The 45249-nt window shown below is 41.5% G+C and carries 30 protein-coding genes, 2 tRNA genes, 3 rRNA genes and 1 other RNA gene (1 of these 36 running past the window's edge); 25 read left to right on the top strand and 11 right to left on the bottom strand.

Annotated features, from left to right (window positions below; genetic code table 11):
• Positions 1–13: 13 nt before the first annotated feature.
• The 8 genes from BQ9893_RS06990 to ssrA all read left to right on the top strand — a co-directional run bounded on the left by BQ9893_RS06990 (position 14) and on the right by ssrA (position 8304).
• Positions 14–1544, top strand: a 16S ribosomal RNA gene (locus BQ9893_RS06990).
• Positions 1545–1702: 158 nt separating this feature from the next.
• Positions 1703–1779, top strand: a tRNA-Ile gene (locus BQ9893_RS06985).
• A gap of 9 nt (positions 1780–1788) precedes the next feature.
• Positions 1789–1862, top strand: a tRNA-Ala gene (locus BQ9893_RS06980).
• Between the two features lie 164 nt (positions 1863–2026).
• Positions 2027–4901 (top strand): 23S ribosomal RNA (locus tag BQ9893_RS06975).
• Positions 4902–5026: 125 nt separating this feature from the next.
• A 5S ribosomal RNA gene (rrf, locus tag BQ9893_RS06970) occupies positions 5027–5137 on the top strand.
• Together the 16S, 23S and 5S rRNA genes with 2 tRNA genes alongside form the textbook arrangement of a ribosomal RNA operon.
• Before the next feature lie 288 nt (positions 5138–5425).
• Entirely contained in the window at positions 5426–6931 is a 1506-nt protein-coding gene (locus BQ9893_RS06965; protein WP_394333233.1) for an arylsulfatase, read from the top strand.
• Positions 6932–6961: 30 nt separating this feature from the next.
• On the top strand, positions 6962–7843 hold the full coding sequence (locus BQ9893_RS06960; RefSeq protein WP_075965328.1) for an alpha/beta hydrolase: 882 nt from the start codon (positions 6962–6964) through the stop codon (positions 7841–7843).
• A 60-nt stretch (positions 7844–7903) separates the two neighbouring features.
• Positions 7904–8304: a transfer-messenger RNA gene (gene ssrA, locus BQ9893_RS06955) on the top strand.
• 97 nt (positions 8305–8401) lie between these two features.
• Here the strand turns inward: ssrA and BQ9893_RS06950 are convergent.
• Both BQ9893_RS06950 and BQ9893_RS06945 read right to left on the bottom strand, forming a co-directional pair.
• Positions 8402–8956: a GNAT family N-acetyltransferase gene (locus BQ9893_RS06950; protein ID WP_208610795.1), complete on the bottom strand. Its 555-nt coding sequence runs from the start codon at positions 8954–8956 to the stop codon at positions 8402–8404.
• Positions 8957–8979: 23 nt separating this feature from the next.
• Entirely contained in the window at positions 8980–9291 is a 312-nt protein-coding gene (locus BQ9893_RS06945; protein ID WP_075965327.1) for a nitrous oxide-stimulated promoter family protein, read from the bottom strand.
• 146 nt (positions 9292–9437) lie between these two features.
• On the opposite strand from BQ9893_RS06945, the gene BQ9893_RS06940 reads away from it, so the two are divergent.
• Complete coding sequence (locus BQ9893_RS06940; protein ID WP_075965326.1) at positions 9438–10199, top strand: hypothetical protein; 762 nt, start codon at positions 9438–9440, stop codon at positions 10197–10199.
• Between the two features lie 3 nt (positions 10200–10202).
• On the opposite strand, the gene BQ9893_RS06935 is transcribed toward BQ9893_RS06940, so the two are convergent.
• The gene (locus BQ9893_RS06935) at positions 10203–11744 is read right to left on the bottom strand and encodes a family 43 glycosylhydrolase (RefSeq protein WP_075965325.1); all 1542 of its coding nucleotides are present in this window, start codon (positions 11742–11744) and stop codon (positions 10203–10205) included.
• A 128-nt stretch (positions 11745–11872) separates the two neighbouring features.
• On the opposite strand from BQ9893_RS06935, the gene BQ9893_RS06930 reads away from it, so the two are divergent.
• Positions 11873–13507 carry a pseudouridine synthase gene (locus BQ9893_RS06930; RefSeq protein WP_075965456.1) on the top strand — a complete coding sequence of 545 codons (1635 nt, stop codon included), beginning with the start codon at positions 11873–11875 and terminating at the stop codon, positions 13505–13507.
• A 41-nt stretch (positions 13508–13548) separates the two neighbouring features.
• Here BQ9893_RS06930 and BQ9893_RS06925 read toward each other — a convergent pair whose 3' ends face one another.
• Complete coding sequence (locus BQ9893_RS06925) at positions 13549–14382, bottom strand: SDR family NAD(P)-dependent oxidoreductase (protein WP_075965324.1); 834 nt, start codon at positions 14380–14382, stop codon at positions 13549–13551.
• Positions 14383–14588: 206 nt separating this feature from the next.
• On the opposite strand from BQ9893_RS06925, the gene BQ9893_RS06920 reads away from it, so the two are divergent.
• From BQ9893_RS06920 to BQ9893_RS06845, 15 genes are all read left to right on the top strand, one after another.
• Positions 14589–15785 carry a hypothetical protein gene (locus tag BQ9893_RS06920; RefSeq protein ID WP_075965323.1) on the top strand — a complete coding sequence of 399 codons (1197 nt, stop codon included), beginning with the start codon at positions 14589–14591 and terminating at the stop codon, positions 15783–15785.
• Between the two features lie 19 nt (positions 15786–15804).
• Complete coding sequence (locus BQ9893_RS06915) at positions 15805–16356, top strand: condensin complex protein MksE (protein WP_075965322.1); 552 nt, start codon at positions 15805–15807, stop codon at positions 16354–16356.
• Positions 16340–18394: an ATP-binding protein gene (locus tag BQ9893_RS06910; protein WP_081415384.1), complete on the top strand. Its 2055-nt coding sequence runs from the start codon at positions 16340–16342 to the stop codon at positions 18392–18394. Before BQ9893_RS06915 ends, BQ9893_RS06910 begins: the two co-directional genes overlap by 17 nt.
• 259 nt (positions 18395–18653) lie before the next feature.
• Positions 18654–20039 (top strand): IS110 family RNA-guided transposase, encoded by a 1386-nt coding sequence (locus BQ9893_RS06905; RefSeq protein ID WP_075964355.1) that lies wholly within the window; start codon positions 18654–18656, stop codon positions 20037–20039.
• Positions 20040–20467: 428 nt separating this feature from the next.
• The gene (locus tag BQ9893_RS06900; protein WP_009036646.1) at positions 20468–20788 is read left to right on the top strand and encodes a helix-turn-helix domain-containing protein; all 321 of its coding nucleotides are present in this window, start codon (positions 20468–20470) and stop codon (positions 20786–20788) included.
• Positions 20789–20791: 3 nt separating this feature from the next.
• The gene (locus tag BQ9893_RS06895; protein ID WP_075965321.1) at positions 20792–22051 is read left to right on the top strand and encodes a type II toxin-antitoxin system HipA family toxin; all 1260 of its coding nucleotides are present in this window, start codon (positions 20792–20794) and stop codon (positions 22049–22051) included.
• Between the two features lie 175 nt (positions 22052–22226).
• Complete coding sequence (locus BQ9893_RS06890) at positions 22227–22430, top strand: helix-turn-helix transcriptional regulator (RefSeq protein WP_075965455.1); 204 nt, start codon at positions 22227–22229, stop codon at positions 22428–22430.
• 1 nt (position 22431) lies between these two features.
• On the top strand, positions 22432–24936 hold the full coding sequence (locus tag BQ9893_RS06885; RefSeq protein WP_075965320.1) for a phosphoadenosine phosphosulfate reductase domain-containing protein: 2505 nt from the start codon (positions 22432–22434) through the stop codon (positions 24934–24936).
• An 8-nt stretch (positions 24937–24944) separates the two neighbouring features.
• Positions 24945–25370 carry a hypothetical protein gene (locus BQ9893_RS06880; RefSeq protein WP_075965319.1) on the top strand — a complete coding sequence of 142 codons (426 nt, stop codon included), beginning with the start codon at positions 24945–24947 and terminating at the stop codon, positions 25368–25370.
• Between the two features lie 26 nt (positions 25371–25396).
• The gene (locus BQ9893_RS06875; RefSeq protein WP_075965318.1) at positions 25397–28834 is read left to right on the top strand and encodes a hypothetical protein; all 3438 of its coding nucleotides are present in this window, start codon (positions 25397–25399) and stop codon (positions 28832–28834) included.
• A complete protein-coding gene (gene pglZ / locus BQ9893_RS06870; protein WP_075965317.1) occupies positions 28827–31217 on the top strand; it encodes a BREX-4 system phosphatase PglZ in 2391 nt (796 codons plus the stop codon). The genes BQ9893_RS06875 and pglZ overlap by 8 nt, the downstream gene beginning before the upstream one ends.
• 11 nt (positions 31218–31228) lie before the next feature.
• The gene (gene brxL / locus BQ9893_RS06865; RefSeq protein WP_075965454.1) at positions 31229–32713 is read left to right on the top strand and encodes a BREX system Lon protease-like protein BrxL; all 1485 of its coding nucleotides are present in this window, start codon (positions 31229–31231) and stop codon (positions 32711–32713) included.
• A gap of 341 nt (positions 32714–33054) precedes the next feature.
• Positions 33055–33834 (top strand): toll/interleukin-1 receptor domain-containing protein, encoded by a 780-nt coding sequence (locus BQ9893_RS06855; RefSeq protein WP_075965316.1) that lies wholly within the window; start codon positions 33055–33057, stop codon positions 33832–33834.
• Positions 33835–33956: 122 nt separating this feature from the next.
• Positions 33957–34979, top strand: a complete 1023-nt coding sequence (locus BQ9893_RS06850) for a virulence RhuM family protein (RefSeq protein ID WP_075965315.1) — start codon at positions 33957–33959, stop codon at positions 34977–34979.
• A 424-nt stretch (positions 34980–35403) separates the two neighbouring features.
• The gene (locus BQ9893_RS06845) at positions 35404–35631 is read left to right on the top strand and encodes a hypothetical protein (RefSeq protein ID WP_075965314.1); all 228 of its coding nucleotides are present in this window, start codon (positions 35404–35406) and stop codon (positions 35629–35631) included.
• Between the two features lie 230 nt (positions 35632–35861).
• Here BQ9893_RS06845 and BQ9893_RS06840 read toward each other — a convergent pair whose 3' ends face one another.
• From BQ9893_RS06840 to BQ9893_RS06815, 7 genes are all read right to left on the bottom strand, one after another.
• Positions 35862–36161, bottom strand: a complete 300-nt coding sequence (locus BQ9893_RS06840; protein ID WP_075965313.1) for a helix-turn-helix domain-containing protein — start codon at positions 36159–36161, stop codon at positions 35862–35864.
• 18 nt (positions 36162–36179) lie between these two features.
• The gene (locus BQ9893_RS06835; RefSeq protein ID WP_244155075.1) at positions 36180–37049 is read right to left on the bottom strand and encodes an ATP-binding protein; all 870 of its coding nucleotides are present in this window, start codon (positions 37047–37049) and stop codon (positions 36180–36182) included.
• 15 nt (positions 37050–37064) lie between these two features.
• On the bottom strand, positions 37065–38450 hold the full coding sequence (locus BQ9893_RS06830) for an IS110 family RNA-guided transposase (RefSeq protein ID WP_075964355.1): 1386 nt from the start codon (positions 38448–38450) through the stop codon (positions 37065–37067).
• A gap of 259 nt (positions 38451–38709) precedes the next feature.
• Positions 38710–39069, bottom strand: coding sequence for an AlbA family DNA-binding domain-containing protein (locus BQ9893_RS22025; RefSeq protein WP_244155074.1), 360 nt, complete (start codon positions 39067–39069; stop codon positions 38710–38712).
• Positions 39057–39359, bottom strand: coding sequence for an AlbA family DNA-binding domain-containing protein (locus BQ9893_RS22020; protein WP_244155073.1), 303 nt, complete (start codon positions 39357–39359; stop codon positions 39057–39059). The genes BQ9893_RS22025 and BQ9893_RS22020 overlap by 13 nt, the downstream gene beginning before the upstream one ends.
• Positions 39360–39362: 3 nt before the next feature.
• A complete protein-coding gene (locus tag BQ9893_RS06820; RefSeq protein WP_075965312.1) occupies positions 39363–41696 on the bottom strand; it encodes a PIN domain-containing protein in 2334 nt (777 codons plus the stop codon).
• A 3-nt stretch (positions 41697–41699) separates the two neighbouring features.
• Positions 41700–45249, bottom strand: partial view of a sacsin N-terminal ATP-binding-like domain-containing protein gene (locus BQ9893_RS06815; RefSeq protein WP_075965311.1) — the 3' portion only. It continues 3824 nt past the right edge of the window; only the last 3550 of its 7374 coding nucleotides appear in the window; its start codon lies off the right edge, out of view — the gene reads right to left on this strand; it ends in the stop codon at positions 41700–41702.

Below are 45249 nucleotides of genomic sequence, written 5' to 3'. Positions count from 1 at the left end.
AAAAAACAAATCAACAACGAAGAGTTTGATCCTGGCTCAGGATGAACGCTAGCGACAGGCTTAACACATGCAAGTCGAGGGGCAGCATGGTTTGTAGCAATACAAACTGATGGCGACCGGCGCACGGGTGAGTAACGCGTATGCAACTTACCTATCAGAGGGGGATAGCCCGGCGAAAGTCGGATTAATACCCCATAAAACAGGGGTCCCGCATGGGAATATTTGTTAAAGATTTATTGCTGATAGATAGGCATGCGTTCCATTAGGCAGTTGGCGGGGTAACGGCCCACCAAACCGACGATGGATAGGGGTTCTGAGAGGAAGGTCCCCCACATTGGTACTGAGACACGGACCAAACTCCTACGGGAGGCAGCAGTGAGGAATATTGGTCAATGGCCGAGAGGCTGAACCAGCCAAGTCGCGTGAAGGAAGAAGGATCTATGGTTTGTAAACTTCTTTTATAGGGGAATAAAGTGAGGGACGTGTCCCTTTTTGTATGTACCCTATGAATAAGCATCGGCTAACTCCGTGCCAGCAGCCGCGGTAATACGGAGGATGCGAGCGTTATCCGGATTTATTGGGTTTAAAGGGTGCGTAGGTTGTTTTTTAAGTCAGCGGTGAAAGTTTGTGGCTTAACCATAAAATTGCCGTTGAAACTGGGGAACTTGAGTGTGTTTGAGGTAGGCGGAATGCGTGGTGTAGCGGTGAAATGCATAGATATCACGCAGAACTCCAATTGCGAAGGCAGCTTACTAAACCATAACTGACACTGAAGCACGAAAGCGTGGGGATCAAACAGGATTAGATACCCTGGTAGTCCACGCAGTAAACGATGATTACTAGGAGTTTGCGATAGACAGTAAGCTCTACAGCGAAAGCGTTAAGTAATCCACCTGGGGAGTACGCCGGCAACGGTGAAACTCAAAGGAATTGACGGGGGCCCGCACAAGCGGAGGAACATGTGGTTTAATTCGATGATACGCGAGGAACCTTACCCGGGTTTGAACGTAGTTTGACAGGGGTGGAAACACTTTTTCTAGCAATAGCAAATTACGAGGTGCTGCATGGTTGTCGTCAGCTCGTGCCGTGAGGTGTCGGCTTAAGTGCCATAACGAGCGCAACCCTTATCACTAGTTACTAACAGGTATAGCTGAGGACTCTGGTGAGACTGCCAGCGTAAGCTGTGAGGAAGGTGGGGATGACGTCAAATCAGCACGGCCCTTACATCCGGGGCGACACACGTGTTACAATGGCATGGACAAAGGGCAGCTACCTGGCGACAGGATGCTAATCTCCAAACCATGTCTCAGTTCGGATCGGAGTCTGCAACTCGACTCCGTGAAGCTGGATTCGCTAGTAATCGCGCATCAGCCATGGCGCGGTGAATACGTTCCCGGGCCTTGTACACACCGCCCGTCAAGCCATGGGAGCCGGGGGTACCTGAAGTCCGTAACCGTAAGGATCGGCCTAGGGTAAAACTGGTGACTGGGGCTAAGTCGTAACAAGGTAGCCGTACCGGAAGGTGCGGCTGGAACACCTCCTTTCTGGAGCCTGAATCTTGTAAGAGAAGTAGGAGAAGGTATGTTGCTCTCTGGTACTACGGTTGAATATGTATAAAAATATGATCTTTATAGCTGGAAGGGCCAGTGAAAGAGAAAAAAGAGGCTGAGATAAGAAAATCTCAGGCAACATGAAAGTTGACAGTCCTATAGCTCAGTTGGTTAGAGCGCTACACTGATAATGTAGAGGTCGGCAGTTCAACTCTGCCTGGGACTACCAAAAAAAGACGGGGGATTAGCTCAGCTGGCTAGAGCATCTGCTTTGCACGCAGAGGGTCAACGGTTCGAATCCGTTATTCTCCACAAAAAGCCTCCCAAAAAGAGGCAGAAAAAGATCTTTGACGTATTGGACAACTTCAAAAAAGTTAAGTAACGAAAAATAAGAGCAAGCTGAAGATATATCAATCCGACGCGATACTCCAAATGTTAATTGAAAAATTAAAGGTTTGGAAAGAGTGTCAGTGATAAAGAAAGTAAGCAAGGGCAGACGGTGGATGCCTTGGCTCTCGGAGGCGAAGAAGGACGTGATAAGCTGCGATAAGCCCGGGGTAGGTGCAAATAACCCTTGATCCCGGGATTTCCGAATGGGGCAACCCGGCAGGTTGAAGGCCTGCCATTCCGTAAGGAAGGCGAACGTGGGGAACTGAAACATCTAAGTACCCATAGGAGAAGAAAACAAAAGTGATTCCGCAAGTAGTGGCGAGCGAACGCGGAACAGCCCAAACCGATGATGTTTAGGCATTATCGGGGTAGTAGGACCACGATGTGGCAAGACATCAGGAAAGTAGAACGTTTTGGAAAAGACGGCCGTAGACGGTGAAAGCCCGGTATACGACTTTCTGAAGAAGCCTAGTGGTATCCTGAGTAGCGCGGAGCACGAGGAATTCTGCGTGAAACAGCGGGGCCCATCCCGTAAGGCTAAATACTCCCGAGAGACCGATAGCGAACCAGTACCGTGAGGGAAAGGTGAAAAGCACCTCGAACAGAGGAGTGAAATAGTCCCTGAAACCGTCTGCCTACAAGCGGTCGGAGCAACGCAAGTTGTGACGGCGTGCCTTTTGCATAATGAACCTACGAGTTACTTTCTCCGGCAAGGTTAAGGGCTTCAGGCCCGTAGCCGAAGCGAAAGCGAGTCTGAATAGGGCGTATAGTCGGAGTGAGTAGACGCGAAACCAAGTGATCTACCCTTGGTCAGGATGAAGGTTGGGTAACACCAACTGGAGGTCCGAATGGGTATACGTTGAAAAGTGTTCCAATGAACTGAGGGTAGGGGTGAAAGGCTAATCAAACTTGGAGATAGCTCGTACTCCCCGAAATGCATTTAGGTGCAGCCTATGGTTAGTATAGTATGAGGTAGAGCGACTGATTGGATGCGAGGGCTTCACCGCCTATCAAGTCCAGATAAACTCCGAATGCGTGCTATATATTGCCATGGAGTGAGGGCGCGGGTGCTAAGGTCCGCGTCCGAGAGGAGAAGAATCCAGACCATCAGCTAAGGTCCCCAAATGACAGTTAAGTTGAACTAACGAAGTCGGACTGCAGAGACAGCTAGGATGTTGGCTTGGAAGCAGCCATTCATTTAAAGAGTGCGTAACAGCTCACTAGTCGAGGAGTCCGGCATGGATAATACTCGGGCATAAACTGTCTACCGAAGCTATGGATGTAGTAATACATGGTAGGGGAGCATTCCAACGGCGCCGAAGGTAAAGGATGACCTTTGCTGGAGCTTTTGGAAAAGCAAATGTAGGTATAAGTAACGATAAAGGAGGTGAGAAACCTCCTCGCCGAAAGACTAAGGTTTCCTGATCAACGTTAATCGGATCAGGGTAAGTCGGGACCTAAGGATAAGCCGAACGGCGATTCCGATGGAAGAATGGTTTAATATTCCCATACTACTTTATGGAGCGATGTGGAGACGGAGAAGTGACAGTCCTGCCGACTGACGGAATAGTCGGTTGAAGGGTGTAGACGTAGATTCCTGTAGGCAAATCCGCAGGGAGAGTCGAACCTAACAGTATGCCGAGTGCTTGCACAAGGCAATATGGATGTAATCAGGCTCCCTAGAAAATCCGCTAAGCATATTCATAAAGTACCCGTACCGTAAACGGACACACGTAGTTGGGTTGAAAATACTGAGGCGCTCGAGTGATTCACGGTTAAGGAACTAGGCAAATTGACCCTGTAACTTCGGGATAAAGGGTCCCTACTGAGAGGTAGGGCGCAGAGAATAGGTCCAGGCAACTGTTTAACAAAAACACATGGCTGTGCGAAATAGAAATATGAGGTATACAGCCTGACACCTGCCCGGTGCTGGAAGGTTAAGAGGAGAGCTTATCGCAAGAGAAGGTTTGAATTGAAGCCCCAGTAAACGGCGGCCGTAACTATAACGGTCCTAAGGTAGCGAAATTCCTTGTCGGGTAAGTTCCGACCTGCACGAATGGTGTAATGATCTGGACACTGTCTCAACCGTGAGCTCGGTGAAATTGTAGTATCGGTGAAGATGCCGATTACCCGCGATGGGACGAAAAGACCCCGTGAACCTTTACTATAGCTTTACATTGAATTTGGGCAACGGATGTGTAGGATAGGCCGGAGGCAATGAATCAGGCACGCCAGTGTTTGTGGAGCCGCCGTTGAAATACGGCCCTTTTGTTGTTTGAGTTCTAACTCGCAGGAGCGAGGACACTGTATGGTGGGTAGTTTGACTGGGGTGGTCGCCTCCAAAAGAGTAACGGAGGCTTCTAAAGGTACCCTCAGACCGATTGGTAACCGGTCGCAGAGTGTAATGGCATAAGGGTGCTTGACTGGGAGACCTACAAGTCGATCAGGTAGGAAACTAGAGCATAGTGATCCGGTGGTTCCGCATGGAAGGGCCATCGCTCAAAGGATAAAAGGTACTCCGGGGATAACAGGCTGATCGCTCCCAAGAGCTCATATCGACGGAGCGGTTTGGCACCTCGATGTCGGCTCGTCACATCCTGGGGCTGGAGAAGGTCCCAAGGGTTGGGCTGTTCGCCCATTAAAGTGGCACGCGAGCTGGGTTCAGAACGTCGTGAGACAGTTCGGTCTCTATCTATCGTGGGCGTAGGATATTTGAGGGGCTCTGACACTAGTACGAGAGGACCGTGTTGGACAGACCACTGGTTTACCGGTTGTTCCGCCAGGAGCACCGCCGGGTATCTAAGTCTGGATTGGATAAGTGCTGAAAGCATCTAAGTACGAAGCCAGCCTCAAGATGAGATATCCCTGAAGGGTCGTTGTAGACTACGACGTAGATAGGCTACAGGTGTAAGGGCAGTAATGTCGAAGCCGAGTAGTACTAATAGCCCGAGACTTTCGAATCATGAAAGGGTTGATATATCAGCAGGACGGCTTTAGGGTCGTAAGCTCGAAATGAGAGAAGTTACGTAAAAAAAGCTTTTTGCAGTTGTCCAGTCAAAAGTCTTGACATAAAGAACAAAAGAGATTAAGGTGGTTATAGCGTTGGGGATCCACCTCTTCCCATTCCGAACAGAGAAGTTAAGCCCAACCACGTCGATGGTACTGCGTAAAAGTGGGAGAGTAGATAGCCGCCGTTTTAGAATGAGAGTGCAGGCAAAAACAACACTCGATGATGAAAGCCGATTCAGTTTTGAGTCGGCTTTTTTCGTATCGTTATACTACGATCTGCTCGGGTGATTACGTTTCGTTTTCGTACAGCCTGCATATAAAAACAATATATTCGTTTAGCCGTGGAATGTATCTGATAAATAATAATGTTTTAGTGGTAGAATTTTCAAATAAGATATTTATCTTCGCTACTCAAATCTAAAAGCAGAGAAACATTTAAAATGAAGAGAAGAACATTTCTTAAATCATCGCTATTAATGACTTCCGGGTTAGGTATAAATGCTTATGCTAAGGAAGAAGCCGGAGAGGAAAGTGTGCAGGTTAAGAAGCCACATGTCATTCTGATCATGACTGACCAGCACCGGGGAGATGCTCTTGGCTGTATGGGAAATACAGCTGTCATATCTCCTAACCTCGATCGTTTGGCGAAAGAGGGGACTTTGTTTGTAAATGGATATTCTGCTTCACCAAGCAGTACGCCTGCTCGTGCCGGACTTTTGACTGGTATGTCGCCTTGGCATCATGGTATGCTGGGATATGGTCAAGTCGCGGAAAAGTATACGTACGAAATGCCGCAAATGCTGCGTAATCTCGGTTATTATACATTTGGTATCGGGAAAATGCACTGGTTCCCGCAAAAGGCTCTTCATGGTTTCCATGCTACATTGATTGATGAGAGCGGGCGTGTTGAATCGAAAGATTTTATTAGTGATTATCGGGAATGGTTCCAACTTCATGCGCCAGGTGAAAATCCAGATTTGACGGGTATTGGTTGGAATGACCATGGGGCCGGTCTCTATAAATTGCCGGAGAAGTTGCATCCTACAGCATGGACCGGCCAGACCGCTTGCGAGCTGATTCGGAATTATAATTGTGATAAACCTCTTTTCCTGAAAGTCTCGTTTGCACGTCCCCATAGCCCTTATGATCCTCCCAAACGTTATCTGGATATGTATAAGGATGTCGATATACCCAAGCCGTCTGTCGGTGATTGGTGTGGCAAATATGCTGAGCGTCTGGATCCGGGAAAAGCGGCTCCGGATGCTCCATTCGGTAATTTCGGGGATGAGTATGCAGTCAGATCCCGCAGACATTATTATGCAAATATTACTTTTATAGACGATCAGATTGGAGAGGTTATTGCGGCATTGAAAGAAAAAGGAATGTATGACAATGCAGTAATTTGTTTTACGGCTGACCATGGAGATATGTTGGGTGATCATTATCATTGGCGAAAAACATATCCTTATGAAGGTTCGACCCATATCCCATATATCGTGAAGTGGCCTGCCGGAATGTCCAAAACTGTTCCTTCGGGAGCAAAGATCGAACAGCCGGTCGAACTTCGTGATTTTTTGCCTACCTTTATCGAGTTGGCTGGCGGAGCCGTTCCTCCTGATATGGATGGCAAATCTTTGTTGAAGCTGGTTCGGGGCCGGGAAAACGAATGGCGTAAATATCTGGATCTGGAGCATGCCACTTGCTATAGTCCGGATAATTATTGGTGCGCATTGACTGATGGTAAGATTAAATATGTCTGGAATTTCCATACCGGAAAAGAGGAATTGTTCGATCTTCAGAAAGATCCGAAAGAATTGATGGAATGTTCAGGCAAACCGGCTTATGCAGCCAGGCTTAAGGAAATGCGCCAGGCTATGGTCGATCATCTGGCGGAGCGCGGTGAAACTTTCGTGAAAAACGGAAAACTGGTCGCCCGGGAGACAACAATGCTTTATAGTCCTAATTATCCACAAAAAAAATGATTCGTATAAATTCTTTAAACTGTGTATGCTATGATAAGAAAATGGGAACTCCTGCTTGTTGGAGTGAGTTGTATAATGGGTACAGCTATGGCACAAAATAATCCTATTTTGTTGTTTCCGAAAGGTGCGCCAGGTGAAACAACTAAGTTGATAGAAAAGGCTGATACTGATGGAGGAAAGACTGGTGGCGAGACGGTTCTTCGTATAACGAATGTAAGTGAACCGACAATTACCGTCTATCCGGCCCCCGACGAAGTGGCAACAGGTGCTGCTGTTGTGGTTTGCCCGGGTGGTGGCTATAATATCCTGGCTTATGACTTGGAAGGCGATGAAGTATGTGAATGGTTGAATAATTTGGGTGTTACTGCTGTTTTGCTGAAATATCGAGTTCCCCGCCGCGAAGGCCGTGCGAAACATGAAGCTCCTTTGCAGGACGTGCAGCGTGCGATCGGATATGTTCGGGCCCATGCGGAAGAAATGAGTTTGGACCCGCAACGGATCGGAGTAATGGGATTCTCTGCCGGTGCACATCTTTCGGTGATGGCGAGCAACAATTTCGATAAACGTACTTATCCGGCCGTGGATGCAGCAGACAAAGTAAGTTGTCGTCCGGATTTCTGTCTGTTGGTCTACCCGGCTTATCTGGATGGTGAAAATTTTCAATTGGCTCCAGAGGTGAAAGTTTCTTCTGCCACACCTCCTACTATGATGATTCAGGCCGAAGACGATAAATCCTATATCAACAGTAGCCTTTTCTACTATTATGCATTGAAAGAAGCAGGTGTGCCTGCATGGATGCATTTATATAGTAAGGGTGGTCATGGCTATGGCTTGAGAGATACGGGGGCAGCTGTAAATGAATGGCCTGACAGGGCTGAAGATTGGTTCCGTGAGATTGGTGTGATAGAATAAAAAAACTAAAATAGAGTACAAAGATCCTCGGTTTTTCGTATCTTTGTACTCACAAATCATGGGGATGACCGGTTTTGACAGCGGGTAGAAGTGGTTTGTAAGCATGTAGTGCGTGGTCGGCTTGCACTTAAATCTCAGACGGCGAACAATTAACTGGCGAAAACAATTACGCTCTCGCTGCTTAATCGAAGTACAGTAGATTCAAGCTTAATCCCTGCAAAAGTTGCGGGGACGTGACATCACCCGGATGCTGTGGCTCCGAAGCGTTCCGATCTGGTGGTGCAGCAATATCGGAGATAGTTTGAAGTAAGCCTCGGGCTTCAAGCGAAACTTTAGAGGATAAGGTTCAAGTGGGTGGCTTCGGTCTTGCTTGTACCCGACAATCGAAGGCGAAGATAAACATGTAGAAAGCAGATTAGTTCCTCGTTTGGACGAGAGTTCGAATCTCTCCATCTCCACAATAAAGCTGGTAATCGATTGATTGCCAGCTTTATTTGTTTAGTGTCATTTGTTTTTACATCCGGTTTCTATTTTGTTACGACTCTGTTACTCAGAAAGTTATGGCCAATTCGAAAGTCTTTTTTGCAAGTAGATCATATCCACTAATTGTTTACCATCTTCATATATAGGATGATCATAATTGTCGGTAAAGAAATTCTTGATACGATGGGAATATTTGAATCCGTTCTGTTCGTAGAAAAGGACGGTCAGTGGACTTTCACCTGTGCCGACAAGCAGAGTGTCGTATTTCCCCGCATAATGTTCAGAAATAAACTTGATTAATTTTTTCCCATATCCCAGTTTCTGATATTGCGGATCGGTTGCGATATTTTTGAGTTCGACTGTTTTGTCACCTTCATTCGTGACAACGCAAATAGTTCTTAGGATATTCTGGTCGTACAAAGCAAACATTTCTCCCCGTTCGAGATAAAGGTTTATCATCGATTCCTGTTCATCGGCCAACAACAGGAGATCGAGGAAACGTTTTTTATGGCGGAGGATTTGCCGGATTTCGAGGATGCCGTCCGAGACCTGCAGGTTATCAGCCAATTTGTCTTTTAGCTTTTCTGATTCATCGGGACTAATTGCAGATCGATCTATTTTCTGTTGCATGGATTCCTAATAACAAAGAATTTCTATTTATGAAAAAATTCTTGAAGCAGATGCTGGATAGCTGCTACCGGATGATACAATATCATTCTGGGGCCGGCGAAACGCATCACTTCCTGCATCTTCTTGCGCATATCCGGTTTGTAGCAATGAACGGGGCATAACCGGCATGTAGTTTTTTTCTCTCCGAAAGGACAACACGACAGCCGTGCATGGGCATATTGTAAAAGCTTATTGCAATCCGGGCATAAATCCGTATGCCCTTCTTTCTGACGGCAATAGAGACGGACCATCTGTTCGACGATCTCTTGTTCTTGTCGGATACGGGTTGATGGCATATTCACTTTGTTCTTTTCTACAAATTTAGGTATAATCAACTTTATCTTCCAAGTTTAAACACCCAATATGTGCGGATTCGTTATTTCTACCATATATTTGTTGGGTGGAACAGTTTTTTAATGTAGTTTATAGGAAGAAAGAATATATGAAATATGCAGAATTGTTGAACCTGTTGACGGTAGATTGTAAGGATGATGGAAAACAGTTCCGGAAAAAAGACCGGATACATGAGATAAAAGCCTTGTTGGAAAATTCGGACTATGAACTGTTGGGCGAGGGAAGTCTTTCCTTGCTGTATGGAAGGCCGCTGGGAGGAGAAAATACATACCGGACGCTTGTTTCATCCCATGTCGATTGTGTATATAAAAATTGTTTTGTCGAAGACGAAGACGGACTTTATTGGAAAGTCACATTCGATAACAGCGCGACCAATGCCGCCGTGATCGATCTGATGTTGCAGGGTGAACTGGATGAATCCGTCCTGGTCGCTTTTACAGGAGATGAAGAGAATGGTTCGGCAGGAGCCATTGAGATCTTGCAAATGTTAGCTCGGATGGAATGCGAGGTAGGCAAGGTTCTCGTGCTTGATGTTACGAATGAAGGTTGGGAAGATGAAGCAGCTTTCTCTATCGAGAACGATCGTGGTTTTGATATAATAACCGGCTATCACATTGTCGGATTGCTTCAGGCAAGCGGTGCTTCGTGCGTGTTTGTACACGAAGCGGAACCCGACGAGACTTGGGAATACAATAAAGGCACCAGTCCGGATATACCGGGAATCCCGTGCTTCAGTCTTTGCTTGCCAGTCTGTGGAAATATGCATGGGGAAGACGGAGTCTTGTTACGTAAGTCGTCCGTCGCTCCCTATGAAGATATTCTAAAGAACCTGGCAAATGCCGGTTTCTAATTCTTACTGATAAGATAAAGAACAGTATTCAAATACGGCAGGTGCCTTTTCATCTCCTTCATGATAAAGTCCCGGGCGTGCCACCCGATCCCAGCGAATAAGGGAACGTATGGCTTCTTCTGATAGCCCGTGGTTAACCGGAGTCCATTGTTTGCCGTCTTTACTCCAGGCGAATCGATAAGGAAGTCCTTCTTTCACCTGCATGCGCAGATGCAATGCCATGCTGGGCAATGGCAGATCGGCCAGTTGTTGCTCCTTCCCTTCGCGGACGAGCTTTATCTGCAACCGGTCGCCGACGCAACCGTAAGCGAGATAGTAGCTATCGTCTCCATAAAGCGTGATCCCTTTCCAGCTGTCGTTCTGGTTGGTGATGCCGGCATCCAATGTATAGCCCGAAGATGCCGGACGAAGACAAAGCGCCTCTCCGGTCTTGCATTCCGGCTTGGGAGAGCCGCTCAGCCACAATCTGCCCGCTTCGACTTTAGCCAGGACATTCGAGTACGGATAATTCCAGCTCCATTCCGGACGCAGGTCCGAATCGGTAAAATTGTCGAAGAAACCCGTTACCGGCTCTTGCACGCAATTGGCAAAAGGCATCGGTTGTGTCAAGCGGGCATATTCACCGGTGACAAAATAAGGCCAATTGTCCTCTCCGAAACGCAACTCCTGGAGATGGGGCTGACGGCCTAAAAAGAAATTGCTACCTTCCGAATAGGCGTGACATAGATAAAACATACGTCCGTCAGGCACCGTTGTCAGCGTACCGTGGCCGATAGATTGTATCTCATCGCTTCCGTGCAGGATCGGATTACCCTCATACTTTTCATAAGGTCCTTTGAGCTTCTTCGAGCGGGCGACGGCGACGGCATAATCGCTATTGGGACCACAACAACCATTGATAGCATAGATCAGATAGTAGTAGCCGTTCTTTTTGAACCAGTGCTGCCCTTCCATTCCTACCCGTTCGTCATCGCGGAGCAGGCTGAACGGCTTACCGGTCAGCTTTAACCCATCTGGAGTCAGTTTACTGGCGAGGAGTTCGATCGGGCGGTTGTCCAGCCCGTAGGCTTTCCAGCTGATGTATAAATCACCCTTGTCTTCGAGGATAAAGGCATCGATTGCTTCCGTCCCGAATTCGACTACCGGTCCGTGATCTTTGAATTTGCCTGTCGGAGAGTCGGATGTGGCTACTCCGATGTAGGAAGTATTGTTTGACTTCTTCCGCGCAGTATAGTATACATAAACCTTGCCATTATGATAATACCATTCCGGAGCCCAGAACGACGATTTGGTCCATTCCGGCTGCTGCTCGAATACATGTCCGGTTTGTTTCCAGTTGACCAAATCTTTGGATGTGAATACCGGATAGTAGGGAGCCCATTCGGAGGAAGTTCCCGTTACATAATAAGTATCATCGATCCGCAGGATGGACGGGTCGGCGACATCCCCGTGAATAACGGGATTGGTGAAATAGGTCTGTTTCTGGGCCATACTTGCGCCGGAATACAGAAGAGAGCCTAATAAGGCGATGATGAGTCTGTTCATGGTTTGTTAAAACTCTAATTATTAATTGGTCTAAAAAAATGATGGTTACAAATCTACTGGATAAAACGGAGCTGTCCAAAAAAATCCTTTACTTTTGCCGGATAAAACGTTTTGATTCGGAAAAAAGCATGGACAAACTTCACTATTTTGCAGATTCGATCTCTCTACTCTCTCTGCCGGAAAAGTTTACCTATCCGTTCCATTATACTCCGCATCCCCTTTGCGTGGCGGCAGCAGCAGAGGTCGGGCGCTATTTGGAGGCAAAAGGGGAATGGCAGGCAGAATTGCAGAAAGGGAAGATGTTCGGTGTCCTGATCGTCCGTACAGGCGAGGGGAAGGTCGGTTATCTGGCTGCCTTTTCCGGTATTCTGGCAGGGAAGAACCAGCACGCTTATTTTGTACCTCCGGTCTATGACGTGCAAGATCCGGATGGTTTTTTCAGGATCGAAGAAGAACGGATATCGGAAATCAACAATCGGATCGAGGAATTGCAGGCAGATGTACGATATAAAGATTGCAAACAACGGTTGGCAGACGAGATGGTCCTTGCCGGACAGGTTTTGGACGAGATACGGGAACGTATGAAAGCGGCAAAGGAAAAACGTGACCGCCTGCGTTCGGCCGTTACACTGGTCGACCCTGAGCAACTGATCCGCGAAAGCCAGTTTCAGAAAGCGGAACTGAAACGGCAGAAACAATATTGGAAAGATCATCTTGCCTCCATGCAAGCGGAAATAGAAGTGTACGAGACAGAAATCGAACGCCTCAAAGAGGAACGCAAGACCCGCTCGGCCACTCTTCAACAATGGCTTTTCAAACAATTCCGCATGCTGAATGCCCGCGGGGAGGAACGGGATTTGTGCGACCTGTTTACAGATACCGTCCAAAAGACGCCCCCGGCAGGTGCGGGTGAATGCGCGGCTCCCAAGCTCTTGCAATATGCCTACAGGAACGGCTGGCAACCTCTTGCTATGGCTGAATTCTGGTGGGGAGATTCTCCGAAAAACGAGATACGCCGTCATGGATATTATTATCCGGCCTGCAAAGGAAAATGCGGACCGATCCTGAAGCACATGCTGCAAGGCCTGCACGTCGAGGAAAACCCGTTGGAGGCGGATGTGCACCGGGATACGGAGTTGGAAATCGTGTATGAAGACGAATGGTTGTCGGTGGTGAACAAACCGGCCGGCATGTTGTCGGTTCCCGGAAAGTCGGATGTCGATTCCGTCTACGGGCGGGTGCGACGGATGTATCCTGAAGCAACCGGACCGATGATCGTGCACCGCCTTGACATGGCAACCTCCGGCTTGATACTTATCGCCAAGACGAAAAAAGTGCACCAGAACTTGCAGGCACAGTTCAAGAACCGGACGGTGTGCAAACGATATGTCGCCTGGTTGGATGGCATAGTGAAGGAAAAAGAAGGCCGTATCGAACTTCCTCTCCGTCCGGATCCGGAAGACCGGCCGCGGCAGGTCGTCGATGCGGTCCATGGGAAACCGGCCGTGACTGACTATACTGTGTTACACTATCATTTGGGGCGTACATTTATTTCTTTCATACCGAAAACCGGACGCACACATCAATTGCGTGTCCATTCGGCCCATCTGCTGGGCTTGAATGCTCCGATAGTAGGGGATGAATTGTATGGCAAGAAAGCAAACCGTTTGTATCTGCATGCCGAATACTTAGGCTTTGTGCATCCTGTTTCCGGGGGGTATGTGGAAATAGAGAAGGAATCCGGCTTTGATGAACTTTTATAGTGGGTACCACGTTTTTTTTCATTCCGTTGACACAGCCATAGTCATTCGATATAGATCATTTTCTTCGTCATCCCTCCGTCGATCGTTACGTTCTCACCGTTCATGAAATCATTTTCCTCCTGGCAGATGAACAGACACATGCGGGCGATGTCTTCCGGTTTGCCTACCCGTCCCGACGGATGTTGGGCGTGGTCTTCCGGGCGAAGTTGTTCGTAGTCACCCGTACATATCCAACCCGGCGAGATCGAATTGACCGTGATATGCCATTCGGCGAGCGAGAGCGCAAGAGCGTGTGTCAGCGAATAGATGCCGCCCTTGGATGCCGCATAACCTTCGCTTCCGGGCTCGCTCATCAGGTAGCGGGTGGAGCAGATATTGACGATCCGGCCGAACAAATTGGGCGACTCTTGCGACTGACGGTGGAGGGCCAACTTGCGGGAAGTGATGAACACCGGACGCAGGTTCACGGATAATATCCGGTCGAAATCTTCCACACAGGTCTCTGTGATCGGAGCAAAACAGCTGATACCGGCATTGTTGATCACAATATCGATATCGCCCCATTCCTTGAAAATCTGCTGCATACAGTTTTCAAGTGCTTCCCGGTCGCTTACGTCAACATGAAAAAAGGAGGTTCCGGTCTGCAACGCTGTCTCTTTTCCTGCCGCCTCGTTCCGGTCACAGAACGCCACGCGGTGTCCGGCGGAACGGAAAGCCTTTACGATTGCTTTGCCTATGCCTTCCGCTCCTCCTGTCACAAAGACTCTCCTCGTTTTGCGGATAGCAACTGCTTTCCTGCCACTGCCCGCTGCCCGCCCGGAAGACTTGCGGGATTTATATTCTTCGTATTTATTTTCCAGATAGTTGTCTGCCATGATCTTGTCGCTTTTTAATAAGAAGACAAAAGTAATCATAATTGAAAGTATCTGCAACGGTTGCCGGCAAACGAAAATTCAATGTTACCACAAGCAATTCGACAGCAAAAAACATCGTATCTTTCACATTTTCCGTATATTCGCACAATATTTTAGGGCCAGTTTATATTTATGGAGATAACGAATACATGTACAACACTTGAAGTATGAATACTTTCAAATCCATAGACGAACTTTTACGTGTTCTTGAAAGAGAGAAGATTCTTCTGAAGCAGATGTTCCAAAAAAGACCGTCTACCTCTTTGAAATACGATTATGCACTTGAGCTTACGGAGTATAAAGAAGAAAGAATCAAATATCTCGTTGACCACGGAGTAATAAGAGATAGTGGGAATTTCCTTGAAATGGAGGATGTGTATCTTAAGTTCTTCGAGGAAATATTACAGGTTAATGAAAACATAAATGTTTCGTTTGTGGATGATTACCTGGGACGGTTGAATGAAAATATAGATTATTATCTCAAAGAAGATAATGAACAGCGGAAGTATAATTATCATAAGGAAGTGAGGCGATGCCTGAAGAATATTGCCATGATCACCGTGCGTAATGTGATAGATTTGAAGCGCAATATAGACAATACATACAAGAATGAACCAAGCTATCGCATCAAACTCTCAAAGCTGAAGAATCTTGATGAAAAGCGCAAGAACATAGCTCTTCTTATCAACAGAAGCGAGGATATAATAGAAAATCGGCAACCCGTGTTTTTCAGAGTAGCTATGGACACGCAAATGCGCATTGTGGTGAATGATGTTAAACTTCAGTTGAATGATTCGTATCATAATCTGATTGAGATAGAAAAACAGATTATCCATTATTTAAATCTGATAGCCTATCAGAACCGTATATTCGAAAAAGTACGACGCCTGAAATATCTTCGTGATCAGTTTCTCCTTGAGGAGAAAAGTGACATTCGCCAGGTTCTTAATATGAAGAACCCTGTATGGATGGAGCCTCAAACCAACTACCGGATCAAGTTGTCTGTGGATAATTTGCGAACCTCTGCAACTGCATTGGAGCTAATAAGGAAAGTTATATCTAAAAGAAAGAATCTGGCTAAAGGCCCCAAAAATATGGCAGAGGCCATCCCGCAGGAATATCTGGAAACCGGCGGTGAAGTTTTGGATTCAATAAACTTGCAGGAGGTTTATAATGCTTTTTCAGCCTCAAGCAGCCATTTGTTTAAATTTGTTATGAATTACAATTATCATAAGGATTTGAGTACTGATAGCAGGATTTTATATTTCTGTCAGATAGCATCTCAGTATGCTGATGAATTGAATTTTACAGATATCTATGAGACAAGCTATGGGGTAGAATATCCTTTGATATATTCCAGATAACCATATAATCAGAATACGCATGAAATATACAGAAGAAATATTCAATATATTGAGTAAAGGTGGATTTATATCAGCCAATAGCGTCTCTTCAGCAATAAAACGTTATTATGATGCCATAGAAGAAGACTTGGCCGAGTATTATGAATATTATAAAGGTATCGGCTTTTATCTTGAAGGCGGTGATGGGTATTACATGTTTACCCGCCAGGAGGCAAAAGTGGATCTTGAACGTAAACTTGAGGCCGTGTTGAAATGGATCGACTATCTGAGTTTCCTGAAAACGTATGATGCGACGTTCGGCCCGGGATTCAAATTCCGTCCGGCAGACATAGAAGTTCAGATCAGTTGCCAGATAGAACTGAAAGATAAGGCTTCTAAGCTTTTCCAGGATAAGAAGAAATACAATGAGATAGTAGAAAAACTTGTTTCGGAACTTGAAAAGTCGGGAATGATAGAACTTGAAAATGAACATGACAATACGTATAAAGTACTAACGGCGTTTCACTATATGGAAGAATTGGTAGACTGCATAACAATATCGGAGGAAATGAACGATGAGATATCTCAATAAGGTAATATTTCTAAACAGTGCACATGTGCCGTATGCCGAAGTGAAAGTGGATGGTAATGTACATTTCATCGGCACACAGGGAGTAGGAAAGAGTACGCTTCTGCGAGCTGTCCTGTTTTTTTACAATGCGGACAAGCTCAGGCTGGGAATTCCGAAAGAAAAGAAGAATTTTGATTCTTTCTATCTTCCGTTTGCCAATTCCTATATAGTCTACGAAGTGATGCGCGAAAATGGAGCCTATACCGTTGTGGTGACCAAGTCGATGGGTAGGGCTGCCTTCCGCTTTATAGATGCGCCATATCGTAAAGAATGGTTTGTTGACGACAAAAATGAGGTGTCGGCTGATTGGAGTGAAATTCGCACAAGGGTATCAGAATCCGGCGGCAGTGCATCATCGCTGATTACCGGCTACGATATGTTTCGTGATATCATATTCGGTAACAACCGGAAGCCGGAGTTGCTGCAGTTCCGTAAGTATGCCATTGTAGAGAGTCCGAGATATCAGAATATACCGCGTACGATTCAGAATGTATTTCTGAATTCCAAGCTCGATGCCGATTTTATCAAGGATACCATCATACAGTCAATGGATGATAATGAGTTTGTAATAGACTTGAGCTATTATCGGAGCCAGATAGATACCTTTGAACAGGAATATTCAGATGTGATGCTTTGGATGAAACAAGATAAGAGCGGAGTGGTTCCGGTAAAGAAACAGGCCGACATAGTGATAGGGAAATACAGAACGTTGTTGTTTTCGAAAAAGCAGATTGAAGAAGGAAGGGCAGAGCTTAATTATTCGGAAAAGATGGCTCGCCGGAAGCTTCCTGAACTTGAGGAACAGATTGTGGAGTTGAAAAGAGAGGCTGAACGTTATACTCGTTTGCTGGGAGAAGAGAAAGACAAGTTTGATAATGAGCGTGACAAGCTGATAAAGCAAAGTGGCATCATAGATTCAGACTTGAAGAAGATTAGGGATAAGCGTAAATATTATGCATCGGAACGTATTGATGAGGTCATATCGAGAGTAAACCGAGAACCAGTGCTGAAGTATGAACAGGAATCGCTATTTAAGGTGTATAACGAACTGACAAACACATACAGCGATGTAATTAGTAAATACTCTTTAATGGAGCAGAGACTGGATGCCGGTTTTGCTAAATTCGAGAATGATACTAATACAAAAATTCTAAATCTGAAAGGAGAGCTTAATGGTAGGATTTCCGATTTAATGAAAAAAAGCAATGAACAGTCAGATGAAATACGTTCTGTTTATGAAGAGAAACTTAAAAACTTCTCAGACAGTAAGGACTTTTTACTGGAAGAAATTTCAGACTTGAAACAGCAAAAGACAAGAGTAGAATGTTCGGTTCATTTTAAGGATGAAATAAATGGCTGTGAAGAACGATTAAGAAATTTATCTTCCGAAGAAAAGGATACGGCAATGAAAGTGGACTGCATGAAACTGGAATGTGACCGTCTGAGACAAAAATCGGATGATGAAACCTCTATATTGGAAAGGAAGTTCGATAGAGAAATAGATGAAATATTGCGTCATAGAAAACAGTTGGATGCTGAAATTGAATCGTTAAGTTTCCTGATAAACAATAGTAAAGGCTCTTTCTGCGAATGGCTTGACAATAACAAACCTGGATGGCAGGATAGTATCGGTAAAATAGCCGACGAGAAATTGATTCTATACAATCAGAATCTTTCCCCGGAACTTGTGGCTGATGGTGGAAATTCCATCTTTGGAGTGAAAATTAAACTGGCAGAGGTGGAACGCGATTTGCGTTCACCGGAACAGCTTAAAGCTGAATTAGAGACTAAATCGTCGGAAAGAGAGGCCGATACAAGAAAAATCAATCTTTTGAAAGAAGAAAAGACCAAGCAGGCCGAAACAATCAAAAATAAGCATAGAAAGCAAATTTCTGCGTTGTCGGGTGAGATGCGCCTTCTTGAAGTTCAGTTGCAGCAATATCCGCTTCAGGTGAAGAGTCTCACTGCTGATTTGGTTTCGTGGAAGCGAAAAGAGTAAAGCCAAGCCTTTGTCTTGATTGAAATCAGAGTGGAACACAGAACGTTTCCGCCGCCTATGGCGGCAGAAACGTTTTTAGTTACCTTTGCTGTAGGCATAAGAAGCAAGCCGTTTTTTTCTTGGGTTTTCAATCCCACAAAAGAGTATGGCTCCTTGTCCTGCGAATCGAAGATTGGTCGTCAGAGGCCGTATAGAAGAATGCTCATCGACAGGACATGGCTTATGCCATTTATCCATCAACAAGAGTAACGATATTACCATGGCAAAGAAAGCAAAAAAAGTCAAGAGCGCCAAAGGTGCGGAACTTCGGATAGTCAATCCCGATGCGGCTGGGATAGACATCGCGGACGGTATCATGCAGGTCTGCATCCCTGCTGACCGCTCCAAGGACAACAACCGTGCGTTCGGAGCATATACATCCGACCTGCATGCCATCTCGGCATGGCTTAGGGAATGTGGCATAAAGACAGTCGCAATGGAATCCACCGGGGTGTACTGGATACCGCTGTTCTGTCGTCTTCAGGAGGACGGGCTGGATGTCGTATTGACCAACGCAAGGGATGTGAAGAACATAACGGAGAGGAAAACCGACGAGTCGGATGCCGAATGGCTGATGTTGCTGCACCAGTACGGGTTGCTCAAGGCAAGTTTCCAACCGCACAACGACGCCAAACGGATGAGGACACTTACCCGTCATCGTGACACCCTCTCCCGTGAAGCCTCAAGCATGGTCCTGCGTATGCAGAAAGCCATGCAGCAGATGAATATAAAACTTACGCTTGTCCTGTCTGACATCACGGGAAAATCCGGCATACGTATCATCGAGGCCATTCTTGCAGGTGAACGTGACCCCAAGAAACTTGCGGAATTGGCTGACATCCAGTGCAAAACCCCGAAAGAGGAAATAGCCAAGGCACTTGAGGGCAACTGGGAAGAAGACCTCATGTTTGTCCTCAGACAAAACTATGATACTTTCAAACATTATTGTACCCAACTTGGCGAGTGCGATGCAGAACTGGAGAAACTCATGGAAAACTACCGTGCGGAGGTTGCCAAAGTGGAAGATACTTCATATAGCCCGGCAAAAAAACGCCGCGATTATAAAAAGACCAGGCATACCGTGAGCTTCGACGTGGAAAGGAAAGCATACGAAATGTGGGGAGTGAACGTTTTTGAGATACCGGGCATAAGCCACCTGACCGCACTTGAACTGATGAGTGAACTGGGGCACGACTTTACCCGGAAGTTCCCGTCTTCCAAACAGTTCTGCTGTTGGTGCAACATCTCACCGAACACCAAGATATCAGGAGGAAAAAGAATATCAAGCCACGTGCCACACCGTCGGAACAATGTCGGGTTGATTTTTAGAAGTATCGCTTCTTCGCTCGCCAATGCGAAGAACCAATTGGGGAACTTCTACCGCAGAATACGTTCACGGGCCGGAGGTAAAGCCGCAGTCATTGCCACTGCCCACAAGGTAGCCGAGATATTCTTTGCCATGGTTGCAAACCAAACAACTTATAATCCGGAAAGAGTAGGTATAGACGAGAAAGTATTACTCGAAAAACGGATTACAAGATACAAACGTGAATTAGAACGAATTACAGGCACACATATAGAAATTGGCAATGCATGTGTTCCATAGAAGAAGAAGAAAAAATCAGTCGAAGCCTTTTTCCATTTTTCCCCTCTGTTTGACTTGACTTTATTGCCCGTGTATATAATAACGGTCATTAAAGTCAAGTTGAGAGTGGAGTTATATCTTTTTCTTTTGGCAAGCAAAGTAGTTCTTTGATATGATGAGTGTATGAGTAATAATTTGCATCTTATATTATGAATAATATATTGTTTGTAGATAGGTGTATATAGCACTTACAAACAAAATTATGACATTTAGTTTTTGGAGTTTCTGCTCAAAAAGGGATATGTGCATGGTTAATTATTCAATGATGTGCATTTTCTATGTACAACACATCATTAAATAAATAAAAAGTATTACCTTTGCATATTATATGATAGGTTGGCTATGACAAAGTCATCGACATAGTCGCTTTGCACCTTAAATAAGAAAATATGGCAAAGAATACAATGGGTACAAAGTTGCCCCGAAAATTGGAGCAGAAGATGCAGATTGTAGGTGAGCAGATTAAGTTGGCTCGATTGCGCAGAAATCTGAGTGTGGCTCAGGTGGCTGAACGCGCCACCTGTTCACCGCTTACTGTGTCCAGAATAGAAAAAGGGATTCCTACTGTTGCAATAGGGATCTATCTACGTGTTTTGTACGCATTGCAACTTGACGATGATATTCTATTGCTTGCCAAAGAAGATAAAATGGGAAAAGCTTTGCAAGATTTGAGTTTGAAAACAAGAGAACGTGCATCCAAGAAAGAATAATCTATGAAAAAGTTGTATGTATATGCCGATTTCGATTGGCTCAAAGAAATGGAACTCATTGGCGAACTAGGCTATGAGTCTCTTCGTGGTGCGGACAGCTATAGTTTTACGTTCAATAATGAATGGTTAAGGCAGCACGGCGATCTGTTTTTGAGTGACGACCTGAATAATTACCCGGGACAACAATATACACAACCGAACAAGGATATATTCGGATGTTTTTCCGATGCTTTGCCGGATCGTTGGGGACGTACTTTGTTGTTGCGTCGTGAGCAAATTGCAGCGGCGGAAGAAAAACGACCAGTACGGAGATTATCATCTTTCGATTTCTTGACTGGTATCGATGATTTCTCCCGAATGGGTGGATTCCGTTTTAAGGAAGACCTCGATGGCGAATTTATCAATGTGAGTGAATCATTGAAAATTCCACCTTTGACGGATATTCGGGAACTGATTGCAGCCAGTGCCGAGATAGAGAAATGTGAAGAAAACAATATGCTCCCTGATAGGAAATGGATTGCACAACTTGTGCAACCGGGAACGTCATTAGGAGGTGCAAGGCCTAAAGCCAATGTTGTAGATACAGATAAAGTTCTTTATGTGGCCAAGTTTCCATCGCGCAAGGATGACTATGATGTTGGACTTTGGGAGCATTTCAGTCATTTGCTTGCCACAAAAGCAGGGATAAACGCTGCAAAAACAAAAGTGTTAGCAACTGGAGAAAAATATCATACATTGCTGTCACAACGCTTCGATAGAACCCAAGAAGGAAAACGCATTCATTTTGCATCTGCCATGACCTTATTGGGGCTGAGTGATGGTGACAATGCAACTACCGGGCATGGTTATCTGGATATAGTCGACTTTATTATTCAGAACTGTACCGATGTGGAGCGAAACCTACAGGAACTATACCGTCGTGTGGCTTTCAATATTTGTATCGGCAATACTGATGATCATTTCCGCAATCACGGTTTTCTTTTGACTGCAAAAGGTTGGACTCTATCTCCTGCATATGACATGAACCCCACGTTGAATGAGTATCAAAGTTTGCTTGTTTCATCAACTTCTAACAAAGCGGAGTTGAGTATTTTGCTGGATGCTTGCGAAGATTATATGCTCAACCGGAAAACAGCTGAAAAGATTGTCTCGGAGGTAATTGAAGCTGTAAAGGGATGGCGTGAATTGGCAACACGATTAGGAATTTCCAAGAGAGAGATGGATATGTTTGCCGGAGTGTTGGATGAACGATGTAAGGAATGACTTTTCTGTGTACCAAATTACCAAGCGAAAATGTGGCAGATTATATGATAGTTGTAACTTGTCGAATAAGGAGTGAGAAAAATACTAATTTAATTCCATTATTGCATAAATAATTCTCAATATACACTTTATATTAAAAGATTTGATTAACTTTGCATATTAATATATGCTTGTTATGGATAAGGATATAAATAGACTCAAGGTTGTTCTTGCGGAAAAGAAAAGAACAAATAAATGGCTGGCTGAGCAATTAGGGTGTGCTCCGACGACTGTATCAAAGTGGTGTACTAATGCTTGTCAGCCTACAATGGAGACATTTATTAAGATAGCGAAACTCCTTGATGTTGAACTGGCACAATTAGTAATTATAGAAAAATAAGATGTATAAAATAATATGGGATTCAGAAACTGGTGGAGTCAGAATGTTGTCGCACTTCACTGTCGATACATTGCCCGTGTCGCCACGTCCTGTTTTCTATGAAGAACTTGATATGCTGAAGTTGGACAAATTGGGTTGGCAATATCCAAGATGTCAAGAGCCATTACTGTGGGCTTGCAACAAGCAATATTTCTACAGAGGAGCATTTGTTTTTGAAGTTAAAGGTGCAAATATCTATGATGATCCAATCGTAATTTTTCAAGCAGGACAAGAGTCTCTGTCTCTTATTCCGGTTGATGTGAATGAGATGTTAAACAGAGTTGGTGATGAGGTGTTTTTGTTGGAGAGTGAGGCTGTTGAGTATATACGAAATATATTTACGCAATATTCTACTGCTCGAAAGTCTGTTGAGAAAGTGGCTGCCAACCAAATTGATTTTGAAGTATTGGCGGCAAATCTTGAGAAGCGCACCAAAAGCAAAATGGCAATTGTTAAGCAGGATTGTGATAGTTTTGATGTTATGCCATTAGAACTGGCGCAGGAGCAAGGAAAGAAGACATATCACACAACGAGAATTGATAAATTCTTGGCTTCATTTTCTGGGGGAAAAGACTCACAAGTAGTCCTTGACCTGTGTACACGAGCAATACCTCCCGAGTCTTTTGAGGTTATTTATTCAGATACAGGATATGAACTTCCTCCATCATTAGCACTCTATGATAAAGTCATAGAGTATTACCATCAGAAATTTCCAACATTGAAATTTTCGGTTGCGCGCAATCATGAGAATGTGATCAATTATTGGGATAAAATTGGAACTCCATCGGACACCCATCGATGGTGCTGTTCAATTATGAAGACGGCTCCACTATATCGAATGCTTAAAGTTGAGGGAACAAATAAACAGGCGCGCATCCTAACATTTGACGGTGTTCGTGCTGAAGAAAGTACGCGTAGATCTGGATACAATAGAGAGGGGAAGAGTGTAAAGCACTTTACAGTATTGAATGTTAGCCCAATTCTGTATTGGAATACGACAGAAATATTCCTGTATTTATTCAAAAATAACTTGCCGATAAATCCTGCATATCGATATGGTATGACGCGTGTAGGTTGTTTAATTTGTCCATTCTCGTCAGAATGGAATGACTGCATTTCACGTAAATGTTTTTCCAAAAGCCTTAAGCCATTTTTATCAAGAATTGAAGCAATCGTAAATAGAAGCAACATTCCGGACAAAAAAGATTATATTAGACAAGGAAATTGGAAAAGACGTGCTGGAGGAAGAGGCTTGGCTTCTCACTCATTTGTGCAAGTGCTATCAACAACTCCTGATTTGGAGATCTTAGTAACGAATCCTCAAAAGAATATTCTCACATGGCTAAATGCGGTATGCGAGTATGGATTATCTGCAAATAAGTGTGCTGGAGAGATTAAATATGAGAAGATTATTTATCCATTTGTTATTGAGAGTAAGGGAAATGCTCTTAAAATTACGTTTAAGAATACACATACAACCCCAACACTTCAAGGTCTGCTTAAGCGTGCAATATACAAATCTACTTATTGCATAAACTGCGAGGCATGTGAAGTGGAGTGCCCAACTGGTGCGTTGGCAATTCTACCTGAAGCTAAAATTGATGCTCAAAAATGTGTTCATTGTCACAAGTGCTTAGATTTCCATGAATTTGGGTGTATTGTTGCACATTCATTAGTCGAAACTAGTTCTAATAAAAATAAAATGAAATTAACAGGATACAATAATTTCGGGTTTAATGGCGAATGGCTTGATGTATTTATGTCATCTGCAGATACATATTTTTCAGATAACCTACATGGGTTAAACGTCAAGGAACAGTTGCCTAATTTTGTTAAATGGTTAGTACAAGCTGAAATTCTGGATGATACAAAATCGAGAAAATTAACAGAACTTGGATCATATTTAGTAGAATTATATGCTTATATGCCAGACTTAGTATGGGAAGTTATCTGGGTTAATCTTTCATGCAATGCTCCAATAGTAAAATGGTTTATAGAGAATACAGTGTGGAATATTAGTCTTACAGAATCGGATGTTAGGGAAAAAGTAATGTTCGATTATCCAACCGATAGCCGGACTACCATAAAGAATATTGTGTATGCACTATTTAGAACATTTAGAGAATGTCCTATCGGCGAGCGTATTATGCCTCAACAGGATAAGCAGACATATATAAAGACTAGCTACAATGATGCGTCTAGAGAGGTTATTGCTTATTCTATATACAAATTTGCACAAAGTAAAAATATCTCTGAATTAAGGGTTGCGGATTTATATGATAATAACAACAAATGTGGTATATATAGGGAATTTGGCATTGATAAAGACACTCTAATTAGCCAATTACGATCGCTAAACAGTGATATAAATCCAGTTCTCAATGCGACATTTAATATGGGCTTAGATCATATATCATTGCGTAGCGAATTAAATCCCGTAAGTGTATTAAAACTCTTAACAGAATAGTTGGTCATATGCAATTATCCTTTTATTTAGATTTAATAAAGCAAGTCAATATAGGGAATTACCGAGGTCGTAAGATCTTGGCAAAACCTATTTTTATAATAGCACTTATTGAAGCAATAGAAAAAAGGATAAGTACAAATAATAGATTCTTTTACGAAACATTGGTTGATTTATACAAACAGATATATCATTTGTACATTGGAATGAATATAACTCCTATGCATAAGCCATTCTACCATCTACAAAATGATGGTTTCTGGCATATTCAATATATAAATTCACCTATTTGTATCAACTCTGCTAAAGTGATAAATAGCCATGTGGAGTACGCGTACTTAGATAATGCGCTATGGGATTTGCTGCAAGATAAAGAAGCTCGTAAAACGATTAAAGAAGAGATCGTGAGATTTTTTAAGTTTGACGCAAACAACTAATTTGTAAAAATAAAAATTTTCATACGATGAAGACGAAATACTCTGACCTGATTGAAATCCGTGAATCGGCTATAGCTTTTAAGATTCATCCGGAAAATGGTGATTGGAGAGATTTTATTCCAAACGGACAGTTCAATGATGTGTTGAGGAAAGTTATAAATGCTGTATATAACAACAATGCAGACTTTCATAAACCATTCTGGATTGCCGGTACTTATGGTAGCGGTAAGAGCCATGCAGGAGCAGTTCTAAAACATCTGCTATGTGATAAGGTCGAGGATATTCGTGAGTATATTGAAAGAGAGTATAAGGACGATTCTTTGGCATTGCTTCGCTCGGATATATTGAATCTGCGTAGCAAGAAGCGACTATTCTCAGTATCGTTGTATAGCAACGAGAATATGGCTGCAGCCGAAGACTTGCCGTTTGTCCTGCAGAGAGTTATTGTAGATGCATTGAAAGCAGCAGGAATCGAATTTGAGGTTCAAACTGACTTTGACAACTATATTAACGATATAAACAAGGACTCTGAATTCTGGTCGCTTGTCATAGATAGGGATGCCCAGCTTAAAGCATTGGCTCCTACGACAGACGTATTGATTGACAAACTTCACGATTGTGACACATCGGTAATTCGTCACATAAAAAATGCTTTACGCAAGCAGAATCGTGTTGTCCCATTGCATAGTGATAGTCTTGAAGACTGGATTTTTGAGGTACAAGATAAGTTGGCTGCACAAGGTGTATATGATGGACTGCTTATTCTTTGGGATGAGTTCACAGATGTAATTAAGTCATCATTCGGTCTGTCAATCCTTGTTACTTTGCAGGGTATCAGTGAGCGTATGATGATGACTAAAAATAATTCCTATTTCTTGTTTATCTCACACCCTTCTGCTTTGGATAATTTGCAAGTGGAAGAGCGAGAAAAGACAAAAGGTCGCTACCACTATATGCCATACAATATGGAGACCGTATCGGCATATAAGATTATGTCGCGTAAATTCAAATTTGATGAGGATGACGTCTATTACAAACATAAGCGTAGTGCTTTTGTAGGACCACACGAGAAACTTTATAAGGAATTCGCAACAATATCTACTTCGAATAGTCCAGAGGAAACTGAACAAGACTTGTATAATTTGTTTCCTATTCATCCTGGTACTGCGAATTTGGCAACATATTATGCTCGTGAGGCTGGTTCTTCATCTCGAAGCGTCTTTGAATTCATCGGTGCTAATCCAAAGATTCGTGAATTTTTCGAAAATGAGGAAGCTTATGCTGACGGTCGAGTAATTACAGCTAATTTTTTGTGGGATTTTGTTGTTGATGAGTTTAATGAAAAGGTGTCGAAGTTTGGTGCCGTTACAGAACGCTTCAACTCGCGCAAATTGCAAGTTGAGAATGAAGGCGGTCCAGAGTGTTATGCTGTTTTCAAGAGCATACTGCTATTAAATGCGCTAAACAACATTGCAAACAATATAACTGTAACACCTTCGGAAGAGAATATCGCTCGCCTATTTGTGGGTACTCATATTGAGCCTAAACTCAAAGACATTCTTGACTATTTGAATGACAATAGTATAATTCAAAGAGCTCCAGGTGGTTTATTCTCGATACAATTTTCTTCACTTCCCACAAAAGAAATTGAAGCGAAGAAGAATGAGTTGAAGCTGACGCAATTCAAGTATACTTCAAGCATTATAAACTTTGGTAGCGAGGCTGACAAACTGTTGAAAATGAATTTCTCGACAGTCACTCGACCAATGACATATCAAAAATATTCTATTGACAATAATGAGTATTTATTGCTGAATGCAATAGAGAAAGGACGAAAGAATTGTCCTGCATACGAAATATTTGTTGCATTGCTTTTTGCTAGAAATGCTCAAGAGTTAAGTGAGTTAAAACAAATTGCATATAACGCTACATCAAACGATGAGATTGGCCGCTTTGACAGCACTCTGTTTGTTGTTTATGAAACGCCATTGGGTGATATAAATTACGAGCGATTTATAGAGTATCAAGCAAATGCCTCTGTCGCTCGTAGTCATAACTCTACAGAGCAAGCTGAAACACACATTGCATCTGCAAATGCAATGATTAAGGAGTGGGTTCAAAAGCTACAGCGAGCTACATTCTCTTATTTTTTGAGAGATCAAAACAGTGTTAGCTCTGGTTTGAAGATTGCTCTTACAATTAACTCTTGTGTCGCTCCGACAATCTTCTCAAGCGGGCCTGATTCTTATGATTTGCTTCGTTCTAAGTCTGCTACATATTGGCGAAAACAATTGGCTAGAGATACCGTCAAGACCGTATTGACTAATAATACCAAAACTGATATCAGTAGTCGTTGTACGGGGCAATATGCTCATATGGCGTTATTGCTTCAAGATAGCGTTGATGAGAATTTGGAGTGGAAGCCTTCGATCAGTCCATTGCATCCGTTAAAGCTTGTGGCTGATTTTATAGACAAAAAACTTCATAGTGTTAATAAGAATACTGATTTTAATCTTGGAGAGCGACTTAAAGAATTAACTCTTCCTCCATTTGGACTTTTCCAGTCATGTGCTTGTATGGGTATGGTTGCATTTGCAATGCGTAAGTATGTCAAGCAGATTTTTGATACAAATGGAAAACCTCTCGATGCAACTCATATTGCAGATGCTGTTATTAAGATGTTCCAGGCTTGGGAATCTGATAAGGTGAACAATACTCTCAACTTTATGTTTGAGACGAAGGAGTCTGGAGAACTATGTAGATTGTTCGTTCAAAATTTCAGATTGAATGAGCTTAAAGGTTATAATGATATTAGTAGTCTAACAGATGCACGTTGGGCTCTTACGCATGAGTATATAACTGAAAAAGGATTTCCTCTTTGGTCATTAAAGCATGCAACAAATTTTGATAACTTGCGTGGGCTAATTGATAATATTGTAAAAATTAGTACTGAAAAAGACTTCCGAAACCAGCCTCACTTGATGTCGCAAACGCTTGCAGAAATAAAGCAACTCAAATTTGAATTAAAGGAATTGCTAAAGCATACTAATGCATTCAAAGAAGGTTTCTCGGCATTTGTAATGGGCGTTGCAATAGAAAAGGGGCTTCCACTCAAAGAAGACGAGGTCGATGAGGCAATAGCCGGTATGCGCAAGCACTTAGGTGGCGATATTGGTTATTGGTCGGAAGAGGAGGCTCGCAATGCATATGTGATATGGAGGGCTCAGCTTCTTGAAGAGAAGCGCAGAAGACAAGAGGAGGAGATTCGTCGTCAGCAGGCTAACGACATGAGGACTGAATACACTGCATCGGAAATTGACAAACTCAATCAGCGGAAAGCAGCTGCAATTGCCAAAGTGAAACAGATTAAAGATGCAGATATAGCAAAGGCAATTCTTGAAAAAATTATAGAAAAGACAAATAATAGCTTAGTAATTAGTCTTATCAACGAATACGATGCTTAAGTCATTTGGAACAATAGATGATATGCTTGTTGCAATTGATGCTGACAAAAATGTAACAGGCAGTAATGCTGGTACAGCAAATCGCTTTCCAGTCCGATTTGTATTGTTTGATAACTTTAGAGACTCCTACGAGTTTATCTCTAAGATGTCAGATAAGGATATAGAAATACAAAGTGTTGACAAGTGGATGAATCCTCAATATGACGATATGTTTATATCTCGTATTGAGCTGGCTAATAATATCGAGAAATATATTGGAGATATTAACGGTGAGGATTGTGTTGTAGCTCCTTTCTCTGAGCTTGCTCGTTTCTATGACAATATTGAGCACAAAGAATTCGATGCTCTTATCACAAAGTTAAAATCTATTCAGAGTACTAACATTGCATTTGATAAACATCAGCGTATATATATTGTTATTGTGGGACAATATAGCAAAATTTCAAACTTTGAAAATGACCCACAAATGTTCGCTTGGTATTTAAAATCTGATGACAAGCAGTTTAATTATCGTTTGGTATTATCTAATGGTACTGATTATGATGTACGTAATTTAAAGAATAGATATACTGTTGTAAACAACCTTAAAGAGTGGCTCTATTTGTGGAGAAATGGAATAGATATCGCCAATACTATTATTTCCACTTCACCATCTATATATGCATACGAACAGAATGCTTTACCTGATAATGCATTTGATTTTGACAAGTGTGAGAATGTATATAAGTTTTTAACACTCGGATTAAAACTTTCTTTTGGCAATGTGCAGTATAAGGAATGTGATGATGCGTATTGGAGAGAGTTGGCCGAGAAAATAGATGTCACGAATTTCGTTTTTTCAAAGTTTCTTAAACAGTATTTCCATTTATTTGAACTTAAGGATTATCGAGATTTCATCAAAGCATGGCATAGTACAGATGATAGCTTTGATAAATGGTTGCTAGTAACGTACTACTTAAGCGAGTTTGATAAGTCAGATTATCTGTTTTCCGCATTGCAGAATTGTTGCACCTACACAGATCGAGAGTTGTTCGAACAATTAATGTTGGCTGTTTTTGACTTTGAAGATATGTCAGCTCAATCAAGTATTCGTCTAGATGTTTTGCGAATATTCAAGTATAAAGGAGCTTTATCAAAGGAGGCGCAAGAAACACTAGAGGAAAGGCTAATTAAGGTCGCAACAGATTATGGGTTTAAAACAGCTGCAAACCTTTTGACTCCATTCACAAGTGTAGAAAAAGAAATTGCTGTCAAGTGGTATGGAGAAGGTAATTTGGCTGTATGCGATCTGCGAGAAAACTTTCCTATATTCTATTGCTACCTGCAAAATAATGTGTTGCCGATTGATTCACAAGATTGGATTGAGAATTATATTGAAAAATATAAGAAAGCAAAGTTTTCTAATAAGTACGATCAGAGTGTTAGTGATGCGTTGCTTGTCCATAGTTCCAATGATGTTGCATTCAATTCATGGTATCAAGATTTTAGAACGGTGCGTACTATTCTTGCTGATAGAGACGATATAGATGTGTTTTATTGGATTGATGGACTTGGTATAGACTGGATTCCAGTTGTCCAACATATTATAGAGGCTGAAAAACAAAATAGTATTTATCTAAACGAGGTCATTGTTGGAAAATCATTATTGCCAACAGTGACATCCATAAATAAGGTTGATTTAGAGAAACTAGTTCCTGGTAAGCTGGTAAAGACTGGAGATCTTGATTATTTGGCTCATAAAAACAACAACAAGTATCCTGAATATATATTAGAAGAGTTTGACGTAGTTACAAATGCTATTCGTAGTATAATTGACGAGTATGCAGGTAAAAAGATTGCTATTGTGTCAGACCATGGGTTAACGCATTTATCTCAATATTGTGCAGGGTTAAATCTAGCGGGCTTTGAATCAGATCATCATGGTCGACTTGCAAAAAAGAAGAGTGGTGTTTCGCCTGACAATAAGTATATTGTTGTGAATGAGGATACTGCTTGTGCTTTAGAACACTCTTCGTTATGTGGTAAAGTTCCTACTGGGCAAGCGTCTCATGGAGGAGCTACACCAGAAGAGGTATTAGTTCCAATTTTCATTATATCAAACCAAGAGTCTGTACAATCATGGACAGCTAAGTTGCTTACAAAAGAGTTGTCAGCGACAGCACCTATAATTAGATTTGAAATTAAGGGATTAAAAGATGAGATTCCTTTCGTGGTTTATAATAGTAAATCTTATAAGCTTAGCAATATTGCAGGCAACGAATATCAGAGTGCTCGCATTGAGTTAGTACAAAATGCGAGAGATATTGTATTAAGTATTGGCTCATCAAAGCAGAATTACCAGATTGACATTAACTTTGGTGCCGAAGAAGAAGACCTATTTTAACATAGATGCGTATGAAAACAGAAATTAGTAATAAGATAAAGAACTATTTTGCCTCAATGGCAATTTATAAGGATCCTGCTTCTACTAATAGTTTATTTGCAGGCCGTAATCTACCGTCTTTTGTTAAAGATTTTGTACTAAAGAAATATATTAATACTACGGGACGGGTTGATAGAGGTGCTCTTACCGCATTTCTTGATAATGTGATACCACAAGAGGCTGCTTCAGTTAAAGATCGTTTAGGTAGTGGTCAAGAGCTAACATTGCTCACTCGCTTTATCATCTACATAGATTTGGTCAAGGGTATTCGTCGTTTTGCTATTCCCGATTTAGGTATAAAATTAAACGAAGGCCAAATTCCAGACTATGTGTATAATCAGCATGTTGGAGACTTGGTTGATGGAGAGAAGTGGGGCGTTATTAAGCTTTGTGTCCTTCCTGATATGGATGGCAAAAAAAATCATGTCGAGATGGTTGATTACAAACCATTCAAGCCATATAAGTCAGTTGACATGAGCTATTTGCGTGAGGCAAGAAGAGCTTTTACAACAACAGAGTGGCTCGATGTCCTTTTGTCCGCTATGGAGTATGATCCAGATGGCTTTGAATGTATTAGTCAAAAATTAGAGTTCTTGACTCGTCTGCTAATATTTGTAGAGCCCAGATTAAATGTGATAGAGCTTGCGCCCAAGGGCACAGGTAAATCATATGTATTTGGTAATTTATCAAAATATGGTTGGCTTGTTAGTGGTGGTAAGGTGACAAGGGCAAAGCTCTTCTACGATAAGCAAAAGCAACAAAATGGCATAATCAAGAACCATGACTATACAGCATTTGACGAAATACAGACCATTGTATTTCAGGAACCTGCTGAGATTCAAGCAGCCTTAAAATCATATCTTGAAAGTGGTAAGACTACGATTGATAATGCGGAGTTCTCTTCCGAGTGTGGACTGATGTTAATGGGGAATATCCCTCTGAACAAACAACATAGACCGTTGTCATACCGTTATTTCGATTCTCTTCCTCAGAACTTTAGAGAATCTGCTCTATTAGATCGTTTTCACTGTTTTATTGAGGGGTGGTATTTACCTCGAATCAACAAGAGCATGATCTTTAAAGGTTGGACGATTAACGTGGAGTATTTCTCGGAATTGATGCATACTTTGCGTACCCAGAATTCTTATGGACTGCTTTTCGATGCCCTAGTAACATTTGATTCCAACGCAGATATGCGAGACTTTAATGCTGTAAAGCGCATAGCTACAGCCTATATGAAGTTGTTGTTCCCACACTGGCAGAATGTATCAGATGTTGATTATGAAGAGTTTGATCAGTATTGCCTACAGCCAGCAATTCTTCGTCGAGGTATTATCAAAGCACAATGCCATAACATTGATGAAGAGTTTAATACAAAAATGCCTAAGATAGAAGTGCGAAAGGCAGCTGTTGAGTATAATTCGGATTTTGATCGCGCATTGGATGTGTCAATATAGTATTATGGGTATAAATAGAGAGCGAAAAATTGACTGGATATAGTTGGGATTATGTCAAATGACATTCAATTTATATTATACAATCTTTCGGAAAAGGAAAGCAAGGTATAGGTAATCATCCGGGATGAAACCCTTTGGTGTACCCAAAAGGCAATGGCTCAACTTTTTGGCGTGGATAGGACTGTCGTTTCCAAGCATATTTGAGTCATCAGAGTTACTGCAGGATTCAGTATGTGCAAAATTTGCACATACTGCCGAAGATGGCAAAATATACATGTGCTAACCTCTTTTGATAGAAATGTTTCACTACATATTACGATATAACATTAAAAGCGACCAATATGGATAAAAAAATAATAGAAAATGCTGCTATTGCATGTGATAATGTTGCTAAAGCCATAAATGGGATACAGTTAGGAAGACCCTGTAATTCCTGCTGTCCTGGAAGAGATGCTTTAATCAATACTATAAATCAATTAATTGTAGAGATTAAAGATACGGAACCAGAATGCTTTCAACGTTTAATGTTAGAGTTGCAAAATATAAAGAGCCCTTGTAATCAATGTGTTCAACCATATCAATTTGGAGCGATAAATGCCATAACAAACATATTAAAGAATAAGTATATTGATACTAAAAAGGGGAAAAGAAAGATCTTTATTAGTCACTCTCATTCTGATAAAACAATTGTAGATGGCTTTGTCAAAGAAATAATGAAAGTTGGTTGTGGTTTTAAGGATAGTGATTTATTCTGTACTTTGGATACTTCTACTATTAGAACAGGAGATGATTTCCGTGAAAAGATTATTGAGAACATGAGAGATTGTGATTTTATTTTTCTTTTCATTTCTGAAAACTATAATCAGAGTGATGTTTGTAAAAATGAAATGGGAGCTGCCTGGGCTTTGGAAAACAAGAGGATTTTACCTTTTACTCTTTCCAAAATAACTTTTGAGCAAATGGGATTTCTTAATGTTGTTAAACAGGGTGCGTCTATTACTGACGGAAATAAATTAGATGAATTGTATCAAGAATTGTGTGAGTTTTATGAAATAACACCAGATTGGCGTAGTTTTAATAAAGCCAAAGGCGATTTCTTGGATTTGGTTGCAAAAGCATGATTCTTATCATGCTAAATATGTATTAGCAGTATTTGAAATGTATATTTGAAGAGAGAACCGCAAAAAGAAGTTGTTCGGGAATCCTGAACAACTGTTAAAATAGGACTATAGACTATTATACTATGGCACAAAATATAGAGATACGAAATAGTACAGCAGAGTTTCTCATCTTCATGCTTGAAGGCAAAGAGGATGGGATTCAGGTGATGTATAAAGATGAGACCATTTGGGCAACACAAAAGGCGATGGCGCAGCTTTTTGACTGCTCAACTGACAACATTGGACTTCACTTAAAAAATATATTTGTATCCGGTGAGCTTGTCAAGGATTCAGTTGCCGAGAAAAACTCGGCAACTGCCGCTGATGGGAAAAATTATCAAACAATGTTCTATAATCTTGATGCCATTATCAGTGTCGGGTATCGCGTCAATTCTGTTCGTGCCACTCAGTTCCGTCAGTGGTGTACGTTTGTACTCCGCCAGTTTGCCATCCGTGGATATGTGCTTGATCATAAACGAATGGAGAACGGGGCTTTCTTAGGTGTAGATTACTTTGAACATTTGCTTGCCGAAATAAGGGAGATAAGGCTGAGTGAGCGTCGTTTTTATCAGAAGCTCACGGATATCTATGCTACGGCAGTAGACTATAACAAGGATGCTCCGACAACCCGTCTTTTCTTTAAGAAGGTACAGAACAAAATGCACTATGCTGTGCATGGACATACCGCTGCGGAACTGATTGTAGAACGAGCTAATGCAGATAAAGAGCACATGGGATTGACCACTTGGGAAAATGCTCCGAATGGAAAAATTGTCAAAACAGATGTGTCTGTTGCAAAAAACTATTTGCGAGAAAAAGAATTGGAAGAAATGGGCAGAATAGTCAATGCGTCCCTTGATATGGCAGAAAGTATGGCTATGCGTCATATACCTATGACAATGGAAGATTGGGTAAAGCGAATAGACAAATTCATCAATTTATTTGAGAGCCCGATATTACAAGATAGCGGAAAGGTTTCTGCCGAATATGCCAAAGAGTTTGCTGAATCAGAGTTTGAAAAGTACAGGATTATTCAAGACCGTCTTTTCCAATCTGACTTTGATAGATTTGAAGATAATAGTCTTCCAGCATTGGATATTGAATAATTATAATGTCATTTTGAGGTTGGCAAAATCGCCTTTGGGATATGGCAGATTCATGTAGTTAGATTGGCAAGCGTTCGAACAATAGTTCTGTGTTCATCATCTAGTATCTGCATTTATGGTGGCCGACGTTACTTCAGGATACCACTTAAAAGCAAGAAAAGAGTTCACATAAGAGTTCATAAAAGAACCAGTAGGGTTCATAAAAGAGTTCGTAAAAGCACTATTGAAATATGCTTGCCTATGGTAATTGTCAAACAGAGGCTACAAGGATATTACAAGCCCATCCAAAACATGATTGCGTGGAGAGTTAAGGTATTCTATAATCGCAATAAAGCCATATCCTGCTTGCCTGGGATTGGCAACTTCTCGCGAGCGATTTATCGCTTGGGGTATTGAGTTACCCTAACTTAATAGAGGTCGTATAATGAGCAAACTCAGGGTGCAATTAAGTGTGCAAATTTCGCTTTTTGTTGAGACAGACGAGGAAGAGGCTGGCGAAAAGAAAAAGAGCTTAAATAACGCTATTTTTCATCCAATCAGCTTGCTGGAAAATTGGCATTCTCAAACGATCTATTGGTCGCTTGGGGTATTAGGCTACAATATTGAAGATAATAACAACACGAGTGTATTAGTCTTTATATCTGTGAGTTAGTAACATTTTTGCAGAGTGTAAATTTGCAGTGAAAAGAAAATAATGTCACTTTAGTGTCACAAACGAATGATTTCAGTAAGGCAAAGAAAGAAGTTATATCTTTTTTTGATCAGCAAATATATAACAGAAGGTAGGGAAAGAATAATATATAGTTTCTTTTCCCTACCTTTAAACATATAACTTTACTTTATCATCCGCATATATATAATGCGGATAAATTAAAGTAAAATTCAAATGGAGTCTGTACCCGACTGAATTTTGGCATTAGCAACTTTGATGGCTGCTTGCTTAAATTCATCTTCACCCTTAACGGCATCTAGGACTTTGTCTGCTACCCAAAGGATGAGAAGTTCTTTTTCATCAATCTTGAAATAGTTCGCAATCTGAATGACCTGAGTACGTTTTGCTCGTCTGTCGCCTCTCTCTATTTTTGAGAACATAGGAGTATCAATCTCAAGTAATGAAGCTAATTGTCTTTGCAACACCCCATGAGTATCTCTGAGTTCTTTTATTTTTTGACCTAACAACATCTTTATTTTTATATTTGTTTAACCAATAATTTCCCAATGACCACCTTTATTGGGTCCCACTCTTTTAACGATTCCCTTATCTTGCAGATGTTTGATATTAGTTGCAATCCAACGGCGAGATACACCAAGATTCGCTGCAATTTCAGATAGTGTTATATTTGGATTGTTCCTAATTTCATCAATGATTTGCAGTGCAGTTTCTGGTGCACTTTTTAGTGCACTACGCTTTGAAGCCTTTAATGTTCCATCTTTATGAGCAATATCAGCAATAATATTTCCCGCTGCTTCATGACAAGGAATAGTAATGCGGAAGAACGTGCGGTCTTCATCAGTAATGACTGTCGCACGTGGAGAACCGTTATTCTCTAGAACATTTTGTATGGTTGGAATACCGGTACTACGCCCCTCTGTCATATCCAACTCTTTAAGATATTCTCCCAAGCGGCGGTTGCGGTAACGTCGTGATACAAGAATATCACAACGGGAAATATCTGCTGCCGAGATACTTCTATCAGGGCCACCCACATTCTGGATGGTTATACCATCTGGTTCTACAGTTATCACCACAGGCTCCCATTCCTGGTAATCACGATGGTAAAGGCTATTAGTCACACTTTCCTCTAATGCTTGATACGGATAAGTGTAGAACTTCCTACTGCGATAATCGTCATTGGGCTTGATGATACTTTGCATCACCAGCATACGTTTGAGATATTCCAACGTGCGATCAATGATTTGAGGCACGGAACCGGTGATAACAGCTCCCTCATACAGATTGCTTGGGTTGTTCAACCGGCCTTCAGGAAAATATACTATTTCGATTTGAGTACGCTTGAAGAACTTGCTTGGGTTCTCACAGAACATCATTGCCGCCACGTTGCGAAGCATCCTGTTCTTCTTCTTCTATGGAACACATGCATTGCCAATTTCTATATGTGTGCCTGTAATTCGTTCTAATTCACGTTTGTATCTTGTAATCCGTTTTTCGAGTAATACTTTCTCGTCTATACCTACTCTTTCCGGATTATAAGTTGTTTGGTTTGCAACCATGGCAAAGAATATCTCGGCTACCTTGTGGGCAGTGGCAATGACTGCGGCTTTACCTCCGGCCCGTGAACGTATTCTGCGGTAGAAGTTCCCCAATTGGTTCTTCGCATTGGCGAGCGAAGAAGCGATACTTCTAAAAATCAACCCGACATTGTTCCGACGGTGTGGCACGTGGCTTGATATTCTTTTTCCTCCTGATATCTTGGTGTTCGGTGAGATGTTGCACCAACAGCAGAACTGTTTGGAAGACGGGAACTTCCGGGTAAAGTCGTGCCCCAGTTCACTCATCAGTTCAAGTGCGGTCAGGTGGCTTATGCCCGGTATCTCAAAAACGTTCACTCCCCACATTTCGTATGCTTTCCTTTCCACGTCGAAGCTCACGGTATGCCTGGTCTTTTTATAATCGCGGCGTTTTTTTGCCGGGCTATATGAAGTATCTTCCACTTTGGCAACCTCCGCACGGTAGTTTTCCATGAGTTTCTCCAGTTCTGCATCGCACTCGCCAAGTTGGGTACAATAATGTTTGAAAGTATCATAGTTTTGTCTGAGGACAAACATGAGGTCTTCTTCCCAGTTGCCCTCAAGTGCCTTGGCTATTTCCTCTTTCGGGGTTTTGCACTGGATGTCAGCCAATTCCGCAAGTTTCTTGGGGTCACGTTCACCTGCAAGAATGGCCTCGATGATACGTATGCCGGATTTTCCCGTGATGTCAGACAGGACAAGCGTAAGTTTTATATTCATCTGCTGCATGGCTTTCTGCATACGCAGGACCATGCTTGAGGCTTCACGGGAGAGGGTGTCACGATGACGGGTAAGTGTCCTCATCCGTTTGGCGTCGTTGTGCGGTTGGAAACTTGCCTTGAGCAACCCGTACTGGTGCAGCAACATCAGCCATTCGGCATCCGACTCGTCGGTTTTCCTCTCCGTTATGTTCTTCACATCCCTTGCGTTGGTCAATACGACATCCAGCCCGTCCTCCTGAAGACGACAGAACAGCGGTATCCAGTACACCCCGGTGGATTCCATTGCGACTGTCTTTATGCCACATTCCCTAAGCCATGCCGAGATGGCATGCAGGTCGGATGTATATGCTCCGAACGCACGGTTGTTGTCCTTGGAGCGGTCAGCAGGGATGCAGACCTGCATGATACCGTCCGCGATGTCTATCCCAGCCGCATCGGGATTGACTATCCGAAGTTCCGCACCTTTGGCGCTCTTGACTTTTTTTGCTTTCTTTGCCATGGTAATATCGTTACTCTTGTTGATGGATAAATGGCATAAGCCATGTCCTGTCGATGAGCATTCTTCTATACGGCCTCTGACGACCAATCTTCGATTCGCAGGACAAGGAGCCATACTCTTTTGTGGGATTGAAAACCCAAGAAAAAAACGGCTTGCTTCTTATGCCTACAGCAAAGGTAACTAAAAACGTTTCTGCCGCCATAGGCGGCGGAAACGTTCTGTGTTCCACTCTGATTTCAATCAAGACAAAGGCTTGGCTTTACTCTTTTGGCCCGACATACAAATCCATCTGTTCAAGAATTTCCTGCAATGGCTTTGTGTTAATGTCGCTTGCCAGCTTGCTCTCCACCTTCACCAAATATTCACGAAGAAGCAAAGTTGAAATGCCTTCCAAACGAATATCAGGATTCCCTCGTTCATCAAATGGTACACGGCTTGCCAACTCACGTAATTCATCAAGGACTTCACCTTTAGCAATGATACTACTCGTACCACTACGAACGTAGAAATACTCCTTGGGCATACTTTTGGCCATTACATTCTCTGGTACAGAATATGGTCGATTGATTCCTGCCGGACACCATATTACAAGTACGGATTTACCATCTACTTCCTCCACGCTTGTGCGAGGCATGTAGTAAGGCGAAATCTTGTTATTGTAACCCACCATTTCTTGAAGAATACCATCAATTTTTTCTGTAGGAATACTGGACGAATAGCGACTCCAGTTGCCTCGTCTGAATCAACGCCAACTACGATGTAACCACCTCCAAGATCGTCAAAATCATTAGCGAACGCACAAACGCTGTGGTATATGCTCGCAGGATTCCAACCCTTCTTGAACTCTATTCGGTTGGATTCTATTTTCTGCTTATTAAGCAGATCGTTTATATTTATTGCAAGTGCCATATATTATCTCTTTATAAATTCTTTTAATGAAATGGTTGATAATCCTAATCCTTTTGCTTTAAGTTGCAACCCATTGTCTGAGGTTAATAATATTGGATTACCTGATTTATATTTCAGTGCTACACTTAATATCATATTATCTGGTGAGCGTTTGTCGAAATCTTCTGGCAATAAGGAAACATTTGAAAGTTCCATTCTAATATCCCTTTGCCCCATTTGTCGATTTATTGAACGAATAGCATTCTCTGCATTTTGTTTTCCTCTAGTATCAAGTTTTATCTTCATTTTGTCAAGTTCATCAACAACTTTTGCAGCTAAGATAATAGGATATTGTTTGTCTATGCGAGAGATAATTTCAGGACTATTGATAAAAACATTGGTGTCTATTACGTAATAATTCTGAACACCAGCCTTGATTTCCACCTTTTTTCTTTCAAATTTCGACAAATCGATTTTCCCTGTCACATGTAGTTCTATTCCATTTCCCATGATTGTTTCAACCCTCTTAGATGAACAATTATTAATAGTTGAGTCTGTCGAGTTATATTCATCAAAGTCATCAGAAGAAAGTACTACACATCTTGACAAAAAGGCTTTACTTCTAGGTGGTAATGCAGGGAAATTACGAAAATCACCATCGGAAATAATGAGAGTAGTATTTTTAGAACGACTCGTTGCCACATTAAAACGATTTTCAGCAAAAGCAAACGATACCGCAGCGAGTGGAAAATACACGATGGCATAGTCTACATTCATACCTTGAATACGGTCAATGGTATCTATTGTCAAATCAAGATCTTGATTCTCTGTATAGAATCTTTTCTGAAGTAACTTAACTGTATCTTTAAAAGGTGATATAATAGCAATTTCAGAATCTGGATATGATTCCTTTAAATTTCCAAGAACGTTATCTATTATTGCAATTGCCTTATCAGAGCAGATTCCATCTTGACCATCTTCTGTAAAAACAACAATTGGCTGACCTTCTTTAGGGAAATAAGGGCTCTTGATATTTGAAAAATCAACAGGATTAGGTTGGACGGATCTAAAATTATTACCATAGAATTCTTTTGTCAGATTCGCACTCTTTTCCGTCAAACGAAAAGTAGTTGTTATACGGTAACTTGGTATGGATTGATTCAATGCAATATTCATTAATCCATCACATTGTTGCTGAACCTTCCAGATTTTATATTCAACGGAATTTTTAGATAGATTAATTACAATCGGTGATAACTGCATAGGATCACCAACAATCAGACATTTTGTTCCCAAAGAACAAAATGCTGCTAATGTGGATAAAAATGCCTGGGAAGCTTCTTCTATGATAATCAAATCAAAAGAAGGCATTACGAATTCCTGCTCTTTTTCAATATTAAATAGTTTTGACAAAACATAGTATGTTGAGCAAACCAACGAACCTTTTGGTGCCAACAAATCACGTTTAATATATTGGAGTCCTTGTGCAGCTCTAGCTTCGTCAGAGGACAGGTTCGTTTTGTAAACTTTACGTTCTTCTAAGTATTTCTTTAGAGGAGATTGTTTCACAAGTTCAATAAGTCCTTTATTTGCCATCGTTGTGACACAAACAGACTTTTCATTCTCCAAATAATTGGCAATTATATTTGCAATAGTGAAACTCTTACCAGTTCCCGGAGGTCCTTGAAGAATACATTTGTCTTCTTTTTCTAGTACTGTTTTTATTGTTTCTGGAATAGCTAGAGTATTCTGAGGATTAAATTCCAATTCAATAGGATGCCAATCCTCATATTTCTTTTCTTCATTGATATTGAAATACTCGTTATCTGGGTGATATTTAGTATAAACTGCAAGATTCTCCAGATATTCTGTAGGAGGGAATGGGTCAAAAAGAAGCATATTAATTGTTTTGCCCATTCCTAAAAGTTTCTCAATATCACTGTACATTTTCACAGATAAAGATGAGCAACCAACATATGCTTTATCTGGATTCTGACTTTCGGTGAAATACATTGGCATTATATCTGACAATCCTTGGTGCCAAATAGAGTGTTCAGGTTTGTTAAATTCACCAAATGAAATGCTCCAATTTGAGTAATTATTTCCAAGTACCTCAAAGCATTTTTTTGAGAGTAAAGTACAGTTCATCATTGTTTTGAGACGAACAGACAAATGTCTATCAATCTCAATAATAACATGACCATTAGTTGAATTTACTCTGTCAATGCGGCCAATAATGATTTTACTCTCCCTAAACAATTGCTTTAGAGATACATCTTTAATTTTATTATACTCTTTTATGATTTCCTGTTTTTGATGCAGGAAAAAATTTACATAGTTATCTATTACTGTTGCCATAACTTAAAACATATCAGGGTCAACATCTTCATCTGAATAACTATTCGCTGGAATATCATCCGGAGATGTGTAAACTAATTGAGAATTCTCTTCTTTTATAGTTCTGATAAGCGTATATACATTGCCATTAGTCTTCAGGTCTGACAAAATTTCATCGTCGTATACCTTGCTAACAATAGCCTTCTTATCATTACCTGTTACTTGTATAACAATTGCATCTTGATCAATCATCTGCATTAAATCTTCCTGAGACTCAATAAAGATGAAATCATCTGCATATTTTCCATAGTACATGCAGACAACGCATTTATCCTGTCTTAGTAATTTCCATATATCTGGCGATATGTAAAGAGTACCACCACGCGCACTACACCTATGAATAAACTTATCCCCAATACTTTCAAGTTCACGATGTTTGTTCAAGACAAACTCTTTAATATCCATTTTAGCACCACCATACTTCTTAACAACTTCATTATAGAAGCGTAAACGAACAATGTAGTTCTCATTCATTATTGTATCAACTTCCATAGCTCTACCTAAGATTTCTGAAAGCTGGTGCTTCTCATCATCACCAATAATTCTATTAATACCCATGGTTTGGGGATTTTGAGTACCAACTTTCATTTCTCTACGTTTATACTTATTAGGATCTAAACGCTCATAAGAAGGCTTCGACTTAGTCATTTGTTCATTTGATTGGGGCAGTTCAGTATCCTTCTGTTTTGATTCTGTTTCCTGTTGCTTTTCATCAGTTGCCTTCTCATTTGCAGAAACTTTTTCTTTTTGAGACTTCTCTTTTGTTAATTCTGTCTCTGATGACTGCCCATGGGAACTATTAATGTTTTCATCAAGTGGAGTCTCTTTCTCCTCAACCGGAACGTCAGAAACCTGATCTGTCACTTCTATTTTTTTGTGCTCTATCTTAGACTCTATTGGCGTTTCATCAGCTTTCTTACCCTTAAATCGAGAACTAATACCACGATCGTATGCCTCCATAAACTGCATGAATTTTTCGTCGCTTTTCAACTGATTACGTTTCTCGATTTCTGCCAAAGCGGACTTCTTATCATAGAGGAGATTAAGAATAATATCTTTATCAGCTTTGATTTTGAGACAAAGCATGAGTTCACCTACAAAGTCTGTAAACAATCGTGGGTCTTTGTAACTATCAACATACATAAATGTATCAGTACCTGACTGATGGTAGAATCTCTTGGAGTCGGTAGAAATGCTATTGTCATTTTTATATCGTAGGATTATAGACTCACAGCACACGAACTTCATTTTAGAGATTTCTTCAAAGTAAGCACTATATGCAGGTTCCCAATCAGGAGCAGATTCAATACCCGCAAGTATAAGAACTGCCATCTGAAGATACTGTTTCAGCGAATTTTCAGTCATATCGGGTTCGATTGACTTGACATGAACAGTTTCCATGTCAGCAGTGTTGTCGTGGATAACCCTTATACCTAAACATTCACAAGCCTTCAAATACTCTTCTCCTTTGGGGAAATAATTGGTGTTGAATACTTTGGGATGAGATCCGAAGTAAAAACTAAGTTTTCCATTTGGCTCGTCCAAAGCATATAACTCTTCAATGCGTTTCGTGTCATTATCTCCGCTTATCCATTTTGCATTAGGATTATTTCTGTAATCGTCACGGATAGCTATATGCTTTGCGTCTTGTTTATTGAATTGGGAGACAATCCAAGACAGCAGCTTTGGCCTACGTTGCTGATCATTGTAGCAAACCAAGGCATCAAAGCAATCTTGCAAGGTCAGTTTGTCAGACTTAAATGGAAGCAGACTGAACAAAGAAACCTTTTGTCCATTCTCTTCAAATACAATATCGGCAACAGCAGGAATCTTTTCTTTATAGTTAGGAAGTCTATCAACAAATTCATCTACATCGTTACCAAAATACAAATCTTCAGGTTTCATGACTGATTTCTCGGTTGGTATGCATGCAGTTGTAGAGAACTTCCTATCTCGGAAATACCCCAATATTGTCTTTTGAGCATTTGAATAACCGGCAATGTTTTTAGCTAAAAAGGTATCCCAGAAATAACGTGCGAACTTTGGATATTTTTCAAGAAGAGGAATTTCATTCTCACTGAATCCACTACGTACACGAAGAGTGCCATCAATGAGACTATTGATATTTTCAATATCAGCATATTTGTCCGATATATAAGTGATTCCTTCCGTAATTCCATACATCTGATAGTCACAAAGTGGATTGTAAATAGAGCCTGCTGTTAATGCCTTTGGCAATGTAAGTACACCTGCATTTGAATATAACTTTAACTGAGAAATTGAAGTTTCCAGATCTGTTATTGAGTCATTTTTGTTTGCCTTGATAGAAGCAAGATCTTTGAGTAATGCAAAGTGAATAGAATCGAAGGACATTACAGAATTCTTCTCTTCATCTGTCACAACAATAATCTCATTAGAGAGGGATTTATCGACCTTCTCCTTTATTGTTTGCAATTCTGAATATCTCTTTAATTTTGCTTTTCGCCAATCTAAAGGAGTATTTACAATGGTGGCATTTGCTGCAGTCGCAATTTGAAGCATTAAAGCGCTTACATTTTGATCCTTCCCCACAAATGAGACAGAGTTTGGGATTGATATATAGGGAAATGGTTCTGTCGTATTAGTGTTGATATAAACCGTTGACGACAGTTTCCTGTAGACTCCATCTACAGTCTTCACGAGCATCGGGCTCAATGTTGATGGCAGATTTGCATTTTGCTTTCTAAGGTCTACCTCATATTGAGCAAAGAGGTTGGGCAAGTTGTCGTTTTTAATTAACGATAGTTTTGGAATAATTGTGTTGATGATTATTGAAAGGTAATCATTCTTTATGCCAACTTTCTTCCAAAATTCCATCCATGTAGCAATGGTTTCTGGCGTTTCCTGATCAGTTAGGTATTTATCGCTAATAAATAATGCGTTTTCATCATTCAGTCTAACAAACGACTCTATATCCTCGTTTGGCATATAGTGGTTCGAAGCATATATGGTATTTATTAATGTTTTGAATGTGTCTTGAGGGGCATTAACAATGTTACTATCACTGCTATTTGATAGTAAAGGCAAAGTTATCACAGGAAGGAATTTTAATTCGCCTATTCTTTCGTTGCCTGCAATATTAGTTTTTGCCCATCGCCAGAATCCTATGTTCTCGTTTGATTTAGATATAGTTGTTGAGAATGTCTGTTTATGACTAAGTAACCACTCTACAAAATGTGAGGATTCAAAGCGTACATTCCCAAATTTTGACCAATATGAATCAAAATTTTCATCAGGTTGATAATCAGGATGTATTATGTCCAAATCGGAAGCTTTAACAAGATTCTTTTTAAATAAATCCGTTACCGTAGAGCTTAGAATCTTGTGATTAGAAAGAGAAGAAGATACCGTCGCTGGAACAACCTTAGTACCAGTTTCGCTAACATCTTCCTGAGAATCCGAACCAATAATAAATACCGGGAATTTTGATAAATCAGATAACTTATCTGGTGCGATGCTTGAGACGCGACTTGCT

Source organism: Parabacteroides massiliensis (assembly GCF_900155425.1).
GTDB classification, from domain to species: Bacteria; Bacteroidota; Bacteroidia; order Bacteroidales; family Tannerellaceae; genus Parabacteroides; species Parabacteroides massiliensis.
This window is presented reverse-complemented; position numbering and strand designations above follow the sequence as displayed.

What these genes read in the sequence shown, in the direction of transcription:
- BQ9893_RS06840 (WP_075965313.1), bottom strand. Translation starts at nt 36,161, where the DNA reads ATGTTGTTAGGTCAAAAAATAAAAGAACTCAGAGATACTCATGGGGTG.
- BQ9893_RS06885 (WP_075965320.1), top strand. Translation starts at nt 22,432, where the DNA reads ATGTATAAAATAATATGGGATTCAGAAACTGGTGGAGTCAGAATGTTG.
- BQ9893_RS06960 (WP_075965328.1), top strand. Translation starts at nt 6,962, where the DNA reads ATGATAAGAAAATGGGAACTCCTGCTTGTTGGAGTGAGTTGTATAATG.
- BQ9893_RS06965 (WP_394333233.1), top strand. Translation starts at nt 5,426, where the DNA reads ATGACTTCCGGGTTAGGTATAAATGCTTATGCTAAGGAAGAAGCCGGA.
- BQ9893_RS06845 (WP_075965314.1), top strand. Translation starts at nt 35,404, where the DNA reads ATGAGCAAACTCAGGGTGCAATTAAGTGTGCAAATTTCGCTTTTTGTT.
- BQ9893_RS06940 (WP_075965326.1), top strand. Translation starts at nt 9,438, where the DNA reads ATGAAATATGCAGAATTGTTGAACCTGTTGACGGTAGATTGTAAGGAT.
- BQ9893_RS06855 (WP_075965316.1), top strand. Translation starts at nt 33,055, where the DNA reads ATGGATAAAAAAATAATAGAAAATGCTGCTATTGCATGTGATAATGTT.
- brxL (WP_075965454.1), top strand. Translation starts at nt 31,229, where the DNA reads ATGAAAACAGAAATTAGTAATAAGATAAAGAACTATTTTGCCTCAATG.
- pglZ (WP_075965317.1), top strand. Translation starts at nt 28,827, where the DNA reads ATGCTTAAGTCATTTGGAACAATAGATGATATGCTTGTTGCAATTGAT.
- BQ9893_RS06905 (WP_075964355.1), top strand. Translation starts at nt 18,654, where the DNA reads ATGGCAAAGAAAGCAAAAAAAGTCAAGAGCGCCAAAGGTGCGGAACTT.
- BQ9893_RS06900 (WP_009036646.1), top strand. Translation starts at nt 20,468, where the DNA reads ATGGCAAAGAATACAATGGGTACAAAGTTGCCCCGAAAATTGGAGCAG.
- BQ9893_RS06915 (WP_075965322.1), top strand. Translation starts at nt 15,805, where the DNA reads ATGAAATATACAGAAGAAATATTCAATATATTGAGTAAAGGTGGATTT.
- BQ9893_RS22020 (WP_244155073.1), bottom strand. Translation starts at nt 39,359, where the DNA reads ATGGCACTTGCAATAAATATAAACGATCTGCTTAATAAGCAGAAAATA.
- BQ9893_RS06945 (WP_075965327.1), bottom strand. Translation starts at nt 9,291, where the DNA reads ATGCCATCAACCCGTATCCGACAAGAACAAGAGATCGTCGAACAGATG.
- BQ9893_RS06835 (WP_244155075.1), bottom strand. Translation starts at nt 37,049, where the DNA reads ATGCTTCGCAACGTGGCGGCAATGATGTTCTGTGAGAACCCAAGCAAG.
- BQ9893_RS06875 (WP_075965318.1), top strand. Translation starts at nt 25,397, where the DNA reads ATGAAGACGAAATACTCTGACCTGATTGAAATCCGTGAATCGGCTATA.
- BQ9893_RS06880 (WP_075965319.1), top strand. Translation starts at nt 24,945, where the DNA reads ATGCAATTATCCTTTTATTTAGATTTAATAAAGCAAGTCAATATAGGG.
- BQ9893_RS06850 (WP_075965315.1), top strand. Translation starts at nt 33,957, where the DNA reads ATGGCACAAAATATAGAGATACGAAATAGTACAGCAGAGTTTCTCATC.
- BQ9893_RS06935 (WP_075965325.1), bottom strand. Translation starts at nt 11,744, where the DNA reads ATGAACAGACTCATCATCGCCTTATTAGGCTCTCTTCTGTATTCCGGC.
- BQ9893_RS06920 (WP_075965323.1), top strand. Translation starts at nt 14,589, where the DNA reads ATGAATACTTTCAAATCCATAGACGAACTTTTACGTGTTCTTGAAAGA.
- BQ9893_RS06930 (WP_075965456.1), top strand. Translation starts at nt 11,873, where the DNA reads ATGGACAAACTTCACTATTTTGCAGATTCGATCTCTCTACTCTCTCTG.
- BQ9893_RS06890 (WP_075965455.1), top strand. Translation starts at nt 22,227, where the DNA reads ATGGATAAGGATATAAATAGACTCAAGGTTGTTCTTGCGGAAAAGAAA.
- BQ9893_RS06910 (WP_081415384.1), top strand. Translation starts at nt 16,340, where the DNA reads ATGAGATATCTCAATAAGGTAATATTTCTAAACAGTGCACATGTGCCG.
- BQ9893_RS06895 (WP_075965321.1), top strand. Translation starts at nt 20,792, where the DNA reads ATGAAAAAGTTGTATGTATATGCCGATTTCGATTGGCTCAAAGAAATG.
- BQ9893_RS06830 (WP_075964355.1), bottom strand. Translation starts at nt 38,450, where the DNA reads ATGGCAAAGAAAGCAAAAAAAGTCAAGAGCGCCAAAGGTGCGGAACTT.
- BQ9893_RS06950 (WP_208610795.1), bottom strand. Translation starts at nt 8,956, where the DNA reads ATGCAACAGAAAATAGATCGATCTGCAATTAGTCCCGATGAATCAGAA.
- BQ9893_RS06820 (WP_075965312.1), bottom strand. Translation starts at nt 41,696, where the DNA reads ATGGCAACAGTAATAGATAACTATGTAAATTTTTTCCTGCATCAAAAA.
- BQ9893_RS06925 (WP_075965324.1), bottom strand. Translation starts at nt 14,382, where the DNA reads ATGGCAGACAACTATCTGGAAAATAAATACGAAGAATATAAATCCCGC.